The organism is Pseudocitrobacter sp. RIT415 (genome assembly GCF_003057695.2).
Lineage (GTDB): Bacteria > Pseudomonadota > Gammaproteobacteria > Enterobacterales > Enterobacteriaceae > Pseudocitrobacter > Pseudocitrobacter faecalis.
Map to the genome: position 1 here is coordinate 1 of NZ_QBJC02000016.1, position 57,671 is coordinate 57,671.

Annotated in this window: 45 protein-coding genes and 1 pseudogene (1 of these 46 running past the window's edge); 25 read left to right on the forward strand and 21 right to left on the reverse strand. The window is 54.6% G+C overall.

The window, feature by feature from the left end:
* Positions 1-78: 78 nt before the first annotated feature.
* Positions 79-582 (reverse strand): N-acetyltransferase, encoded by a 504-nt coding sequence (yhhY, locus tag DBY68_RS15605; RefSeq protein ID WP_108476562.1) that lies wholly within the window; start codon positions 580-582, stop codon positions 79-81.
* A gap of 402 nt (positions 583-984) precedes the next feature.
* On the opposite strand from yhhY, the gene DBY68_RS15610 reads away from it, so the two are divergent.
* From DBY68_RS15610 to gntU, 5 genes are all read left to right on the forward strand, one after another.
* Entirely contained in the window at positions 985-2,022 is a 1,038-nt protein-coding gene (locus DBY68_RS15610; RefSeq protein ID WP_108476646.1) for an oxidoreductase, read from the forward strand.
* Between the two features lie 121 nt (positions 2,023-2,143).
* A complete protein-coding gene (locus tag DBY68_RS15615; protein WP_108476563.1) occupies positions 2,144-2,839 on the forward strand; it encodes a pirin family protein in 696 nt (231 codons plus the stop codon).
* A gap of 102 nt (positions 2,840-2,941) precedes the next feature.
* Positions 2,942-3,937 (forward strand): gluconate operon transcriptional repressor GntR, encoded by a 996-nt coding sequence (gene gntR / locus DBY68_RS15620; RefSeq protein ID WP_015962646.1) that lies wholly within the window; start codon positions 2,942-2,944, stop codon positions 3,935-3,937.
* Between the two features lie 135 nt (positions 3,938-4,072).
* Positions 4,073-4,606, forward strand: a complete 534-nt coding sequence (gntK, locus tag DBY68_RS15625) for a gluconokinase (RefSeq protein ID WP_108476564.1) — start codon at positions 4,073-4,075, stop codon at positions 4,604-4,606.
* Positions 4,603-5,943 carry a gluconate transporter gene (gene gntU / locus DBY68_RS15630; RefSeq protein WP_108476565.1) on the forward strand — a complete coding sequence of 447 codons (1,341 nt, stop codon included), beginning with the start codon at positions 4,603-4,605 and terminating at the stop codon, positions 5,941-5,943. Before gntK ends, gntU begins: the two co-directional genes overlap by 4 nt.
* A gap of 48 nt (positions 5,944-5,991) precedes the next feature.
* On the opposite strand, the gene DBY68_RS15635 is transcribed toward gntU, so the two are convergent.
* A complete protein-coding gene (locus DBY68_RS15635; protein WP_108476566.1) occupies positions 5,992-6,945 on the reverse strand; it encodes a hypothetical protein in 954 nt (317 codons plus the stop codon).
* 262 nt (positions 6,946-7,207) lie between these two features.
* Positions 7,208-7,801 (reverse strand): YhgN family NAAT transporter, encoded by a 594-nt coding sequence (locus tag DBY68_RS15640; protein ID WP_108476567.1) that lies wholly within the window; start codon positions 7,799-7,801, stop codon positions 7,208-7,210.
* A 232-nt stretch (positions 7,802-8,033) separates the two neighbouring features.
* On the opposite strand from DBY68_RS15640, the gene asd reads away from it, so the two are divergent.
* From asd to glgP, 6 genes are all read left to right on the forward strand, one after another.
* Positions 8,034-9,140: an aspartate-semialdehyde dehydrogenase gene (gene asd, locus DBY68_RS15645; RefSeq protein WP_108476568.1), complete on the forward strand. Its 1,107-nt coding sequence runs from the start codon at positions 8,034-8,036 to the stop codon at positions 9,138-9,140.
* Between the two features lie 258 nt (positions 9,141-9,398).
* The gene (gene glgB, locus DBY68_RS15650; protein ID WP_108476569.1) at positions 9,399-11,585 is read left to right on the forward strand and encodes a 1,4-alpha-glucan branching enzyme; all 2,187 of its coding nucleotides are present in this window, start codon (positions 9,399-9,401) and stop codon (positions 11,583-11,585) included.
* Positions 11,582-13,558, forward strand: coding sequence for a glycogen debranching protein GlgX (gene glgX / locus DBY68_RS15655; RefSeq protein ID WP_108476570.1), 1,977 nt, complete (start codon positions 11,582-11,584; stop codon positions 13,556-13,558). Before glgB ends, glgX begins: the two co-directional genes overlap by 4 nt.
* Positions 13,559-13,612: 54 nt before the next feature.
* Positions 13,613-14,908 carry a glucose-1-phosphate adenylyltransferase gene (glgC, locus tag DBY68_RS15660; RefSeq protein WP_108476571.1) on the forward strand — a complete coding sequence of 432 codons (1,296 nt, stop codon included), beginning with the start codon at positions 13,613-13,615 and terminating at the stop codon, positions 14,906-14,908.
* Positions 14,908-16,341 carry a glycogen synthase GlgA gene (gene glgA / locus DBY68_RS15665; protein ID WP_108476572.1) on the forward strand — a complete coding sequence of 478 codons (1,434 nt, stop codon included), beginning with the start codon at positions 14,908-14,910 and terminating at the stop codon, positions 16,339-16,341. The genes glgC and glgA overlap by 1 nt, the downstream gene beginning before the upstream one ends.
* A gap of 17 nt (positions 16,342-16,358) precedes the next feature.
* The gene (gene glgP / locus DBY68_RS15670) at positions 16,359-18,806 is read left to right on the forward strand and encodes a glycogen phosphorylase (protein ID WP_108476573.1); all 2,448 of its coding nucleotides are present in this window, start codon (positions 16,359-16,361) and stop codon (positions 18,804-18,806) included.
* Positions 18,807-18,878: 72 nt separating this feature from the next.
* On the opposite strand, the gene glpD is transcribed toward glgP, so the two are convergent.
* Entirely contained in the window at positions 18,879-20,387 is a 1,509-nt protein-coding gene (gene glpD / locus DBY68_RS15675; protein ID WP_108476574.1) for a glycerol-3-phosphate dehydrogenase, read from the reverse strand.
* A 201-nt stretch (positions 20,388-20,588) separates the two neighbouring features.
* On the opposite strand from glpD, the gene glpE reads away from it, so the two are divergent.
* Genes glpE through DBY68_RS15690 form a run of 3 tightly spaced genes read left to right on the forward strand, consistent with a single transcriptional unit; the run spans position 20,589 to position 22,588 of the window.
* Complete coding sequence (glpE, locus tag DBY68_RS15680; protein ID WP_015962658.1) at positions 20,589-20,918, forward strand: thiosulfate sulfurtransferase GlpE; 330 nt, start codon at positions 20,589-20,591, stop codon at positions 20,916-20,918.
* 56 nt (positions 20,919-20,974) lie between these two features.
* Complete coding sequence (gene glpG / locus DBY68_RS15685; RefSeq protein ID WP_108476575.1) at positions 20,975-21,805, forward strand: rhomboid family intramembrane serine protease GlpG; 831 nt, start codon at positions 20,975-20,977, stop codon at positions 21,803-21,805.
* A gap of 18 nt (positions 21,806-21,823) precedes the next feature.
* Complete coding sequence (locus DBY68_RS15690; protein ID WP_108476576.1) at positions 21,824-22,588, forward strand: DeoR/GlpR family transcriptional regulator; 765 nt, start codon at positions 21,824-21,826, stop codon at positions 22,586-22,588.
* A 69-nt stretch (positions 22,589-22,657) separates the two neighbouring features.
* On the opposite strand, the pseudogene DBY68_RS15695 reads toward DBY68_RS15690, so the two are convergent.
* Both DBY68_RS15695 and malT read right to left on the reverse strand, forming a co-directional pair.
* A pseudogene (locus tag DBY68_RS15695) lies at positions 22,658-24,016 on the reverse strand (glycoside-pentoside-hexuronide (GPH):cation symporter).
* Between the two features lie 185 nt (positions 24,017-24,201).
* Positions 24,202-26,907 carry an HTH-type transcriptional regulator MalT gene (gene malT, locus DBY68_RS15700; protein WP_108476577.1) on the reverse strand — a complete coding sequence of 902 codons (2,706 nt, stop codon included), beginning with the start codon at positions 26,905-26,907 and terminating at the stop codon, positions 24,202-24,204.
* A gap of 625 nt (positions 26,908-27,532) precedes the next feature.
* Between malT and malP the strand changes: the two genes are divergently transcribed.
* Positions 27,533-29,923: a maltodextrin phosphorylase gene (gene malP, locus DBY68_RS15710; protein ID WP_108476579.1), complete on the forward strand. Its 2,391-nt coding sequence runs from the start codon at positions 27,533-27,535 to the stop codon at positions 29,921-29,923.
* Between the two features lie 10 nt (positions 29,924-29,933).
* Entirely contained in the window at positions 29,934-32,015 is a 2,082-nt protein-coding gene (gene malQ / locus DBY68_RS15715; RefSeq protein WP_108476580.1) for a 4-alpha-glucanotransferase, read from the forward strand.
* Positions 32,016-32,150: 135 nt separating this feature from the next.
* Here the strand turns inward: malQ and gntT are convergent, their stop codons facing one another.
* The 3 genes from gntT to gntX all read right to left on the reverse strand — a co-directional run bounded on the left by gntT (position 32,151) and on the right by gntX (position 35,235).
* Positions 32,151-33,467, reverse strand: a complete 1,317-nt coding sequence (gene gntT / locus DBY68_RS15720) for a gluconate transporter (RefSeq protein ID WP_108476581.1) — start codon at positions 33,465-33,467, stop codon at positions 32,151-32,153.
* Positions 33,468-33,926: 459 nt separating this feature from the next.
* Positions 33,927-34,502 (reverse strand): Fe-S biogenesis protein NfuA, encoded by a 576-nt coding sequence (gene nfuA, locus DBY68_RS15725; protein ID WP_108476582.1) that lies wholly within the window; start codon positions 34,500-34,502, stop codon positions 33,927-33,929.
* 58 nt (positions 34,503-34,560) lie between these two features.
* Positions 34,561-35,235: a DNA utilization protein GntX gene (gene gntX, locus DBY68_RS15730; RefSeq protein ID WP_108476583.1), complete on the reverse strand. Its 675-nt coding sequence runs from the start codon at positions 35,233-35,235 to the stop codon at positions 34,561-34,563.
* A 37-nt stretch (positions 35,236-35,272) separates the two neighbouring features.
* Between gntX and bioH the strand changes: the two genes are divergently transcribed.
* Together bioH and DBY68_RS15740 are read left to right on the forward strand one after the other, a co-directional pair.
* The gene (bioH, locus tag DBY68_RS15735; protein WP_108476584.1) at positions 35,273-36,046 is read left to right on the forward strand and encodes a pimeloyl-ACP methyl ester esterase BioH; all 774 of its coding nucleotides are present in this window, start codon (positions 35,273-35,275) and stop codon (positions 36,044-36,046) included.
* Between the two features lie 121 nt (positions 36,047-36,167).
* Entirely contained in the window at positions 36,168-36,437 is a 270-nt protein-coding gene (locus tag DBY68_RS15740; RefSeq protein WP_108476585.1) for a YdgH/BhsA/McbA-like domain containing protein, read from the forward strand.
* Between the two features lie 171 nt (positions 36,438-36,608).
* Here the strand turns inward: DBY68_RS15740 and feoC are convergent, their stop codons facing one another.
* The 5 genes from feoC to greB all read right to left on the reverse strand — a co-directional run bounded on the left by feoC (position 36,609) and on the right by greB (position 42,717).
* Complete coding sequence (feoC, locus tag DBY68_RS15745; protein ID WP_108476586.1) at positions 36,609-36,845, reverse strand: [Fe-S]-dependent transcriptional repressor FeoC; 237 nt, start codon at positions 36,843-36,845, stop codon at positions 36,609-36,611.
* A gap of 9 nt (positions 36,846-36,854) precedes the next feature.
* Positions 36,855-39,167: a Fe(2+) transporter permease subunit FeoB gene (gene feoB, locus DBY68_RS15750; RefSeq protein WP_108476587.1), complete on the reverse strand. Its 2,313-nt coding sequence runs from the start codon at positions 39,165-39,167 to the stop codon at positions 36,855-36,857.
* Between the two features lie 31 nt (positions 39,168-39,198).
* Positions 39,199-39,426, reverse strand: coding sequence for a ferrous iron transporter A (gene feoA, locus DBY68_RS15755; RefSeq protein ID WP_108476588.1), 228 nt, complete (start codon positions 39,424-39,426; stop codon positions 39,199-39,201).
* A gap of 380 nt (positions 39,427-39,806) precedes the next feature.
* Positions 39,807-42,140, reverse strand: a complete 2,334-nt coding sequence (locus DBY68_RS15760) for a Tex family protein (protein ID WP_108476589.1) — start codon at positions 42,138-42,140, stop codon at positions 39,807-39,809.
* A gap of 103 nt (positions 42,141-42,243) precedes the next feature.
* Positions 42,244-42,717 (reverse strand): transcription elongation factor GreB, encoded by a 474-nt coding sequence (gene greB, locus DBY68_RS15765; protein ID WP_015962674.1) that lies wholly within the window; start codon positions 42,715-42,717, stop codon positions 42,244-42,246.
* Between the two features lie 215 nt (positions 42,718-42,932).
* On the opposite strand from greB, the gene ompR reads away from it, so the two are divergent.
* Both ompR and envZ read left to right on the forward strand, forming a co-directional pair.
* Entirely contained in the window at positions 42,933-43,652 is a 720-nt protein-coding gene (gene ompR, locus DBY68_RS15770) for a two-component system response regulator OmpR (RefSeq protein ID WP_001157751.1), read from the forward strand.
* Positions 43,649-45,001 carry a two-component system sensor histidine kinase EnvZ gene (envZ, locus tag DBY68_RS15775; protein WP_108476590.1) on the forward strand — a complete coding sequence of 451 codons (1,353 nt, stop codon included), beginning with the start codon at positions 43,649-43,651 and terminating at the stop codon, positions 44,999-45,001. Before ompR ends, envZ begins: the two co-directional genes overlap by 4 nt.
* 185 nt (positions 45,002-45,186) lie before the next feature.
* Here envZ and pckA read toward each other — a convergent pair whose 3' ends face one another.
* The 5 genes from pckA to DBY68_RS15800 form a co-directional block, all read right to left on the reverse strand.
* Positions 45,187-46,803, reverse strand: coding sequence for a phosphoenolpyruvate carboxykinase (ATP) (pckA, locus tag DBY68_RS15780; RefSeq protein ID WP_108476591.1), 1,617 nt, complete (start codon positions 46,801-46,803; stop codon positions 45,187-45,189).
* A 519-nt stretch (positions 46,804-47,322) separates the two neighbouring features.
* Entirely contained in the window at positions 47,323-48,201 is an 879-nt protein-coding gene (gene hslO / locus DBY68_RS15785; RefSeq protein WP_108476592.1) for an Hsp33 family molecular chaperone HslO, read from the reverse strand.
* Between the two features lie 23 nt (positions 48,202-48,224).
* A complete protein-coding gene (hslR, locus tag DBY68_RS15790) occupies positions 48,225-48,626 on the reverse strand; it encodes a ribosome-associated heat shock protein Hsp15 (RefSeq protein ID WP_108476593.1) in 402 nt (133 codons plus the stop codon).
* A 10-nt stretch (positions 48,627-48,636) separates the two neighbouring features.
* Positions 48,637-49,305: a GMP/IMP nucleotidase gene (gene yrfG / locus DBY68_RS15795; protein ID WP_108476594.1), complete on the reverse strand. Its 669-nt coding sequence runs from the start codon at positions 49,303-49,305 to the stop codon at positions 48,637-48,639.
* A gap of 71 nt (positions 49,306-49,376) precedes the next feature.
* Complete coding sequence (locus tag DBY68_RS15800; RefSeq protein ID WP_108476595.1) at positions 49,377-51,524, reverse strand: intracellular growth attenuator family protein; 2,148 nt, start codon at positions 51,522-51,524, stop codon at positions 49,377-49,379.
* A gap of 305 nt (positions 51,525-51,829) precedes the next feature.
* On the opposite strand from DBY68_RS15800, the gene nudE reads away from it, so the two are divergent.
* The gene (gene nudE / locus DBY68_RS15805; protein ID WP_108476596.1) at positions 51,830-52,390 is read left to right on the forward strand and encodes an ADP compounds hydrolase NudE; all 561 of its coding nucleotides are present in this window, start codon (positions 51,830-51,832) and stop codon (positions 52,388-52,390) included.
* Positions 52,391-52,486: 96 nt separating this feature from the next.
* On the opposite strand, the gene mrcA is transcribed toward nudE, so the two are convergent.
* A complete protein-coding gene (mrcA, locus tag DBY68_RS15810; protein ID WP_199538668.1) occupies positions 52,487-55,039 on the reverse strand; it encodes a peptidoglycan glycosyltransferase/peptidoglycan DD-transpeptidase MrcA in 2,553 nt (850 codons plus the stop codon).
* A 119-nt stretch (positions 55,040-55,158) separates the two neighbouring features.
* Here mrcA and DBY68_RS15815 point away from each other — a divergent pair, with 119 nt between their 5' ends.
* Complete coding sequence (locus DBY68_RS15815; RefSeq protein WP_108476647.1) at positions 55,159-55,947, forward strand: pilus assembly protein; 789 nt, start codon at positions 55,159-55,161, stop codon at positions 55,945-55,947.
* Positions 55,948-56,135: 188 nt separating this feature from the next.
* Here DBY68_RS15815 and DBY68_RS23110 read toward each other — a convergent pair whose 3' ends face one another.
* Positions 56,136-56,492 (reverse strand): hypothetical protein, encoded by a 357-nt coding sequence (locus DBY68_RS23110; protein ID WP_233503897.1) that lies wholly within the window; start codon positions 56,490-56,492, stop codon positions 56,136-56,138.
* Here DBY68_RS23110 and DBY68_RS15830 point away from each other — a divergent pair.
* The 3 genes in view from DBY68_RS15830 to hofQ are tightly spaced (each overlapping or abutting the next) and all read left to right on the forward strand, a layout consistent with a single transcriptional unit that may run on beyond the window.
* Positions 56,467-56,895 (forward strand): hypothetical protein, encoded by a 429-nt coding sequence (locus DBY68_RS15830; RefSeq protein ID WP_108476600.1) that lies wholly within the window; start codon positions 56,467-56,469, stop codon positions 56,893-56,895. The two genes, DBY68_RS23110 and DBY68_RS15830, sit on opposite strands and share 26 nt — an antisense overlap.
* Complete coding sequence (locus DBY68_RS15835) at positions 56,885-57,259, forward strand: HofP DNA utilization family protein (RefSeq protein WP_108476601.1); 375 nt, start codon at positions 56,885-56,887, stop codon at positions 57,257-57,259. Before DBY68_RS15830 ends, DBY68_RS15835 begins: the two co-directional genes overlap by 11 nt.
* Positions 57,201-57,671: the 5' portion of a DNA uptake porin HofQ gene (gene hofQ, locus DBY68_RS15840; RefSeq protein ID WP_108476602.1), read on the forward strand. Its footprint extends 762 nt past the window's final position; 471 of the gene's 1,233 nt are visible here — the first part of the coding sequence; the start codon lies at positions 57,201-57,203; its stop codon lies off the right edge, out of view. The genes DBY68_RS15835 and hofQ overlap by 59 nt, the downstream gene beginning before the upstream one ends.

Here is a 57,671-nt window from a genome sequence, read left to right on the forward strand (position 1 = left end):
TGTAAGTGTCTACCATGTCTCCGAACAAGTGTTCACTATGTCCCCGGACTGTACAGGGAGAGGGCCGGGGGGAGGGCATCAGGCCGCACTCATTCCTTTCACACGCGCCATAAAATACGCATCCACATATTCCCCGTTGCGCAGCCCGTACTTCTTCCCGGTGCCTTCAATTACAAATCCGTGCTTCTTATACACCGCAACCGCCGGGGCGTTATCGACGAATACCGTAAGCTCAATACGCTCCACGCGCAGCCAGTTGTCGCACATATCAATCATCTCGCGCATCAGGGCGCTGGCGACGCCGCGGTTTTGCCAGCGCGCATCAACGCAAATGCCGAAATCAGCCACGTGACTGCGGCGAGGGCGTTGCGCCACGTCGATGCACAGATGCCCGACCACGGTGCCGTCAATGCAGGCGACAAGCTGTTTGATGCCGGGCTGGTCGGCCAGCCGCGTTTCCCACATCTGCTCGGAAGGATGAGGAACCTGTAGCGTGTTGTAATACACCTCCGGCTGGGCGTGGATCTGCCGAATGGCAGCGTAATCTTTCGGTTCGGCGTGGCGTATTACTATCTCACTCATTCCTTGTTTCCTCCGTGGGGTGATTATCCCTTTCAACATCATTGACTTTAAAAGCGGAGTCAACTGACATTTTTTGCAAAAAGTGTTGGACAAGTGCGAATGAGAATGATTATTATTGTCCTGCATTCAGGAAGACCCCTGAGGGAGAACCTGAAAGCACGACATTGCTCACATTGCTTCCAGTATTACTTTAGCCAGCCTCGTGCTGGCTTTTTTTTTGGGTGTGTTCCAGCCTGGCTTACTTGCCATTTTGTTCCCTGGCTGTGCTCGCAATCCTCACGTACATTAAGTACGCTCCGGTTGCTGCGCGGGCATTTGTGCCATCTCTTCGCCAAACTTCCTCATTTTGTCTCTCTTCACTTTGCGCTATGGTGTAACCAGATACCTTTAAAGGACGACATCATGGCCCTACACTGTGCATTCATTGGTTTTGGTAAAAGTACCACGCGCTATCATCTTCCCTATGTTCTGAACCGCAAAGATAGCTGGCACGTAGCGCATATCTATCGTCGCAGCGCGAAGCCGGAAGAGCAGCATCCGCAGTATTCTCACATTCATTTCACCAGCGATCTGGATGAAGTGCTGAATGACCCGGAAGTGAAGCTGGTGGTCGTGTGTACCCACGCTGATAGCCATTTTGATTACGCAAAGCGTGCGCTGGAAGCCGGGAAAAACGTGCTGGTCGAAAAGCCGTTCACCCCTACGCTTGCCGAAGCGAAAGAACTGTTTGCGCTGGCGAAAAGCAAAGGGCTGACCGTAACGCCGTATCAGAACCGTCGCTTTGACTCCTGCTTCCTCACCGCGAAAAAAGCGATTGAAAGCGGCAAGCTCGGTGACATTGTGGAAATCGAAAGCCACTTTGACTACTTCCGTCCGGTAGCGGAAACCAAACCGGGATTACCGCAGGACGGCGCGTTTTACGGCCTCGGCGTGCATACGATGGACCAGATCATTTCTCTGTTTGGCCGCCCGGATCACGTCGCGTATGACATCCGCAGCCTGCGAAACAAAGCCAACCCGGACGACACCTTTGAAGCGCAGCTTTTTTACGGGGATCTGAAGGCCATCGTCAAAACCAGCCATCTGGTGAAAATCGATTACCCGAAATTTATTGTGCATGGCACCAAAGGCTCGTACCTGAAATACGGCATCGACCAGCAGGAAACCAGCCTGAAAGCCAATATCATGCCGGGTGAGCCGGGCTTTGCGGCTGATGACTCCATCGGCCAGTTGGAGTACGTCAACGATGAAGGCGTGACGGTGAAAGAAGAGGTAAAACCGGAGATCGGTGACTATGGCCGCGTCTACGATGCGCTGTATCAAACCATCACCCAGGGGACGCCAAATTACGTCAAGGAATCTGACGTTCTGACCAACCTTGAGATCCTCGAACGCGCCTTCGAGCAGGCCTCGCCTGCCACAATCACCCTCGCCAGATAAGATGTTAAGACTCCTCTATTCTTGTTCACATTTTTTGAACAGAGGAGTCAATTTTCACCCACTATCATCTCGGTCGGTTTAGGGCCACACTTACTCCATCGAAAACATGAGGGGGTAACAAATGATTTTCTTACGCAAAGCAAATGAACGTGGTCATGCAAATCATGGTTGGCTGGATTCCTGGCATACCTTCTCGTTTGCTAACTATTACGACCCGAATTTTATGGGCTTCTCGGCACTGCGCGTGATCAACGATGACGTGATTGACGCAGGTCAGGGGTTCGGTACGCACCCGCACAAAGATATGGAAATTTTGACCTATGTACTGGAAGGTGCCGTTGAGCACCAGGACAGCATGGGAAACAAAGAACAGGTTCCGGCGGGTGAGTTCCAGATTATGAGCGCGGGTACCGGCGTGCGTCACTCCGAGTACAACCCAAGCAGCACCGACCGTCTGCGCCTGTACCAAATCTGGATCATTCCAGAAGAAACCGGTATTACGCCGCGCTACGAACAGCGCCGCTTCGACGCCGAGCAGGGTAAACAACTGGTGTTGTCGCCGGATGCGCGTGATGGTTCGCTGAAAGTGCACCAGGATATGGAACTGTATCGTTGGGCGCTGGCGAAAGATGAGCAGTCGGTGCATCAGATTGCTGCTGACCGTCGCGTGTGGATTCAGGTGGTAAAAGGTAACGTCACCATCAATGGTACCAAGGCCACCACCAGTGATGGCCTGGCGATTTGGGATGAGCAGGCGATTTCTGTTCATGCTGACAGTGAAAGCGAAATTCTGCTCTTTGATCTGCCGCCAGTATAATAATGCGTAAATAAATAAGAGAACCTCCCCAATCAACCGGGGAGGTTCTCTTATCTCCGTGGTAAACTGAGGGAATGTTTCACTTTTATTTCTCTCAGGACGATGAAAAAGAAAAGACCCGTACTTCAGGATGTGGCCGATCGCGTTGGCGTGACCAAAATGACGGTCAGCCGTTTCTTACGCAATCCGGAGCAGGTCTCCGTCGCACTGCGAGGTAAAATTGCACAAGCCCTTGATGAACTGGGTTATATTCCTAATCGTGCTCCTGATATCCTCTCCAATGCCACCAGCCGCGCGGTTGGGGTACTCCTTCCTTCCTTAACTAACCAGGTCTTCGCTGAAGTGCTGCGTGGCATTGAAAGCGTGACCGACGCCTATGGTTATCAGACGATGCTCGCCCACTACGGCTATAAGCCGGAACTGGAGCAGGAGCGGCTGGAATCAATGCTGTCGTGGAATATTGACGGCCTGATCCTCACCGAACGTTCACACACGCCGCGTACCCTGAAGATGATTGAAGTCGCCGGTATTCCGGTCGTTGAGCTGATGGACAGCAAATCGCCGTGCCTCGACATTGCGGTCGGTTTCGATAACTTCGAAGCCGCGCGGCAGATGACGGCGGCGATTATCGCGCGCGGCCATCGCCATATCGCCTATCTTGGCGCGCGTCTCGATGAACGTACTATCATCAAACAGAAAGGTTACGAGCAGGCGATGCTCGATGCCGGGCTGGTGCCTTACAGCGTGATGGTCGAGCAGTCGTCGTCCTACTCGTCGGGGATTGAGCTGATGCGCCAGGCGCGTCGTGAATATCCGCAGCTGGACGGCATCTTCTGTACCAACGATGACCTTGCGGTAGGCGCATCCTTTGAGTGCCAACGTCTGGGATTGCGTATCCCTGATGATATCGCCATCGCCGGTTTCCACGGCCATGACATCGGGCAAGTGATGGAACCCCGCCTGGCGAGCGTCCTGACGCCGCGTGAGCGGATGGGGCGCATCGGCGCGGAACGCCTGTTAGCACGGATCCGAGGTGAAGCAGTTACGCCTAAAATGTTAGATTTAGGTTTCACTTTGTCACCGGGCGGTTCAATTTAGCCCTGACAAATTTGAACTAGATCACACATATTCATTTCCGGCACGAATGGTGATTGCTTCTCCACTGGCCCGGCATGACAATGTTACCGATAACAGTTACCCGTAACAAATTCTTGTGTCCAGCAGGAGGACGCTTTGAGCACGACTAATCATGATCACCATGTCTACGTTCTGATGGGCGTATCTGGCAGTGGTAAATCCGCAGTCGCCAGTGAAGTGGCGCATCGACTGAATGCCGCGTTTCTTGATGGCGACTTCCTTCATCCGCGTAGCAACATCGTCAAAATGTCCTCCGGCGAACCGCTGAACGACGACGATCGTAAACCGTGGCTGCAGGCCCTGAACGATGCCGCATTTGCGATGCAGCGTACTAACAAAGTTTCCCTGATTGTTTGCTCTGCGCTGAAAAAAGCGTACCGCGACATTCTGCGTGAAGGTAACCCGAATCTCTCCTTCGTGTACCTGAAAGGCGATTTCGACCTGATCGAAAGCCGTCTGAAAGCACGTAAAGGCCACTTCTTCAAAACGCAAATGCTGGTGACGCAGTTCGAAACGCTGCAGGAACCGAGCGCTGATGAACGCGATGTGCTGGTGGTTGATATCGATCAGCCGCTGGAAGGCGTTATCAACAGTACTATTGAAGTGATTAACAAAGGCAGTAACGCGTGACAACTTTAACGCTGGTTTTAACAGCAGTCGGCTCCGTTCTGCTGCTGTTGTTTTTAGTCATGAAGGCGCGTATGCACGCCTTCCTGGCTTTGATGGTGGTTTCTATTGGAGCAGGTCTTTTCTCGGGGATGCCGCTGATTAAAATCGCGCAAACCATGGAGAAAGGGATGGGCGGTACGCTGGGCTTCCTGGCTATCGTGGTCGCGCTGGGCGCGATGTTCGGCAAAATTCTGCATGAAACGGGCGCAGTCGATCAGATTGCCGTCAAAATGCTGAAATCCTTTGGTCACAATCGCGCACACTACGCGATTGGCCTGGCCGGTCTGATTTGTGCGCTGCCGCTGTTCTTCGAAGTGGCGATTGTGCTGCTGATTAGCGTCGCGTTCTCTATGGCGCGTCACACCGGGACTAACCTGGTGAAACTGGTGATCCCGCTGTTCGCCGGTGTTGCTGCTGCGGCGGCGTTCCTGCTGCCTGGGCCTGCGCCGATGCTGCTGGCGTCCCAGATGCACGCTGATTTCGGCTGGATGATTCTGATTGGTCTGTGTGCGGCAATCCCGGGCATGATCATTGCGGGCCCGCTGTGGGGCAACTTCATCAGCCGCTACGTTGAGCTGAGCATTCCGGAAGACATCACCGAGCCGCACCTGGGCGAAGGCAAAATGCCATCCTTCGGTTTCAGCCTGGCGCTGATCCTGCTGCCGCTGGTGCTGGTCGGTCTGAAAACCATCGCCGCACGCTTTGTTGCTGAAGGTTCTACCGCGTACGAATGGTTTGAATTTATCGGTCACCCCTTCACTGCAATTCTGATTGCGTGCCTGGTTGCCATTTATGGTCTGGCGTATCGCCAGGGCATGGCGAAAGACAAAGTGATGGAAATTTGTGGTCACGCGCTGCAACCTGCGGGCATTATCCTGCTGGTTATCGGTGCAGGCGGTGTGTTCAAACAGGTTCTGGTTGATTCTGGCGTGGGCCCGGCACTGGGCGAAGCACTGACCGGTATGGGTCTGCCGATTGCGCTGACCTGCTTCATCCTGGCGGCTGCGGTACGTATCATTCAGGGTTCCGCAACGGTTGCCTGCTTAACGGCGGTTGGCCTGGTGATGCCAGTTATCGAACAACTGAACTACAACGGCGCGCAGATGGCGGCATTGTCTATCTGTATCGCGGGTGGCTCCATTGTTGTCAGCCACGTGAACGACGCCGGTTTCTGGTTATTCGGTAAGTTTACGAATGCCACCGAAGCACAGACACTGAAAACCTGGACCATGATGGAAACCATCCTCGGTACCGTGGGCGCGATTGTCGGTATGATTGCGTTTACCCTGCTGAGCTAGGTTATACAGAACGTTATTGCGAAAGGGCTTCCTGATGGAAGCCCTTTTTTATTGTAAGAGTGACGTTGTACAAGGTGAAAGGATGCCTGGCGTATCGTCGAGCATGAAGTAGCAACGTAAATTTTGGCTATTCGAGAACGTTAGAAGTTCGCTTAATTCTCTTAATTGTTTGATATTTTGACGTTTATAGAGCTGCATATACCTATCGAGTTCATGGATGTTGAGTACCTGACGAACTCGAGACTCTACGCCGATATCTGCCACATATTTTCTAAATTTTGGAGAGATCCAGAATACCAGTTCCAGAATCTTTTCCAGTTTTTCAGTCAGCCCTGCAATAACATCCTGCCTGTTTTTAACCTCACCCACCCGCCAGGCGGGTTCGTTATGTGAGATACGGTTCCTGAAGGCGCGCACTTCTTCTATCCTTCTGCGAATGATATCGCGTTGATGAAACATCGGATTTTTGCTGCCCGAGAGTCGGGGGAGTTTCCGAAAGGCCTTCGTCAATTCATGAGGCCACAGAAAGCGTTTGTCAGCGCCATCATAAAAATGCTTATCAAGAAGGTATTCCCATGTTGAGAAATCGCTCTGAGAGATAATCTGGTCAAGCGTGGGGGCGGGGTTCGTAATCCCTTTTCCTTCAAGATTTCGTTTGGCGCTTTTCGTCGCAATTTTGATATTGTCGCAAAATTTACGAACTTGTTCCGCTTTGCCTTCGCAACCACTGAAATCGTGATCTTGCCAGGCTGGGATGACCGAAAACCATAACGCCTGATCATGTCTTTGATACTTCGCAGCGGCTACCTGATTAAGCGTATTACGCAGGCAAACTTCGACCATTTGTAGCAATGGATAAAACGCGCTGACGACAGCAAGATTCCAGCAATAGGCACCGAAAAGCTGGGCATCATTTTGAGGTTGAAAGGAGGATTTGTAGCTGCTCAGGCGCACCGTACTTAGTAAGCGAGTGGGTTCAGCATAATCGTAGTTTTCGGGCATGATGGAGAACTCTGACAGTTTTCCCCATTATTTCAAAGAAGAATCAGGTTACATATGTCCAGATCGGGACACTCACCTTCGCCTGGAAAGGAGGGAGATATCTTGATGCGTACGTTCTGAATAGCTAAACTTGTCTGGCAGCCAATCGAGAGTTCTTCTCCCACCTTGTCGTGGTGCCAGTTCTTCGATATCAGGCGAAAGGATATAACCCCGGAATCATCTCAATGGCTCCGGGGTTTTTTATTGTCAGTGGGTCAACTCTTCACCCCTTCATCCACATCCGAATCCCATCCAGGAACATCTGCGTTGCCATCATCACCAGAATCAGCCCCATCAGGCGCTCAAGCGCGTTCACGCCTTTCTCGCCCAGCAGGCGTAAGAATAGCGATGATTGCAGCAGAATAGCCACCGTGCCGCCCCAGGCGATGAGCAGGGCGATAACGAGGTGGCTTATATTGTTGGGATATTGATGCGACAGTAGCATTAGCGTGGCCAACAGCGTCGGCCCGGCGACCAGCGGGATGGCGAGCGGCACAATAAAAGGTTCTTCACCCGCCGGTAAACCGGAACTGTTTTCGGAGCTGCTGGGAAAGATCATCTTAATGGCAATCAAAAACAGAATGATGCCACCAGAGATAGAAACCGTTTCGGCACGCAGGTTCAAAAAGGCCAAAATCTTCTCGCCCGCGAACAGAAAAATCAGCATGACGAGGAGTGCGATTAAAAGCTCACGTATCATGATCGCCCTGCGGCGCCTGGGTTCCGTGTGTTTTAATACCGACATAAAAATCGGCAAGTTTCCTAATGGATCCATAATCAGGATCAATAAAACCGATGCAGAAAAGATTTCATTCATAACTAAAATTCCCTGATAATTATTGCGGATTTTCTGCTTAACACGTGACCGATGGAACGGTTTCCGAAGTGGCGCGTGTTGGCTCCCAAAATGGGGGTAATAAGTTGCATTTCTGATTGCTGCGCAATCATTGATTAATTTCACTTGCGACTTTGGCTGCTTTTTGTAATGTGAAGGATGTCGCACCGGATCTGGTGACATTAACAGCACATCTCTGCAGGAAAAAAACGTTATGAAAAATGTTGGTTTTATCGGCTGGCGTGGAATGGTCGGCTCTGTACTCATGCAACGCATGGTGGAAGAGCGCGATTTCGACGCCATTCGCCCGGTCTTCTTCTCCACCTCCCAGCTTGGACAGGCGGCGCCGTCTTTTGGCACCACCAGCGGTGGTACGCTGCAGGATGCTTACGATCTTGACGCGCTGAAGGCCCTGGACATTATTGTCACCTGTCAGGGCGGCGATTATACCAACGAAATCTATCCAAAGCTTCGTGAAAGCGGCTGGCAGGGCTACTGGATTGACGCGGCCTCTTCGCTGCGCATGAAAGACGACGCCATTATCATTCTTGACCCGGTTAACCAGAAAGTCATCACCGATGGCCTGAACAACGGCGTGAAAACCTTTGTGGGCGGCAACTGTACCGTCAGCCTGATGCTGATGTCCTTAGGCGGCCTGTTTGCGAATGACCTTGTAGAGTGGGCGTCCGTTGCTACCTATCAGGCAGCTTCCGGCGGCGGCGCGCGTCATATGCGTGAGCTGCTGACTCAAATGGGGCTACTGCACAATCACGTCGCTGATGAACTGGCGAACCCGGCTTCCGCCATTCTCGATATCGAACGTAAAGTCACGGCGTTGACGCGCAGCGGCGACCTGCCGGTCGATAACTTCGGCGTTCCGCTGGCAGGCAGTCTGATCCCGTGGATCGACAAACAGCTTGATAACGGCCAGAGCCGTGAAGAGTGGAAAGGCCAGGCTGAGACCAACAAAATCCTCGCTACCGCGTCCACCATTCCGGTTGATGGCCTTTGTGTCCGTGTCGGCGCGCTGCGCTGCCACAGCCAGGCTTTCACGCTGAAGCTGAAAAAAGATATCTCTATCGCTACCGTTGAAGAGCTGCTGGCGGCTCACAACCCGTGGGCGAAAGTCATCCCGAACGATCGCGACATCACTATGCGCGAGCTGACTCCTGCTGCGGTCACCGGCACGCTGACCACGCCGGTTGGGCGTCTGCGTAAACTGAACATGGGGCCGGAGTATCTCTCAGCCTTTACGGTTGGCGACCAGTTATTGTGGGGGGCAGCAGAACCGCTGCGCCGCATGTTGCGTCAGCTGGCTTAATATTCTCAGGGGGGCTTTATGCCCCCCTGTTTACATCTGATAGGTTTTGCGTACTACAAGGAGTAAACGCGAATGTATTCATTTTTTTCAGAGGTTCAATAAAGCGTTGGCTATGCTGTAAGCAAGGTTAAATTTTTGCGACCTTGGCTGAAGGTTGGGCGGGGCAGAGAGGAAGCACATTGTGCTGCGCCGTGCAGGTCAAAAATGTCGTCCACATGACTGGAACGAGACGACACTCATATAACAGGATGATGAACCATGTCCGATCGTATTGATAGAGACGTGATTAACGCGCTAATTGCTGGCCATTTTGCGGATCCTTTTTCCGTTCTGGGGATGCATAGCACCGAAGCAGGGCTGGAAGTCCGGGCGCTTTTACCTGATGCGACTGATGTCTGGGTTATCGAACCGAAAACCGGGCGTAAAGTCGGTAAGCTCGAGTGTTTAGACTCGCGCGGTTTCTTTTGCGGCGTTCTGCCGCGACGTAAAAATCCTTTTCGTTATCAACTGGCGGTGGTTTGGCACGGCCAGCAGAATCTGATCGATGACCCGTATCGTTTCGGCCCGCTGTTGCAGGAGATGGACGCGTGGCTGTTGTCTGAAGGTACGCACCTGCGCCCGTACGAAACGCTGGGCGCGCATGCCGACACAATGGACGGCGTTACCGGCACGCGGTTCTCGGTGTGGGCGCCTAACGCCCGCCGCGTCTCTGTGGTCGGGCAGTTTAACTACTGGGATGGCCGTCGTCACCCAATGCGTCTGCGTAAAGAAACCGGTATATGGGAACTGTTTGTGCCCGGCGCGCATAACGGTCAGCTCTACAAATTTGAAATGATCGACGCGCGCGGCCAGCTTCGCATCAAAGCTGATCCTTACGCCTTTGAAGCTCAGATGCGCCCGGAAACGGCATCGCTGATTTGCGGCCTGCCGGACAAAGTGGTGCAGACGGAAGAGCGTAAGAAGGCGAATGGCTTCGATGCGCCGATTTCTATCTATGAAGTGCATCTCGGTTCCTGGCGTCGTCATACGGATAACAATTTCTGGCTGAGCTATCGCGAACTGGCTGATCAGTTGGTGCCCTACGCGAAATGGATGGGGTTTACCCATCTGGAACTGCTGCCGGTTAACGAGCATCCCTTCGACGGTAGCTGGGGTTATCAGCCGACCGGGCTGTACGCGCCAACCCGCCGTTTCGGTACGCGTGAAGATTTCCGCTACTTTATCAATGCCGCACACGCTGCGGGTCTGAACGTGATTCTCGACTGGGTGCCTGGCCACTTCCCGTCGGATGACTTCGCGCTGGCGGAATTCGACGGCACCAAACTCTACGAACATGATGACCCGCGTGAAGGCTACCATCAGGACTGGAATACCCTGATTTACAACTATGGCCGCCGCGAAGTCAGCAACTACCTGCAGGGCAATGCGCTCTACTGGGTCGAACGCTTCGGCATTGACGCGCTGCGCGTGGATGCGGTGGCTTCCATGATTTACCGCGATTACAGCCGTAAAGAAGGTGAGTGGATCCCCAATGAATTTGGTGGCCGCGAAAACCTCGAAGCGATTGAATTCCTGCGTAATACCAACCGCGTGCTGGGCGAGCAGGTACCCGGCGCGGTGAGTATGGCGGAAGAGTCGACCGATTTTCCCGGCGTTTCGCGCCCGCAGGACTCCGGCGGTCTGGGCTTCTGGTATAAGTGGAATCTGGGCTGGATGCACGACACGCTCGATTACATGAAGCTTGACCCGGTATATCGTCAGTACCATCACGACAAAATGACCTTTGGTCTGCTGTACAACTATACGGAAAACTTCGTGCTGCCGTTGTCGCACGATGAAGTCGTCCACGGTAAAAAATCAATTCTTGACCGTATGCCGGGCGATGCGTGGCAGAAGTTTGCCAACCTGCGCGCCTACTACGGCTGGCTGTTCGCGTTCCCGGGCAAAAAGCTGCTGTTTATGGGCAACGAATTTGCGCAGGGGCGTGAGTGGAACCATGACGGCAGCCTCGACTGGCATCTGCTGGAAGGCGGCGACAACTGGCACCACGGCGTTCAGCGTCTGGTGCGTGACCTGAACCACACCTATCGCCACCATAAAGCACTGCACGAGCTCGACTTCGACCCGTACGGTTTCGAATGGCTGGTTGTCGATGACCACGAACGGTCGGTGTTTATCTTTGTGCGCCGTGATAAGCAGGGCAACGAACTGATTGTCGCCAGCAACTTTACGCCCGTACCGCGCCACAATTATCGTTTCGGTATCAATCAGCCAGGCTGCTGGCGTGAAGAGCTGAATACCGACTCCTCGCACTATCACGGCAGCAACGCCGGAAACGGCGGAGTCGTACACAGCGATCACATTGCCAGCCATGGTCGTGAGCACTCCCTGAGCCTGACGCTGCCGCCGCTGTCGACCATCTGGCTGGTTCGGGAGGGGGAATGACCGTACTCGCCGCAGGTACACCCACGCCGTTAGGCGCACGCTATGACGGCAAGGGCGTAAATTTCACGCTCTTCTCTGCTCACGCTGAGCGGGTGGAACTCTGCGTGTTCGATGCGCAGGGTAACGAGTCGCGCTACGACCTTCCCGCGCGCAGCGGCGATATCTGGCACGGTTACCTGGCAAAAGCGCGCCCAGGGCTGCGTTATGGCTATCGTGTCCACGGCCCGTGGGAACCTGCGCAGGGGCATCGTTTTAACCCGGCGAAACTGCTTATCGACCCGTGCTGCTATCGGGTTGATGGCACGCTGAAAGATGAGCCGGGCCTTCACGGCGGGTATCAGCAGCCGGATAACAGCGACAGCGCCGCGATCGCGCCGAAATCGGTGGTGACCGCGCTGGACTATCAGTGGGAAGATGACGCGCCGCCCCGCACAGCGTGGGGTAAAACCGTCATCTACGAAGCGCATGTGAAGGGGCTGACCTATCGCCATCCGGGTATCCCGCAGGAGATTCGCGGCACCTACAAAGCGCTCGCACACCCGGTGATGATCAACTTCTTCAACACGCTGGGCATTACCGCGCTGGAACTGATGCCGGTGGCGCATTTTGCCAGCGAACCGCGTCTTCAACGCATGGGGCTAAGCAATTATTGGGGCTACAACCCAATGGCCATGTTTGCCCTCGAACCACGCTACGCCAGCTCACCTGAGCGCGCGCTGGATGAATTTCGCGATGCGATAAAAGCGCTGCATCGCGCCGGAATCGAAGTGATTCTCGACGTTGTGCTGAACCATAGCGCGGAGATTGACCTCGATGGCCCAACCTTCTCCCTGCGCGGAATCGACAACCGTAGCTATTATTGGATCAGGGAAGATGGCGATTACCACAACTGGACGGGGTGTGGAAACACGCTCAATCTCAGTCATCCGGGTGGCGTAGAGTACGCCCGCCAGTGCCTGCGTTTTTGGGTGGATGTCTGCCATGTTGATGGTTTTCGTTTCGATTTAGCCACCATCATGGGGCGTACGCCGGAATTTCGTCAGGATGCGCCGCTGTTTGAAGCGATTAAACACGACCCGGTTCTCTCTGCGGTGAAGCTGATTGCCGAGCCGTGGGATATCGGGATGGGCGGTTACCAGGTCGGTAATTTTCCGCCGCTGTTTATGGAGTGGAATGACCATTTCCGCGATGCAATGCGCCGATTTTGGTTGCAGGAGACTCTCTCGCTGGGCGAATTTGCCCAACGTTTCGCTGCTTCCAGCGATGTTTTTGCGCGAGATGGTCGCAGCCCATCGGCGGCGGTGAATCTGGTGACGGCCCACGACGGCTTCACGCTGCGTGACTGCGTTTGCTTCAATAATAAGCATAACGAAGCCAACGGTGAGGAAAATCGCGACGGCACCAGCAATAACCATAGCAATAATCATGGTATAGAAGGATTAGGTGGTAACCTGGACATTATTGAGCGCCGTCGGGCCAGCGTGCATGCGCTGCTGACAACGCTGCTGCTGTCTCAGGGAACACCGATGCTGCTGGCCGGTGACGAACATGGCCACAGCCAGCACGGTAATAACAACGCCTACTGCCAGGACAATCCGTTGACCTGGCTGGATTGGGAAAACGCCAATGTCGGGCTTACCGCATTTACCGCCGCGCTGATTCATCTGCGCCAGAACATCCCTGCCTTAACGCAGGATGCCTGGTGGCAAGAAGGTGACGGCAATGTGCAGTGGCTCAATCAGAATGCGCAACCGCTGCATCCTGATGAGTGGCAAAACGGCGTAAGGCGGATGCAAGTCCTGCTTTCCCATCGTTGGCTTATTACGCTCAATGCGACGCACGACGTGGCTACACTCGTTTTACCAGAGGGGGAGTGGCGCGCTGTTCCCCCCTTCGCCGGAGAGGATAATCCGGTCGTCATGGCTGTCTGGCATGGGCCCGCGCACGGAGTGTGCGTATTTCAAAGGTCATAGGCTCTGAACATTCCGCGGATGGCGGATGAAGACGAGCAACAAAAGGAGTTAATCATGGTTAGGCTGGAAAAAAACGATCCCTTAATGCTGGCGCGCCAGTTACCGAATAAAACGGTTGCGCTGATCCTCGCGGGGGGCCGCGGCACGCGTTTAAAAGATCTCACTATCAAGCGTGCGAAACCGGCGGTGCACTTTGGCGGGAAATTCCGCATCATCGACTTCGCACTGTCGAACTGCATCAACTCAGGGATTCGTCGTATTGGCGTGATTACACAGTATCAGTCACACACGCTGGTACAACACATTCAGCGCGGCTGGTCCTTCTTTAGTGAAGAGATGAACGAGTTTGTCGACCTTCTGCCTGCGCAGCAGCGCGTACATGGTGAAAACTGGTATCGCGGCACCGCCGATGCGGTAACCCAGAACCTCGACATCATCAGTCGCTATAAAGCGGAATATGTGGTGATCCTCGCGGGCGACCATATCTACAAACAAGATTACTCGCGCATGCTCATCGACCACGTCGAAAAAGGGGCGCGCTGCACCGTTGCGTGCATGCCGGTGCCCATTGAAGAAGCAACTGCGTTTGGTGTTATGGCGGTAGACGAAAGCGAGAAGATTATCGACTTTGTCGAAAAACCGGCTAACCCACCGGCGATGCCGAATGACCCAGGCAAATCACTTGCCAGTATGGGTATCTATGTCTTTGATGCAGATTATCTTTATGAACTGCTGAAAGAGGACGATCTGGACGAGAACTCCAGCCACGACTTCGGCAAAGACATCATCCCGAAAATCACCAAAGCTGGCATGGCTTATGCACATCCTTTCCCACTCTCCTGTGTACAGTCTGACCCGAATGCAGAACCGTACTGGCGTGATGTGGGTACGCTGGAAGCGTACTGGAAAGCAAACCTTGACCTGGCGTCCGTTACGCCCGAACTGGACATGTATGACCAGAACTGGCCAATTCGTACTCACATGGAATCTCTGCCGCCGGCGAAGTTCGTACAGGACCGCTCCGGTAGCCATGGCATGACCCTGAACTCGCTGGTTTCCGGCGGCTGTATTATTTCAGGTTCCGTGGTGGTGCAATCCGTTCTGTTCCCGCGCGTGCGCGTGAACTCGTTCTGTAACATTGATTCGGCAGTCTTATTACCGGACGTTTGGGTTGGGCGTTCATGCCGCTTACGCCGCTGTGTTATCGACCGCGCCTGCGTCATTCCAGAAGGAATGGTGATTGGTGAAAATGCGGAAGACGATGCTCGCCGTTTCTACCGCTCGGAAGAGGGTATTGTGCTGGTAACGCGTGACATGCTGCGCAAATTGCAGGTCAAACAGGAGCGATAATGCAGGTTTTACATGTTTGTTCAGAGATGTTCCCGTTATTGAAAACTGGCGGTCTGGCTGATGTCATTGGTGCACTGCCTGCAGCGCAAATTGCGGATGGAACGGATACGCGCGTGCTGCTGCCGGGGTTCCCGGATATTCGCCGGGGTATCACCGATGCGCAGGTAGTGACGCGTCGACAAACCTTTGCCGGGCCGATTTCGCTGCTGTTCGGGCATTTTAACGGAGTGGGCATTTACCTGATCGACGCGCCGCATTTGTATGACCGCCCAGGGAGCCCGTACCACGACACTAACCTGCATGCCTACACCGATAACGTCCTGCGCTTTGCGCTGCTGGGCTGGGTAGGCTGTGAAATGGCCTGCGGGCTCGACCCGTTCTGGCGCCCGGAAGTGGTGCACGCGCATGACTGGCACGCGGGGCTGGCTCCGGCGTATCTCGCGGCGCGTGGCCGTCCGGCGAAGTCGGTATTTACGGTGCATAACCTGGCCTATCAGGGCATGTTCTATGCGCACCACATGAATGACATCGACCTGCCGTGGTCGTTCTTCAACATGCACGGGCTGGAGTTTAACGGCCAGATTTCGTTCCTGAAAGCCGGGCTTTACTACGCCGATCACATCACGGCGGTGAGCCCAACCTATGCACGGGAAATTACCGAGCCGCAGTTTGCTTATGGCATGGAAGGATTGCTGCGCCAGCGCCACCAGGAGGGCCGTCTTTCCGGCATCCTGAACGGCGTGGATGACAACGTATGGAGTCCGGAAAAGGACTTACTGCTGGCGTCGCGCTATAACCGCGATACTCTTGAGGAGAAAGCGGAAAACAAACGCCAGCTACAAATTGCGATGGGCCTTAATGTTAACGATAAAGTGCCGCTGTTTGCTGTTGTCAGCCGATTAACCAGCCAGAAAGGTCTGGATCTGGTTCTGGAAGCTTTACCGGGCTTGCTGGAGCAAGGCGGGCAACTGGCGCTGCTGGGTGCCGGCGATCCTGTTCTGCAGGAGGGCTTCCTTGCGGCTGCGGCGGAGCATCCGGGGCAGGTTGGCGTCCAGATAGGCTATCACGAAGCCTTCTCGCACCGCATTATGGGCGGTGCCGACGTCATTCTTGTGCCAAGCCGCTTCGAGCCTTGCGGCTTAACGCAGCTTTATGGCCTGAAGTACGGCACGCTACCGCTTGTGCGTCGTACTGGTGGTCTGGCAGATACCGTCTCAGACAGTTCACTGGAAAACCTGGCCGATGGCGTCGCCAGCGGTTTTGTCTTTGAGGACAGTAATGCCTGGTCGCTATTAAGAGCCATCCGGCGTGCTTTCGTGTTGTGGTCTCGCCCATCACTCTGGCGCTATGTACAGCGTCAGGCGATGAGCGTGGATTTTAGCTGGCAAGTCGCGGCGCACTCTTACCGCGAGCTTTATCAACGCTTGATGTAATCACAGGAATCATTTCTATGAATGCACCATTTACCTATGCATCACCGACCCTTAGCGTTGAGGCTCTCAAGCACTCTATTGCCTATAAGTTGATGTTCACGATTGGGAAAGATCCGGCCATTGCCAATAAACACGAGTGGCTGAACGCCACGCTGTTTGCGGTGCGTGACCGTATGGTGGAGCGCTGGTTGCGCTCCAACCGCGCACAGCTTTCTCAGGAAACGCGACAGGTTTATTACCTGTCGATGGAGTTTTTGATTGGCCGCACCCTTTCCAACGCGCTGTTATCCCTCGGCATTTACGAAGATGTCAAAAACGCGCTGGAAGGGATGGGGTTAGACCTCGAAGAGTTGATCGACGAAGAAAACGACCCAGGGCTCGGCAACGGCGGCTTGGGCCGACTGGCGGCCTGCTTCCTGGATTCTCTCGCCACTCTCGGCCTGCCGGGGCGTGGCTACGGTATTCGTTATGACTACGGTATGTTCCGCCAGAACATCGTTGACGGTCGCCAGAAAGAATCACCGGATTACTGGCTGGAATACGGTAACCCGTGGGAGTTTGAGCGTCACAATACCCGCTACAAAGTGCGCTTTGGTGGTCGTATCCAGCAGGAAGGCAAAAAGAGCCGCTGGGTCGAAACCGAAGAGATCATCGCTGAAGCCTACGACCAAATCATTCCCGGCTACGACACCGACGCGACCAACACACTGCGTCTGTGGAGCGCCCAGGCGAGCAGTGAAATCAATCTCGGTAAATTTAACCAGGGCGACTACTTCGCGGCGGTGGAAGACAAAAACCACTCGGAAAACGTCTCGCGCGTTCTTTATCCGGATGACTCCACTTACTCGGGGCGCGAGCTGCGTCTGCGTCAGGAGTATTTCCTGGTATCGGCCACCATCCAGGATATTTTGAGCCGTCACTATCAGTTGCATAAAACCTATGCCAACCTGGCGGACAAAATCGCGATTCACCTCAATGACACCCATCCGGTGCTGTCGATTCCTGAGCTGATGCGCCTGTTAATTGATGAGCACAAATTCAGCTGGGATGACGCGTTTGAGGTGACCTGTCAGGTCTTCTCCTACACCAACCACACGCTGATGAGCGAAGCGCTGGAAACCTGGCCGGTCGACATGCTGGGTAAAATTCTGCCGCGTCACCTGCAAATCATCTTTGAAATCAACGACTACTTCCTCAAAACCCTGCAAGAGCAATACCCGCAGGATATGGGGCTGCTGAGCCGTACCTCTATCATTGATGAGTCTAATGGTCGCCGCGTGCGGATGGCGTGGCTGGCGGTTGTCGCCAGTCACAAGGTGAACGGCGTGTCTGAGTTGCACTCCAACCTGATGGTGCAATCGCTGTTTGCCGATTTCGCCACGATCTTCCCGATGCGTTTTACCAACGTGACGAACGGTGTTACGCCGCGCCGCTGGCTGGCCCTGGCGAATCCGCCACTGTCAGAGGTTCTGGATGAGAACATTGGCCGCACCTGGCGTACCGATCTTAGCCAGCTTAGTGAGCTTGAGCAGCATATCGATTATCCGACGGTGAATCAGGCGGTGCATCGCGCCAAGCTGGAAAACAAAAAACGCCTGGCTGCGGCGATTGCCCAGCATCTTAACGTGGTGGTTAACCCGAACGCGCTGTTTGATGTGCAGATCAAGCGTATCCACGAGTACAAACGGCAGTTAATGAACGTGCTGCACGTGATCACCCGTTACAACCGCATCAAGGCCGATCCAACCGCCGATTGGGTGCCGCGCGTTAACATCTTTGCCGGGAAAGCGGCATCGGCGTACTACATGGCGAAGCACATCATTCACCTGATCAACGATGTTGCCAATGTGATCAACAACGATCCGCAAATCGGCGATAAGCTGAAAGTGGTGTTTGTGCCGAACTACAGCGTGAGTCTGGCACAGGTGATCATTCCGGCCGCCGATCTCTCCGAGCAGATCTCGCTGGCAGGCACAGAAGCCTCCGGCACCAGTAACATGAAGTTTGCCCTGAACGGCGCGCTCACCATCGGCACGCTGGATGGCGCAAACGTTGAGATGCAGGAGAAAGTGGGCGAAGACAATATCTTCATCTTCGGCAACACCGCTGAAGAAGTGGAAGAACTGCGCCGGAACGGCTACAAACCGCGTGACTACTACGAGCAGGACGAAGAGCTGCATCAGGTGCTGACACAAATCGGCAGCGGGCTATTCAGCCCGGAAGAGCCGGGGCGCTACCGCGACCTGGTCGACTCTCTGATCAACTTTGGCGACCACTATCAGGTGCTGGCGGATTACCGCAGCTATATCGACACGCAGGATAAAGTGGATGAGCTGTACCGTAACCCGGAAGAGTGGACGACTAAAGCGATGCACAATATCGCCAATATGGGCTACTTCTCTTCTGACCGCACGATTCAGGAATATGCCAAAAATATCTGGCATATTGACCCGGTAAGGTTGTAGTGGACTAAAAATATGAAGGGGCCAATCGGCCCCTTCAGTACATTGATAAATCGGCGTCCGGCGATATTGCTATTAAGACGCCAGCGACAGTTCACGCTTTCCCGCATTTTGCAGCAGCCATTGCGCCACGCGCGACTGCTGTTCGGCGTTCAGCCACATCCCCTGTTTCGTTCTGCGCCACAGCGCGTCATCGGCGCGGCGTACCCATTCGTGCTCAACCAGGTAACGCAGTTCAGCTTCATAAAACTCATGACCGAAATCTTCACCTAAATCAGCCACACTTTTCGCCTGACCCAGTAACAGCTCGCTGTTGCTGCCGTAGGTGCGCGCAAAATGACGCGCCAGCGATTCGCTGATAAACGGATAACGGCGGCGTAAGGTTGCGGCGTAATCATCGCGGTCGCCGTTGATGTCTCCGCCGGGCAGCGTTGCACCTTTAGTCCACGCCGGGCCGATATTTTTGTAATACGGTGCCAGTTTCTCCAGAGCATGCTCGGCAAGCTTACGATAGGTAGTGAGTTTCCCGCCAAAGACTGAAAGCAACGGCGCCTGGTTATCGACGTCATGCACATCCAGCGTGTAGTCGCGGGTAATAGCCTGCGGTGAATCCGATTCATCATCACAAAGCGGACGCACACCGGAATAAGTCCAGACGATGTCGTCACGCCCCAGCTGTTTTTTGAAGTGTGCGTTATACACTTTCAGCAGGTAGCTGATTTCCCCTTCATCGATTTCGACATTTTTCGGATCGCCGTGGTACTCCTGATCGGTCGTACCGATAATCGAAAACTCATCCATCCACGGGATCACGAACACAATTCGCTTATCTTCGTTTTGCAGGATGTACGCCTGTTTCTGCGTGTGGACGCGCGGCACCACAATATGGCTGCCTTTAATCAGGCGGATGCCGTAAGGCGAGGGCAGGTGCATACCATCATCGAAGAACTGCTTCACCCACGGGCCGGTGGCGTTAACCAGGCCACGCGCCTGCCAGGTGTATTTTTTGCCGGTATCGATATCTTCCGCTTCAACAATCCACAGGCCATTTTCACGGCGAGCGGAAGTCGCGCGCGTGCGAGTCAGTACCTCACCGCCTTTACGCACCACCATCTGGGCGTTGGCTAATACCAGGCGCGCATCGTCAACCCAGCAGTCGGAATATTCGAATCCGCGCACGATTTCTGGTTTAAGTACCGATTCTGCGCCAAAACGCAAACCGATTGACCCCGGCAAACTGGTGCGTTTGCCCAGGTGATCGTACATAAACAAACCAATGCGAATCATCCACGCCGGTCGCAGATGCGGGCGATGCGGCAGACGAAAACGCATCGGGAAAGCGATATGCGGTGCCATTTTTAACAGCACTTCACGCTCGGCGAGCGCTTCGCTCACCAGGCGAAATTCATAGTGTTCAAGGTAGCGAAGGCCGCCGTGGATGAGCTTAGAACTGGCGCTGGAGGTGGCGCATGCCAGATCCTGCGCTTCCAGCATCAAAACGGATAATCCGCGTCCGGCGGCATCCGCTGCGATCCCTGCGCCGTTGATCCCGCCACCTATCACAATCAGATCTTTGGTTTCCATGCTCGCTACCTCGTTCACTTTCGTTATAGCTCAATAATGCTCGATAACGAAAATAATAGCAAACAAACGCGCGTTTGGTAACATCAAAAAAACAATTTACAGTGATGTGTGTAACATATTGGCGTTTCACTGCCGTCAGGACGTACACTTGGCGGTAAAATGGCGTGAGTTCGCCCACCTGCAATAAAGAGATGAAAAACCATGGAACAGTTTGTGTGTATCAATGTAGAAGAAGCGCACCAGAAATTACGCCAGCAGACCGCGGTGCTGGTAGATATTCGTGACCCGCAGAGCTATGCGCTGGGCCACACGCCGGGCGCGTTTCATCTGACCAACGATACGCTGGGCGCGTTTATGCGCGATAATGACTTTGACACGCCGGTGATGGTGATGTGCTATCACGGCAACAGTAGCAAGGGCGCGGCGCAATATTTGTTACAGCAGGGCTATGATGAAGTGTATAGCGTGGACGGCGGCTTCGACGCCTGGCATCGCCACTTCCCGGCTGAGGTTGAGCACATCGCGCTTTAGGCATTTGAATGCGATGTTATACTGTCCCCCTTTGTGTGGAATAAGCGACCCTCTGCATGTTGATGATCACCTCTTTTACTAACCCACGCGTTGCCCAGGCCTTTGTGGACTACATGGCGACGCAGGGTGTTATCCTGACAATACAACAACATACTCAGAGTGATGTCTGGCTCGCCGATGAAAGCCAGGCCGAACGCGTGCGTGCCGAGTTGACCCGCTTTTTGGAAAACCCGGCAGATCCGCGTTATCTGGCGGCGAGCTGGCAAGCGGGCCACACCAATAGCGGGTTGCACTATCGTCGTTTCCCGTTCCTCGAAACGCTGAAAGCGAACGCGGGGCCGGTGACCATGGCGGTGATGATCGCCTGTATTCTGGTTTTCGTCCTGATGAACGTGGTGGGCGATCAGGCTGTGATGATCTGGCTGGCATGGCCCTATGACAGTTCAGTGCAGTTTGAAGCCTGGCGCTACTTTAGCCACGCGCTCATGCATTTCTCGGTGCTACATATTTTGTTTAACCTGCTGTGGTGGTGGTATCTCGGCGGGGCGGTGGAGAAACGCATTGGCAGCGGTAAACTGGTGGTGATTACCGCCATCAGCGCGCTGTTGAGCGGTTTTATACAGCATCAGTTTAGCGGCCCCTGGTTTGGCGGGTTGTCTGGCGTGGTGTATGCGCTGATGGGGTACGTCTGGCTGCGCGGCGAGCGCGATCCGGACAGCGGAATTTACCTGCAGCGTGGGTTGATTATCTTTTCGTTGGTCTGGCTGGTTGCCGGTTGGTTTGATCTTTTTGGCATGTCGATTGCCAATGGCGCACATGTTACCGGCCTGGTGGTCGGTCTGGCGATGGCGTTTGTCGATACGCTAAATGCGCGAAAGCGCGCGTAAATTTTTCAGGGACTCACCATGAAACAAACACAACGTCATGACGCGATAATTGAGCTGGTTAAATTGCAGGGCTATGTCAGCACTGAAGAATTGGTGGAGCACTTTTCCGTTAGTCCACAAACCATCCGCCGCGACCTGAACGACCTTGCGGAGCAGAAGATGATCCTGCGCCATCATGGCGGTGCGGCGTTGCCATCAAGCTCGGTAAACGCTTCGTGGCACGACCGAAAATCGACGCAAACGGCGGAGAAAGAACGCATTGCCCGCAAGGTGGCCAGCGAAATTCCGAACGGCTCTACGCTGTTTATCGATATCGGCACCACGCCGGAAGCGGTCGCTCACGCCCTACTTAATCACAGCGATCTGCGTATCGTCACCAATAACCTCAACGTGGCGAACACACTGATGGTGAAAGAGGATTTCCGTATTATCCTTGCGGGCGGCGAATTGCGTAGCCGTGACGGTGGGATTATCGGTGAAGCCACGCTCGATTTTATCTCCCAGTTCCGCCTCGATTTCGGCATTCTGGGGATTAGCGGTATCGACAGCGACGGTTCGCTGCTTGAGTTTGATTACCATGAAGTGCGTACCAAGCGTGCCATTATTGAGAACTCGCGCCATGTCATGCTGGTGGTCGACCATTCTAAGTTTGGCCGTAATGCGATGGTGAATATGGGCAGTATCAGCATGGTCGATGCGGTTTATACAGATACCCTGCCGCCGGATGGGGTGATGAAGGTGATTGCCGAACATAACATCCAACTGGAGTTGTGTCGGGAGTAACGGTGAGAAGTGCCGGATGCGGCTACGCCTTATCCGGCCTACGGAGTGCTTGTAGGCCGGAGGCATCGATTACATCTGGAACTGCCCTTTGCTCAGGTCAGTCACGATGGTATTCATTTTGTCTTCCGTCAGTTGATAGAAGCGAATGGAAATTGCGGTAATCAGATAGAAGATAGCCGGTAGCACGGTGAACAGAATCAGTACGCCGCGAATTGCTTCGGCAGACTGCTGCTCGACGCCAGCCTGATAGCCATAGAAAGCCAGACCCCAGCCGGTGAGCGCCCCGCCAATTGCCACGCCCAGTTTGATGATAAAGATATTCGCTGCGACGTTCATACCCGTAATACGACGTTGGGTTTTCCATTCGCCATAGTTGTTGGCGTCGGTGATCATTGACCACTGTAGCGGCGCGTTAATACCCTGTAATACGTTCAGAATAATGTGAACGATAAATGCAGGGATCCAGTATTCGCTCGGCAATACAAGGAACAGCAATCCAATTAAGGCGCTCAGAATGTTTACCCACACAGACGCGCGGATTTTACATACTTTTGAACCCAATGGTTTCGCGGCCAGGCTTCCGACCACCGCAGCGACCGTTGTTGCCAGCATAAACATGGAAATAACGCTGCTACCCTGATTGAGGATATATTGCACGAAATAGACCAGTAAACTGCCGCGCACAACCACACCACACAGCATTGCCAGATTATAAACCGACAGAATCCACCACTGATCGTTTTTCGCCAGAATTTTCACGTCGCGCAGAATATTCAGGTTTTCTTCTTTCACCGGCTCAATACGTTCTTTGGTGGTCAGGAAGCAGATGAGGAACATAATGCAACCAATCACGCCAAATATTCCCATCGCCCATTGCATACCGCTTGCGCGATCGCCCGGTGCGAGGAAGTCTGCCAGCGGTAGAATCAACGCTGTACCCATTGCTCCGCCGATAGGCGCGATGGCAAAACGCCAGGATTGCAGCGAGAGGTTTTCTGACGGATCGGCAGTAATGGCTGCGCCGAGCGAGCAGTAAGGAATATTAATCGCGGTATACATTAATGTCATAAATATATAGGCGATAACGGCGTAAATAATTTTTCCGGTCTGATCGAAGTCTGGCGTGGAATAAACCAAAATACAGCTAACGGCAAACGGTACGCAGATAATTAACAGCCATGGACGAAAACGACCTCAGCGACTTTTTGTCTGGTCCGCAATGGCCCCCATGATCGGATCGGTAATAGCGTCAAGAACTCTGACGACTAAAAATAATGTCCCCATAACGGCTGGGGGTAAGCCATAAATATTTGTGTAGAAGTACGCCAGAATAGCAACAGAGGAATCGAAAACGATATGGCTTGCGGCATCGCCCAAACCAAATCCAAATTTCTCTTTAGCACTGACTTTTTCGGTTAATGCCGACATATATTCACCCTTTTATAACGTGCCAACTCGCGTGGTAGTTATAAAAGGTGGGGCGAAGAAGAAATATTCTAATTTTTCACTTCTGATTTATGTTTCTTCTCTAATGTGACGTAGCTATCTCTTCCTGGGCGTGGAAATTAATATATAATATATTCGGATGGCGTGTAATTCACCATCCAAATATATTAAACACCATATCCCATCATTTTCAGCAGATGTTGCGCATGCTGTACTGCATCCTGACGATGCGCTACGCCCAGTTTTTGGTACAAATTACGAATATGCGTCTTGATGGTGGTGGCGGCGACGTCCAGCTCACCGGCAATTTGTTCATTACTGTAGCCGGAGTAGATTAGGCCCAGCACCTGCCATTCACGCTGAGTGAGCGGGCTGGTACGGATAAGCTCTGGCACTTCCGGATGATTCAGCAGACGTTCGACGAAGTTCTCGTCAAAATGTGCGAACTTATGCCGATGATGCTGATTGATTTCGCGCAGGATACGCTGAGCGCGATGCTGATCAAGTTCCGGCAGCGTGTTGAGCTGAATTAGCTGGCGCAGTTGCTGCGCCATCGCTTCACCTTCAATCACAAAGTGGCTGATAAACCCGGTGCGGTTGGCCAGCGTCAGTGCTTCCAGCAGCACGTGCTGGGCTTCATTTTTCCTTCCGGCCTGCCAGTACAGTTGATTCAACAACAGCAGGTTGCGGTTGAGATCGCTCATCAGACGCAGCGAACGCGCATTTTCGTTCAACTCTTCCAGCACCATTTCAGCGGCATCAAATTCGCCGAGCAGGATCTGAACACGGGCGATGTTGCGCCACTGGCTTTGCAGGAAGTGGTTGTTGGCGAATGCCGGTTTTGGCGTATGGCGCAGCCAGTTGGCGGCGGATTTTTTATCGCCGACCATTTGCCAGTAAATGACGCGCACTTTGTCGGCGTTAGAGACCCAGTCGCTGTGATACGGGCCATTGCCGAGTAAATTTTCCAGACGGTTCAGATGGCTGCGAGCATTGTCGAGATCGCCGCGCGCCAGAGAACATTGCACCAGTAGGGCCAGGCACTGAAGCTGCTGCTGTGGCTGATAGTTAACCAGCACATCCATACCGGTACGTGCAGAGGCTTCGGCTTCATCCAGACGTGCCCACGCCCACAGTAACTGCGCGCGAATGCGCAGCAGGAACTCGTGCATAGGCAGTTGTTCGAGGTGCTGATCGCGCACCAGCTGGAATGCCTTTTCCTGGCACTCCCAGGCGGCCTGTAAAAAGCCCTGGGCAAACAGAATTTCACTTTGTTGAATCAGGCTCCACAGGGCGTAGTGCCAGACATCATGACGGCGCGCCATCTGCTCCGTTTGCTGCATTACAGACAACGATTGACCCAGTTGCCCTTTACAGTGCAGCACTTCGCCGTGCACTGAGGTGGCGACGATACGGCTGTAGAAGCTTGCCAGCGGCAGCTCATCAAGGGCAACCATCGCCAGACGTTCGGCTTCTTCCGGATCGCCGTCGTTGATTGCCACCTGCGCGCGCAGGGCGTTGAAATCGCCATGCAGGGCTTTGTCCATCTCGAAGTCCATCTCCTGCTCGGCGCGCGCCAGCAGGGTATTAACTTCGCTGTAGCGATGCTGACTCTGCATCAGCCATGCCTGTAACAGCACCAGACGCGGGTTTTCCAGCAGGCTTTCCCACGGCAGGGCGGAGAGCGACTCTTCCAGCAGCGCGAGTTCGCTGTGATGGAACAGACCCCAGGCGTGATTCAGCAGGATATCGCGCAGCATTTTTGGATCGCCCGCCGCAAGGGCGTGATGGATCGCCTCGCTCGGGAAGCCCTGCGCCATCCAGCTTTCGGCGGCGGCGCGATGAATATCGGGTAACTCTGTCGCCAGTTCCCACTGACAGCGCTGGCGCAGGAAACTACAGAACAGCGGGTGATAGTTAAACCACTCACCGGAGTCATCCATGCGTTGCAGGAACAGCCCCTGACGCTCAATCTCTTCCAGGCGCATCTGGCCATTTTCTTCGCCGGTGACGCGCACAATGAGCGCGTCGTTCATGGAGCGTAGCAGTGAGCTTTTGAGCAGGAAATTACGCGTGGCAGGCTCCACGTTATCGAGCACTTCATCAACCAGATAATCGGACAGATGGCTCGCGTTAATGCCGGAGAGACGGCGGGCGGAGTGCTGCGTGGCGTTATTACGCTGACGCGCCGACAGGGCGATCAGCTGCAACGCCGTTGCCCAACCGGCAACGTCGTCACACAGACGGCCACTCTCAGCCAACTCGATAGGCGAGGTGAGGCGGCAGTCGAAGAATTGTTTGGTTTCAGAGTGGTTAAAGGCCAGTTGTTGACTGCCGATTTCCAGCAGTTGGTCGCGCACACGCAGGTTGGCGATACCCAACTGCGGTAAATTACGCGACAGAACGACCAGCGTCAGATTTTCCGGCTGATGGCGCAGGAAAAAGCGCATGGCGTCGTGGATCACCGGGTTGGTGATCAGGTGATAGTCATCAATCACCAGATACAGCGGTTTCTGCCATTCGCTGAGTTCGACAAAAAGCTGCGAAAACAGTGACGACAGGCTCGCATACTGGCGTTTTTGCACCATGTTTTCACTGGCGCTGCAATGGCCGCCCGTCGCCTGCTGAATCGCGGCGATAAGGTAGCTGGCGAACCGTTCCTGCTGGTTATCCCCTTCATCAAGAGAGTACCAACCCAGTTCGTTTTTTCCCGCCGCCCACTGTGAAATGAGCGTCGTCTTGCCATAACCTGCAGGGCTGGTGATCAGCGCCAGACGATAATTGTTCGCGCCTGAAAGCTTCGCCAGCAGCCGTTCCCGAATCACTGTGTGTTCAAGACGGACGGGTCGACTTAATTTTGACGGAATCAACATAGCAATCACTTCACTGTGAGGAGAGAAAAAGATTTTTTTTAGGGCTCGTAATTAATCAATACAAAGGTCGGCCAAATGACAATCTATTGCAAGTTATGTCCGTTTTTGATGTTTGCGAATTTGCACTCTGTCACAAATCTTCTTATCGCCTATTTAAATTACGGAGACCGGTTACAGAGCGCGTGGTGTCTGGGTTTGTCAAAAAGAGTAAAACTCTGAAAAAGGAACAAACACCATGGGGTTAATTAAACTACTAATAAATTTGCCGTCGGATGCGCTATTTGGCTTATGAATCATCTTATTTTCGTTTCAGGGTATTTCATCAGAGTGACTATTTCCTTGAGAATGTAAATTAGGAAAAACACCATTTCATTTTTTTGACATGCCGCGCGGATATCTTCGTTCTGATACCCGAAACTGCCGCCAGGCAGAATGGATGGCCGCCTGAGAGCGTGTGAAATTTGCGCAATTTCAGGGTTAGTCACTAACGTAATAGTGTCTGCGATCACACTTTTCGCTCATCCCTGCGACTCCTCCCCGCCTAATCCGGGACGGGATGAGGAAGACACACAGTCAGCCAGGCAAACTATCACTAACGTTTATGTAAAAAGGACTCGAATTCCCTATGTCACAGCCAACCTTCAATAAAGAACTGTTTCAGGCGGCCCTGACGCGTCAGTGGCAACGATTTGGTTTACAGGCGGCTTCTGAGATGAACTCTCACCAGTGGTGGCAGGCTGTGAGCGGTGCGCTGGCAGAAATGCTGTCCGCTCAGCCCGTAGCGAAACCGGCGAAGGATCAACGCCATGTAAACTACATTTCGATGGAGTTTCTGATTGGTCGACTGACCGGTAATAACCTGTTGAACCTCGGCTGGTATGAAGGCGTGAGCGATGCGTTGAAGCCGTTTAATATCAACCTGACAGACCTGCTGGAAGAAGAGACCGATCCGGCGCTGGGCAACGGCGGCCTGGGGCGTCTGGCGGCGTGCTTCCTCGACTCCATGGCGACCGTGGGGCAGTCGGCAACGGGCTACGGCCTGAACTATCAATATGGCCTGTTCCGTCAGTCCTTCGTAGAGGGTCAGCAGATGGAAGCGCCGGATGACTGGCAGCGCGGGAGCTACCCGTGGTTCCGCCACAACGCGGCGCTGGATGTGCTGGTTGGTATCGGTGGCAAAGTCAGCAAAGAGGGCCAATGGACTCCGGCATTTGAAATTACCGGTGAAGCCTGGGACCTGCCGGTACTGGGTTACCGTAACGGCGTCGCACAACCGCTGCGTCTGTGGCAGGCGAAGCACGCGCATCCATTTAACCTGACCAAATTCAACGACGGCGACTTCCTGCGCGCAGAACAGCAGGGCATCGACGCCGAAAAACTGACAAAAGTACTTTACCCGAATGACAACCACACGGCGGGTAAAAAACTGCGCCTGATGCAGCAGTACTTCCAGTGCGCCTGTTCGGTTGCTGACATTCTGCGCCGTCATCATCTGGCGGGCCGCAAACTGCATGAACTGGCGAATTTCGAAGTCATTCAGCTTAACGATACGCACCCGACGATCGCCATTCCGGAGCTGCTGCGCGTGCTGATTGATGAGCACCAGTTGAGCTGGGACGACGCCTGGGCTATCACCAGCAAAACGTTCGCCTACACCAACCACACCCTGATGCCGGAAGCACTCGAGTGCTGGGATGAAAAACTGATTAAAGCACTGCTGCCGCGCCATATGCAGATTATCAACGAAATTAACGCCCGCTTTAAGAAGCTGGTGGATAAAACCTGGCCGGGCGACAAAGCGGTGTGGGCGAAACTGGCGGTCGTGCATGACAAACAGGTGCGCATGGCGAACATGTGCGTGGTCAGTGGTTTTGCTGTGAACGGCGTCGCCGCGCTGCACTCCGACCTGGTGGTGAAAGATCTCTTCCCGGAATATCACCAGCTGTGGCCGAACAAATTCCATAACGTCACCAACGGCATTACGCCACGTCGCTGGATCAAACAGTGCAACCCGGCACTGGCTGCGCTGCTCGATAAGTCGCTGAAGAAAGAGTGGGCGAACGATCTTGACCAGTTGATCAATCTGGAAAAATTCGCTGACGACGCCAAATTCCGCCAGACATACCGTGAGATCAAACAGGCCAACAAAGAGCGTCTGGCTGAGTTCGTGAAAGCGCGTACCGGCATTGAAATCAATACTCAGGCGATTTTTGATATTCAGATCAAACGCCTGCATGAGTACAAACGTCAGCACCTGAACCTGCTGCACATTCTGGCGCTGTATAAAGAGATCCGCGAGAACCCGCAGGCAGACCGCGTACCGCGCGTATTCCTCTTCGGCGCGAAAGCCGCTCCGGGCTACTACCTGGCGAAGAACATTATCTTCGCGATTAACAAGGTGGCAGAAGCGATCAACAACGATCCGAAAGTGGGCGACAAGCTGAAAGTGGTCTTCCTGCCGGATTACTGTGTGTCGGCGGCGGAAAAAATGATCCCGGCGGCGGACGTCTCCGAACAAATCTCTACCGCAGGGAAAGAAGCGTCTGGTACTGGCAACATGAAGCTGGCGCTGAACGGTGCGTTGACGGTTGGTACGCTGGATGGTGCGAACGTGGAAATCGCGGAAGTGGTTGGCGATGAAAACATCTTCATTTTCGGCAACACCGTAGAACAGGTGAAGGCGCTGAAAGCCAAAGGTTACGACCCGCTGAAATGGCGTAAGAAAGACAAACTGCTGGATGCGGTGCTTAAAGAGCTGGAGAGCGGTAAATACAGCGATGGCGACAAACACGCGTTCGACCAGATGTTGCACAGCCTGCTGAAAGGCGGCGACCCGTACCTGGTGCTGGCCGATTTTGAAGCCTATGTGGAAGCGCAGAAGCAGGTTGATGTGCTGTATCGCGACCAGGAAGCGTGGACTCGCGCCACTATCCTGAATACCGCGCGCTGCGGCATGTTTAGCTCCGATCGCTCCATCCGCGATTATCAGAAACGTATCTGGCAGGCAAAACGCTAAGGACAGGCCTATGGAAAGCAAACGCCTCGACAATGCCGCGATGGCGGCGGGGATCAGCCCCAACTATATCAATGCGCACGGTAAACCGCAGTCTATCGGTGCTGACACCAAACGGCGTTTGCTGGACGCAATGCACGCTACCGCCACGAAAGTGGCGGTGACGCCCGTCCCGAACGTCATGGTCTGGACGCATGGCAAAAAAATGGCCCTGACGGTTGAAGGCAGCGGTGAGTTTCACTGGCTGCTGACCACCGAAGAGGGCAAGCAATATCAGGGCGAAGCGACAGGCGGGAAAAACCTGGCGCTGCCCGCGCGTCTGCCTGAGGGCTATCACTCCCTCACGCTGACCCAGTCTGATGAACGCTGGCACTGCCGGGTGATTGTTGCCCCGGAACGCTGCTACGAACCGCTGGCGTTGAAAGAGAAAGAAAAACTGTGGGGCGCCTGCGTGCAGCTCTACACCCTGCGTTCTGAAAAGAACTGGGGAATTGGCGACTTTGGCGACCTGAAAGCGATGCTGCCTGAGATAGCCAAACGCGGCGGGGCATTTATTGGCCTCAACCCGATTCACGCGCTCTACCCGGCGAACCCGGAGAGCGCCAGCCCGTACAGCCCGTCTTCACGCCGCTGGCTGAACGTCATTTATATCGACGTCAACGCGGTGGAGGATTTCCAGCTCAGCGAAGAAGCGCAGACCTGGTGGAAAAAACCGGCTACGCAGAACGTGCTGAAAACCGCCTGCGATGCGGTGTGGGTTGATTACACAGCGGTAACGGAACTGAAAATGACCGCGCTGCGTATGGCGTGGACGCGTTTCGCTAAACGCGATGACGCACAGATGACCCAGTTTCGTCACTTTGTTGAACGTGAAGGTGACAGCCTCTATTGGCAGGCGGCGTATGACGCGCTGCACGCCAACCAGGTGAAAATCGACAAACTGCGCTGGGGCTGGCCTGCCTGGCCGGAAGCGTATCAGGACGTCGATAGCCCGGAAGTCCACGCCTTCTGCGAGCAACATGCCGATGAAGTCGATTTCTATCTTTGGCTGCAATGGCTGGCGTACACCCAGTTTGCTGCCTGCTGGCAGGAAAGCCAGCAATATGACATGCCGATTGGCCTCTATCGCGACCTGGCTGTGGGCGTGGCGGAAGGCGGCGCGGAAACCTGGTGTGACCGTGAGCTTTACTGCCTGAAAGCGTCAGTGGGTGCACCACCGGATATCCTTGGGCCGTTGGGGCAAAACTGGGGCCTGCCGCCGATGGATCCGCACATCATTACCGCGCGTGCCTACGAGCCGTTTATCGACCTGCTGCGCGCAAACATGAAAAACTGCGGCGCGCTGCGTATCGACCATGTGATGTCCGTGCTGCGTCTGTGGTGGATCCCTTACGGTGAAACGGCAGACCACGGCGCGTATGTGCATTACCCGGTGGATGATTTACTGTCGATTCTGGCGCTGGAGAGTAAACGCCATCGCTGCATGGTGATTGGTGAAGATCTCGGTACCGTACCGGTGGAGATTGTCGGCAAGCTGCGCAAGAGCGGGGTTTACTCGTACAAAGTGCTCTACTTCGAAAATGACAGCGACAAAACCTTCCGCGCACCAAAAGCCTACCCGGAACAATCCATGGCGGTTGCCACTACCCATGATCTGCCGACGCTGCGCGGCTACTGGGAAAGCGGTGACCTGACGCTCGGTCGGGCGCTGGGGCTTTATCCGGATGAAGTGGTGCTGCGTGGTTTGTATCAGGATCGCGAACTGGCGAAGCAGGGCTTGCTGGATGCGTTACACAAATATGGCGTGCTGCCAAAACGCGCCGGTCATAAAGCCAGCCTGATGAGCATGACCGACACGCTCAACCGCGGTATGCAGCGTTATATCGCTGACAGCAACAGTGCGCTGCTGGGGCTGCAACCGGAAGACTGGCTGAATATGGAAGAGCCGGTCAATATCCCTGGTACCAGCGATCAGTACAAAAACTGGCGTCGTAAGCTGACTACCAGTCTTGAGCAGATGTTTGCCGATGAACGGGTGAATAAGCTGATTAAGGATTTGGATAAGCGGCGCAAAGCGGCAGGTAAGAAGAAGTAAACGCGAAGCAAAGTATTCCCCTCACCCCGGCCCTCTCCCTTAGGGAGAGGGAGAAAACCGCACATACCTGACCACTAGCACAATCGGTTCCCTCTCCCTAAGGGAGAGGGTAAGGGTGAGGGTGAAAATCTCACATCAAACAACCATTCCGAGCAGCAGACAACCTACCAGACCACACACGGAGATGATGGTTTCCAGCATCGACCAGGATTTGATGGTCTCGCCGATAGTCAGGTTGAAGTACTCTTTGAACAGCCAGAAACCTGGATCGTTCACGTGAGAGAAGATAACACTACCGGAACCAACCGCGATAACCATCAGCTCCGGGCTCACGCCAGTAGTGGCAATCAGCGGGGCTGCGATACCACCGGCAGTAATTGCTGCAACGGTAGCAGAACCCAGTGCGATACGCAGCACGGCGGCGATAGACCAGGCCATCAGCAGCGGAGAAACGCTGGAGCCATGCATCATTGAAGCGATGTATTTGTCCACGCCACTATCAACCAGAACCTGTTTGAATGCGCCGCCACCACCGATGATCAACAGCATCATGGCAATGATTTTGATGGATGAGGTCAGCGTATCGTTCACCTGATCCATGTTACGACCACGATTCAGGCCGAACGTGAACACGGCAATCAGGACGGCAATCAGCGTTGCCATGACCGGGTCACCGAAAAACTCAGCGTACGGCAGCACCGCGTGGCCTTTCGGCAGCACCATTTCTGCAATGGCGCGCAGGGCCATCAGAATAACCGGAACCAGAGCCGTCCAGACGCTCACGCTGAAAGAAGGCATTTCTTCTTCTGTGAAGGTTTTCGGGTTGTGCAGGCCTTCCGGAATCGGCTTGTCGATGCTTTTCAGGCAGCGCGCATAAACCGGGCCCGCCAGAATTACGGTCGGGATGGCCAGCAGCGTACCGTACAGCAGGGTTTTACCCATGTCTGCGTGGAAGATGGTTGCAATCGCAGTTGGGCCTGGGTGCGGCGGCAGGAAGCCGTGCGTAACGGACAGCGCAGCAGCCATCGGCACACCGATATACAGCAGCGGAATACGTGCGGAAGCGGCGATGGTGAACACCAGCGGCAGCAACAGGACGAAGCCGACTTCATAGAACAGGGCAAAACCGACGGTGAAACCGGTCAGAACCACTGCCCACTGAATATTTTTACGACCGAATTTTTCGATAAGCGTGGTGGCGATACGCTGAGCACCGCCGCAGTCTGCCAGCAGTTTTCCGAGCATTGCGCCGAAGCCCATAATCAGCGCAAGGCTGCCCAGGGTTCCACCTACACCGTTTTTGATGGAGACGATGACTTTGTCGAGCGGCATTCCCTGCATTAACCCGACGGCGAGCGCCACCAGGATAAGGGCAATAAAGCCGTTCATTTTAAAACGGATCATCAGCAGTAATAACAGGATAACCCCGATAGCTACTATGACTAATGGCATGATGCACCTGGCCTTTAATTTATATGGGTAACGTCATTGTTTCAGTGACAACGTCCAATTGTCCCCGGAGAGGGTGGACACACTTCTTTGCGTCGGAATCTCACTTATGCCAGCTAAAGGATAGCTGGCTATTGATCTGCGTGACGACGCTATGGGACGGATGATACGGGTAACATGCGGGAGTGAGAATTACCTGTGCAGCATAAATGTAAAAATTGCGACAGATGTCATACTATTTGCCGGGGTTTTGCAAAGATGTGTATAGGAAATTGCGAGCCATGTTGCGCGGTAACATTACGGTGGTGGATGGGTGCGGGGTGAGACATTCGCCGGATGCGGCTTGCGCCTTATCCGGCCTACAAAATCTGTACAAAACGTAGGCCCGATCGGGCAACAGCGAGCACAAAACCGTAGGCCCGGTAAGCGCAGCGCCACCGGGCAAAGGGAAGGGGGTAAAACTTAGTAGTAAGAGTGTTCGCCGCGCTGGTGTTCGGTCAGATCGCGCACGCCTTTTAGTTCCGGGAATTCGGCAAGCAGCTGCTTTTCAATCCCTTCTTTCAGCGTCACATCTACCATCGAGCAACCGTTACAGCCGCCGCCGAACTGAAGAATTGCGTAACCTTCGTCGGTGATTTCCATCAGCGTCACGCGGCCACCGTGGCCGGCCAGCTGCGGGTTAACCTGCGACTGTATCATGTATTCAACGCGCTCCATCAGCGGCGCATCATCAGACACTTTACGCATTTTGGCGTTAGGCGCTTTCAGGGTCAGCTGAGAACCCAACTGGTCGGTAACAAAATCAATTTCCGCATCTTCCAGATACGGTGCGCTCAGCTCATCGACATAAGCGGTGAGTTGTTCAAATTTCAGGGCAGTGTCACTTGCTTCCACCGCATCCGGCGGGCAATAAGAAACGCCACATTCTGCGTTTGGCGTGCCAGGATTGATAACAAATACGCGGATTTGTGTACCTTCTTCCTGATTTACCAGCAGTTTGGCAAAGTGCGCTTGTGCAGCATCGGAAATACGGATCATAGCTTTGGCCTAATAGTTGACTACTTTAGTTGGTTATAATACGCCCATCAGAGGGGGTCTACAAGGTGCGACACAGGCACCATACCTGAACGCTCGCCGCGCCGTTTCGCAAAAGCAGGCGGGAAATTTCGGCGACAGTGCTGCCCGTGGTGACGACATCATCCACAATCACCATATGGAGCCCCTTCACCGGTAATTCAAGCCGGAAGGCATTTTTCAGGTTGTGGGCGCGTAACCTTGCGCTGAGCTGGTGCTGGGTGGCGGTTTTTCGCACGCGTTTAAGCGCGTGAGGATGCCAGGCGCAGCCGAGCCATTTCGCGAGCGACTGACACAACAGATCGCTCTGATTAAATCCCCGTCGCCAGTGACGCCGCTGCCAAAGCGGCACGCTGATGAGCCGGTCTGGCCGGGGGAATTCCGGCGTTTGCCGCGCCTTCAGCAGCATTAGCCGTGCCAGAATCGGGGCGAGCTCCGGTTTATCGCAGAATTTAAATTCATGAATCAAATGACTGAGCGGCGGGAGATAATCATTCACCGCTATTAACCGGCTCCAGGGCGGCGCCTTACGCAGGCAGCGCCCACATACGACATGCCCGGCGGCCGCCGGAAGGCCGCACTGTGGGCAGCGCGGTTGTGTGTTGAATAACGTTCGCGCGCAGCGGGAGCAGACGCCCCATCGTGAAATCGCCAGCGGCATTTGGCATAGCCAGCACAAGCTGTGGACTGTTAGCATATTGCACCTCGAAAGCTGGATGTGGGAACAATAACTGATGAACAACGTTTGGTGGCAAACCAAAGGTGAAGGAGATTGTCATCTTGTGCTGCTGCACGGATGGGGGCTGAATGCGCAGGTGTGGGATTGCATCACGGCGGAACTGAGCGCGCATTTCACGCTGCATCTTGTCGACCTGCCAGGCTTTGGCCGCAGCCGCGATTTCGGTGCAATGTCGCTGGATGCGATGGCGGAACATGTTCTCGCGCAGGCACCTGAACAGGCGATTTGGTTGGGCTGGAGCCTCGGTGGGCTGGTGGCGAGCCAGATAGCCCTGACGCATCCACAACGCGTCCAGGCGCTGATTACCGTCGCGTCATCCCCGTGCTTCTGCGCGCAGGACGACTGGGCCGGTATCAAGCCCGAGATTCTGGCGGGCTTCCAGCAGCAATTGAGCGAAGATTTTCAACGTACCGTTGAGCGTTTCCTCGCACTGCAAACGCTGGGCACGGAAAGCGCCAGGCAGGATGCGCGTGCGCTGAAAAGCACAGTGCTTTCACTGCCGATGCCGACCGTCGATGCGCTTAATGGCGGGCTGGAGATCCTGAAAACCGCTGATTTGCGTCAGGCGCTGACCTCACTGGAGAAACCTTTCCTGCGTCTTTATGGCCGACTGGATGGTCTGGTACCGCGCAAGATAGTTCCTGAGCTTGATGCCCTGTGGCCACAGAGTGAATCGTACCTTTTTGCCAAAGCCGCCCATGCACCGTTTATCTCGCATCCGGATGAATTTTGTCAGGTTATTCGCGAGTTTGCTGACGCTAAAATTTAATTTTTGCGCCCACATGGCAAAAGTTTCAAAGCGGAATAATACTTATCCTGCCGGTACGCTTAATGCGTTGATAGCCGTTGCGTACCGTATATAAAACAAAAACTTATATAAGGATAACGTTATGAAACTCGTTACAGGTATTGTCGCGACGCTGGTTATGGGCTCGCTCTCTTTCGGTGCATTAGCGGCGAAAGAAATTCAGAAAGAAGATGTCGCGAAGATGAATCTCACCAAAATTGGTGAAATCACGACCTCACGCACCACTTCACCGATGGATGCGAAGCGCGATTTGTCAAAAAAAGCGGATGAGCTGGGCGGGAAGTACTATGTGATTATCGCCGGTTCAAAGAATGAAAAAACCGTGCACGGTAACGCAGACGTTTATAAGTAATTAAAAAAGCGGGTCTTCGGACCCGCTTGAGACTGATGACAAACGCAACATTGCCTGATGCGCTATGCTTATCAGGCCTACAGGTTTCTGCAATATATTGAATTTGCACTATTTTGTAGGCCGGATAAGGCGTTTACGCCGCATCCGGCAAGAACAAAGCGCACTTTGCCATTAGCACAGCACCCACCACTCGCTCAGGCAGACGCGTCCTTCCGGGCACTGCTTACAGCTTCCCGACAGACAACCATCCGCCTCTTCCTGTACGCGACGCGCTTTACCCATCGCTTCCAGACGTTCCAGCATGGCATCGATCATCGGCTGCGGCGTGTGTAACTGCGCGCTGAGTTGTGATGCCCCCATACGCCCTTGCAGTGCCAGCATATCGCGAACCTCAATTAACGATGCCATCGCCTCTCCTTAGTGGCAACTGCCAGAAGTTTCGTGGGCGTGAACGGTTTTACGCGTCGCCAGCAGGTTCACATCTACGCGGCTACGAGCCCGGCGCAGCGCGCCAATCACGATTACGTTAAACAGAATCACTGCCAGAATGCACACCAGGCTGTACTGCGGATGTTGTTTAAAGCTGGTCGCCTGATAGAACAGTGTCGACAGCGAGTAAGCGACGTTCAGCCCCCACAGCACCGAGAAGCCCATCCAGCCGCGGCTGGATTCACGGGCAATCGCACCCATTACCGAAATGCACGGAATGTAGAGCAGGACGAAAATCAGGTAGCTGTAGGCCGCTGCTGCGCTGCCGAATTTGCTGCTCATCACGCCCATCGCGCCGGTCGCCATTTCGCCGTCGCCCTTACTGGCTTCGATTGGGTTCGCCAGCACGCTCAGGCTAAAGGTGTCTTTCAGGCTCTGCCAGGTTTCATCGGCTGCGCCCAGAAGCTCATCGGTCAGGCTGAAGGTGGCCGGGTCAAAATCCTCTTCCTGGATATTTTCAGCCGTGTAGAGGGTGTTCAGCGTACCGACCACCACTTCTTTCGCCATCGCCCCGGTAAACAGGCCCACTGCCGCCTGCCAGTTGTCTTCATGCACACCAATCGGTTTCAGCAGCGGCGTTAACTGACGGCTGACAGAGGCGAGGGCAGAGTCATTGATGTTATCAACCGCCTGGCCGCTCAGGGAGAAGCTGTTCAGCGCACTCAGGAAAATACTGACGATAACGATGACTTTACCCGCGCGAACTACAAAACCTTTCAGGCGTTGCCAGGTCTGAATAAACAGGCTCTTCAGATGCGGGATGTGATAAACCGGCAGCTCCATCACGAACGGCGAGGCTTCACCACGCATGATGGTGTATTTCAGCATCAGACCGGTGAGGATCGCCATCACGATGCCCAGTACGTAAAGCGAGAAGACCGCCAGCGCGCCCTGTTGACCAAAGAACGCCGCCGCGAAGACGGCGAAGATTGCCAGACGTGCGCCGCAGGACATAAACGGCGCCATCATAATGGTCATCAAGCGTTCACGCGGCGCATCGAGTGTACGTGCGCCCATGACCGAGGGCACGTTACAGCCGAAACCGACAATCAGCGGTACGAAGGATTTGCCCGGCAGGCCAAGCGACTGCATTAAACGGTCCATCACGAATGCGGCACGCGCCATGTAGCCGGAGTCTTCAAGGAAGGAGAGGAACAGGTACATCATGCCGATTTGCGGCACCAGCGGCAGCACGGTGTTGATCCCGCCGCCAATCCCTTGTGCAAGGAAAATGGTCAGCCATTCCGGGAAGTGCAGCGTTGCGCCTACCCATTGAATGCCGTGAATAAAGATAGCGACCGAGCCGCCATCGAAAATAGGCTGCAATGCGCCGCCGATGTTAATTGCCAGCAGGAACATCAGGTACATCACGAACAGGAAAATCGGTAGCCCCAGCACGCGGTTGAGCACGATTTTATCCACCGCCGCGGTGAAGCGGCTGGGCTCGGCGGTTAGCGTGTTACTGACGCTGTCGCAAATGGCTGAGATGCTCTGATAACGCGCATCGGCGATGTGCAGTGCAGGGTCGTCCAGTTCGTCGTTAAGATTCGCTAATGCAATATCGAGTTTGTCCGCCGCATCGCCTGCGTAGGCGCGGCTGTAGATATCGCCTTCCAGCATCTGCATGCCGAGCCAATGGCGCTGTTTCGCTGGAATGGATTCCGGCATCGCGCGCGCCAGATTCTCTGCTTCACGCAGCAGCGGGGCGGCGTAATGCACCAGCTCAATCTCATCGTTGCTTTGATAGCGGTCAACTGCCAGCTTCAGGGCGTCGATCCCGCGGCCACGCGTGGAAACCAGCGGAACCACCGGGCAACCCAGACGGGCGGAGAGGGCGTCGATATCAATGCGGATTTGCTGTTTTTCCGCAATATCCAGCATGTTAAGCGCCACGATGCAGGGAATGCCCAGCTCAAGCAGTTGCAGCGTCAGGTAAAGGTTGCGCTCAAGGTTGGAGGCATCGACGACGTTAATCAGTAAATTCGCATCGCCGCTTAAAATATAGTGACAGGCAATCTGTTCATCGAGTGATGTCTGCGAGGAAATCGTCGTCAGGGAATAGGTTCCCGGCAGATCTACCAGAGTGACGTTATGGTCAGTGGTTGAAAAACTCCCTTCTTTACGCTCGACCGTTACCCCGGACCAGTTCCCCACACGCTGACGTGCGCCGGTTAATTGATTGAATAATGTTGTCTTGCCGGAATTAGGATTACCAATTAAGCCAATGGTTAGTTTTTTCATTTTTTGTGAACTCTATAACAGCTAAATCGGATTAACGGGAAACGGATTCAAGATCCAGAAATTCCAAATCTTTTTTGCGTAGGACTAAACTGACTCGACGCGTTTCAATATGAATGGGATCGCCTAATGGCGCGACACGCACTACCTGGAAAGAGGAGCCGGGCAGCATACCAAGCGACAGCAGTTTCTGACGCCAGGCCGGGCTGATTTCACGGGAGAAGCCAGTAATTTTCCACGCACTATCAGGAGTAAATTGCATAGGGCCTACTTATTTCATCGCGAGTCACTGTCGCGCGGGTTCAACAGAAACGAACGGAAAGGCGCGCGAACATGAGAGAGGTTAATTAATCTACAATACGATGATAATGAGAATGGTTTGTATCTTCAATAGATAAAATGTGACCGGATGTTCTTTCTGAGAATAAAGTGGCGCAAAGTTGATTTGGCTCAAAACAATTCGGGTAAACCGTATGTTTGTTTATTTCATCGAATGTTAATGCGGTGATAATAATGCTAAATATAAAAACGATTAACCTATTTCCGAAATAAAAAGCCCGATAATGTTTATCGGGCCCACAGACGTTTCTGGTTTGTAGGCCGGGTAAGCGCAGCGCCACCCGGCAAAACAAAGCGCACGATTTAGCGTTTTTTCCCCATCGCCGCCGCCAGCGCATCCATCATTGCGCTGTTACCCGCAGGCTGCGCATCGCGACCGCGTGGTTTCGCTGCTTTGGCCGCCGGGCGATTGCCCTGGTTGCGCTCATTGCTGCTACCGCCGCGACGAGCGTTGGTTTCACCCGGCTGCTCGTCCAGACGCATGGTCAACGCAATACGTTTACGCGGCAGGTCCACTTCCAGCACTTTCACTTTGACGATATCACCGGCCTTCACCACCGTATGCGGATCTTCCACGAACTTATCCGCCAGCGACGAGATGTGAACCAGGCCATCCTGATGCACGCCGATATCGACAAATGCGCCAAAGTTGGTGACGTTGGTGACCGCACCTTCCAGAATCATCCCCGGCAGCAGGTCGTTCATGGTTTCTACGCCATCAGCGAACTGCGCGGTTTTAAACTCAGGACGCGGGTCACGGCCCGGTTTTTCCAGCTCTTTAATGATATCGGTGACGGTTGGCACGCCGAAACGCTCGTCGGTGAATTCAGAGGCTTTCAGATTACGTAGCTCGCTGCTGTTGCCCATCAGATCTTTCAGCGCCTGCTGAGTCCGCGCCAGGATACGCTCGACCACCGGATACGCTTCCGGGTGCACCGTTGAGGCATCCAGCGGGTTATCGCCGTGGTTAATACGCAGGAAGCCCGCGCACTGTTCAAACGCTTTTGGCCCCAGACGGCTGACTTTAAGCAGTTGCTGACGGTTCTGGAACTGACCGTTCTCATCGCGCCAGCTGACAATATTCTGCGCCATCATGCGCGTCAGGCCCGCTACGCGGGTCAGCAGCGGCACGGAGGCGGTATTCAGGTCTACGCCCACGGCGTTCACGCAGTCTTCCACCACCGCATCCAGTTTACGTGCCAGCGAGGTCTGGCTGACGTCGTGCTGATACTGGCCGACACCGATAGATTTCGGGTCGATTTTTACCAGCTCGGCGAGCGGATCCTGCAAACGACGGGCGATAGAAACCGCGCCACGCAGGGAAACGTCGAGATCCGGGAATTCCAGCGCCGCCAGCTCAGACGCGGAGTAAACCGATGCGCCTGCTTCGCTGACGATCACTTTCTGCGCCGTCACTTTCGGGAACTGTTTCTGCACGTCGAGGAAGAAACGCTCCGTTTCGCGTGAAGCCGTACCGTTACCGATAGCGACCAGCTCAACGTTATGCTTCTCGCACAGCGCTGCCACGGCAACGGCTGCTTTCGCCGCCTGCCCCGTATGCGGGTAGATGGTGTCGGTGGCGACCAGTTTGCCCGTCGCATCGACCACAGCCACTTTCACGCCGGTACGCAGGCCCGGATCGAGGCCCATCGTCGCGCGCAGGCCCGCAGGTGCGGCCATCAGCAGGTCGTGCAGGTTACGGGCGAAGACGTTAATTGCTTCGTCTTCCGCGCGCTCGCGCACGGTGCCCATCAGTTCGGTTTCCAGGTGCATCAGCACCTTGATGCGCCACGTCCAGCTCACTACGCCTTTACGCCAGCTATCCGCCGGGGCGTTGTTCAGGCGCAGGCCGAGGTGATCGATAATAATCTGTTCGCCGTGGCTCTCTTTTGGCGGCTCGTCGAACTGCGGGTCGGCATTCAGCGAGAGTTGCAGGATGCCTTCGTTGCGACCACGGAACATCGCCAGCGCGCGGTGAGACGGCACGGTAGAAATCGGTTCGTGATGGTCGAAGTAGTCGCGGAATTTCGCGCCTTCTTCCTCTTTGCCTGCCACCACGGTCGCCACGATGTGGGCGTTTTTCCACAGATAATCACGCACTTTCGCCAGCAGGCCCGCGTCTTCAGCAAAACGCTCCATCAGGATATAGCGCGCGCCATCCAGCGCGGCTTTGGTGTCCGCTACGCCTTTGTCGGCATCGATAAATTTGGCGGCTTCCGTTTCCGGGTCATGTGACGGTTCGTTCCACAGCAGCTCAGCCAGCGGTTCCAGCCCGGCTTCAATGGCGATTTGCCCGCGTGTGCGACGTTTTTGTTTATACGGAAGGTAGAGGTCTTCGAGTTCTGTTTTACTGAGGGTGCCGTTGATGGCTTTTTCCAGCGATTCGGTGAGTTTACCTTGCTCGCTGATTGACTTGAGGATGGTCTGGCGACGATCTTCAAGTTCACGCAAATAGCCCAGTCGGGATTCCAGATTACGCAACTGCGTGTCATCCAGACCGCCGGTGACTTCCTTACGATAACGTGCAATAAACGGCACGGTATTCCCATCATCAAGCAGGCGAACGGCGGCTTCCACCTGTTCTGCGCGTGCCTGAAGTTCACCCGCAATAATGCGGCAGAGCGAATCATTCATCATGGTGTTGTCATCTGTTGGGTCGAAAAAATCAGGGGATAGTTATACGGATTGACCGGCAAAAATGCCAGTCGCCACCGTATTCTCTCGGATTGTTCCAGGCGCGCTACTTCACATATTCGATCTCATTGATGTACCAGCTCGCTTCACCGGCGGGCGTTTGCACCACTGCCAGATCGCCAACCTCTTTTTTTAGCAGGCCGCGCGCCATTGGCGAATCAATTGAGATGTAGTCATTACGGCCAAATATTTCATCGTAGCCGACAATGCGAAAGCGTTTCACATCGCCGTCGTCGTTTTCAATTTCCACCCATGCGCCAAAGAAGACTTTTCCTTCCTGCTGCGGTGAATAATCAACAATTTTTAGGTTTTCCAGACATTTGGTGAGATAACGCACGCGGCGGTCGATTTCACGCAGGCGCTTTTTATTGTACTGGTAATCGGCGTTTTCACTGCGATCGCCAAGGCTTGCAGCCCAGGTCACTTTTTTGGTGACTTCCGGGCGTTCCTCGCGCCAGAGGTAATCCATCTCTTTTTTCAGTTTTTCATACCCTTCACGGGTAATTAAAGGCGTTTTCATCCGCGTTTCCTGCCTTCTGCTGGCCTGTTGGAAAGCACAAAAGAGTCCAACAGGATGAATAATGTGTCTTATGATTAAATGTATACTTAAGCCGCTGTAAAATATGCTTTGTAACAATTTAGCCTGGAATTTATACCAGATTTAACTGGTGACCGGCTTACGCTTTTTTAAGAATACGCACTCATAATTGTTGCGAACCTTTGGGAGTAAAAACAATGCAAGAGAATTATAAGATTCTGGTGGTCGATGACGACATGCGCCTGCGTGCGCTGCTTGAACGTTATCTGACCGAGCAGGGTTTCCAGGTTCGAAGCGTAGCCAACGCCGAACAGATGGATCGCCTGTTAACCCGCGAATCCTTCCATCTTATGGTACTGGATTTAATGCTGCCAGGCGAAGACGGTTTGTCCATTTGCCGCCGTCTGCGTAGCCAAAGCAACCCAATGCCGATCATCATGGTGACGGCGAAGGGCGAAGAAGTTGACCGTATCGTCGGGTTGGAAATCGGTGCTGATGACTACATTCCAAAACCGTTCAACCCGCGTGAACTGCTGGCCCGTATTCGTGCGGTGCTGCGTCGTCAGGCGAACGAACTGCCGGGCGCGCCTTCTCAGGAAGAGGCGGTGATTGCCTTCGGTAAGTTCAAGCTGAACCTCGGTACGCGTGAAATGTTCCGTGAAGATGAGCCGATGCCGCTGACCAGCGGGGAATTTGCAGTACTCAAAGCGCTGGTGAGCCATCCGCGTGAACCGCTCTCCCGCGATAAGCTGATGAACCTGGCGCGCGGTCGCGAGTACTCCGCGATGGAGCGTTCCATCGACGTCCAGATCTCCCGCCTGCGCCGCATGGTGGAAGAAGATCCGGCCCATCCGCGCTATATTCAGACCGTTTGGGGTCTGGGTTACGTCTTTGTCCCGGACGGTTCTAAGGCATGAGGCGATTGCGCTTCTCGCCGCGAAGCTCGTTTGCCCGCACGTTATTGCTGATTGTCACCTTGCTGTTTGTCAGCCTGGTGACAACCTATCTTGTGGTGCTGAACTTCGCGATTCTGCCAAGCCTCCAGCAGTTTAATAAAGTTCTCGCCTACGAAGTCCGTATGCTGATGACCGATAAACTTGAGCTGGAGGACGGTACGCAGCTGGTGGTGCCGCCTGCGTTCCGCCGCGAAATTTACCGCGAACTTGGTATCTCGCTCTATTCCGATGAAGCGGCGGAAGAGGCGGGGCTGCGCTGGGCGCAGCATTATGAATTTTTAAGCCAGCAGATGGCGACGCAACTGGGTGGCCCAACGGAAGTGCGCGTTGAGGTCAACAAAAGCTCGCCCGTCGTCTGGCTGAAAACCTGGTTGTCTCCCAACATCTGGGTGCGTGTTCCCCTTACCGAAATTCATCAGGGCGATTTCTCGCCGCTGTTCCGTTACACACTCGCAATCATGCTGCTGGCGATAGGCGGCGCGTGGCTGTTTATCCGCATTCAGAACCGACCGTTAGTCGACCTCGAACATGCGGCGCTCCAGGTCGGTAAAGGGATGATCCCGCCGCCGCTGCGCGAATATGGCGCGTCGGAAGTGCGTTCGGTAACCCGCGCCTTTAACCATATGGCCGCGGGCGTGAAACAACTGGCCGATGACCGCACCTTGCTGATGGCGGGCGTCAGCCACGACCTGCGCACGCCGCTCACCCGTATTCGTCTGGCGACGGAGATGATGGGCGAGCAGGACGGCTATCTGGCGGAGTCGATCAACAAAGATATCGAAGAGTGCAACGCCATTATCGAACAGTTCATCGACTACCTGCGCACCGGGCAGGAGATGCCGATGGAGATGGCGGATCTTAATGCTGTGCTTGGCGAAGTGATTGCCGCCGAAAGTGGTTATGAGCGCGAGATTGAGACCGATCTCCAGGCGGGGGAAATTCTGCTGCGTATGCATCCGCTCTCCATCAAACGCGCGCTGGCGAATATGGTGGTGAACGCGGCGCGTTACGGTAATGGCTGGATTAAAGTTAGCAGCGGCAGCGAACTCAACCGCGCGTGGTTCCAGGTGGAAGATAACGGTCCGGGGATTAAACCCGAGCAGCGCAAACATCTGTTCCAGCCGTTTGTGCGCGGCGATAGCGCCCGCAGCACCAGCGGCACGGGGCTTGGGCTGGCAATTGTGCAGCGTATTATCGATAACCATAACGGCCTGCTGGAGATTGACACCAGCGAACGTGGCGGACTGTTGATTCGCGCCTGGCTTCCGATTCCGGTGGCGCATGTACAGGGGCCGGTGAAAGAGGGTTAAAGCCCCCTCACCCTAACCCTCTCCCTCAGGGAGAGGGAACCGATCGTGCCCGTTGTTTTCCCCCTCTCCCTGTGGGAGAGGGCCGGGGTGAGGGGCTGTCGCAGGCCGGGCACACTCGCTAAACCCTGGCCAAAAAAAATCCCCCAACCTCACGGAAGGGGGATTTCATCATCTATCCTGGCCGATTACAGCTTTGGCCCAGCGCTGACCAGCGCGGCACCTGCTGGAGTATCGGTGTATTTCTCGAAGTTCTCGATAAACAGTTTCGCCAGTGCGGTGGCTTTTTCCTGCCACTGTTCCGGTGAACCGTAGGTGTTACGCGGGTCGAGAATGTGCGTATCCACGCCCGGCAGTTCGGTTGGGATCTGCAAATCGAACATCGGCAGGGTGAAGGTTTCTGCGTTATCCAGCGAACCGTTCAGGATGGCGTCGATAATAGCGCGGGTATCTTTAATCGAGATACGTTTGCCGGTGCCGTTCCAGCCGGTGTTGACCAGGTACGCCTGCGCGCCAGAGGCTTTCATGCGTTTCACCAGCACTTCTGCGTACTGCGTCGGGTGCAGCGACAGGAATGCCGCGCCGAAGCAGGAGGAGAAGGTTGGCGTTGGTTCGTTAACGCCACGCTCGGTGCCGGCCAGTTTGGCGGTAAAGCCAGACAGGAAGTGGTACTGCGTTTGATCGGCGGTCAGACGAGAAACCGGCGGCAGTACACCAAACGCATCTGCCGTCAGGAAGATAACTTTGGTCGCGTGACCTGCTTTGGAAACGGGCTTCACGATATTATCGATGTGATAAATCGGGTAAGAGACGCGGGTGTTCTCGGTTTTCGAGTTGTCGTCGAAATCGATGGTGCCATCGGCACGTACTACCACGTTTTCCAGCAGCGCATCGCGGCGAATCGCGTTGTAGATTTCCGGTTCCGCTTCTTTAGAGAGCTTGATGGTTTTCGCGTAGCAACCGCCTTCGAAGTTGAAGACGCCATCGTCGTCCCAGCCGTGCTCGTCATCGCCAATCAGGCGACGTTTCGGGTCGGTGGACAGCGTGGTTTTGCCGGTGCCGGAAAGACCAAAGAAGACCGCCACATCACCTTTCTCGCCCACGTTCGCGGAGCAGTGCATGGACGCGATGCCCTTCAGCGGCAGCAGGTAGTTCATGATAGAGAACATCCCTTTTTTCATTTCGCCGCCGTACCAGGTACCGCCAATCAGCTGAATGCGCTCGGTCAGGTTGAAGGCAATGAAGTTCTCAGAGTTCAGACCCTGTTCTTTCCACTGCGGGTTGGTGCATTTCGCGCCGTTCATCACGATAAAGTCTGGCTTGAAGGTTGCCAGTTCTTCTTCAGTGGGGCGAATAAACATGTTTTTGACGAAGTGTGCCTGCCAGGCGACCTCGGTGATGAAGCGCACGGAAAGACGGGTATCTTCGTTCGCGCCACAGAAAGCGTCGATAATAAACAGACGCTTACCAGAAAGTTGTTTTGAAACGAGTCCTTTCAGGTGCTGCCAGGTTTCCTGAGAGAGCGGCTTGTTGTCGTTCTTTCCTTTGCCTTTATCAGACCACCAAACGGTATCACGGGTTGTGTCATCACGGACGATGTACTTATCTTTCGGTGAACGGCCGGTAAAGATACCGGTGTCGACGTTGATAGCACCGAGATTGGTCAGGACGCCACGCTCGTAACCTTCCAGGTTAGGATCAAGCTCTTCCTGATACAGCGTGTCGTAATCCGGATTGTAGACAATCTCCTGTGCATCGTTGATACCATAAGCCTTGAGATCCTGCGGAGTTAAACCATTGCGCATTTCACTGCTCCTTAGCCAATTGTATTGCTACAAATTCTATGGGTATTTTAGGGGTGTTGACCGCGACCAGGCTCATAGATTTACGTATCCCGACAAAACGTCTACTTACGAATTCATTGTGACTCCTGTCACGAAGCGGCACCGATTATGGCAGGAAAATGACTTGAATTGGGGTAAATGTTCTTAATTGGTTAAAAAATGGTTTAAAATACGATGTTTATGTGAATGTAATCGCATTTCTGAAAGAAAATTACGTAACCCTTTCATGAAAAAAATCGATTCACCTCGCTGAGCCATTTTGCGAATTTCCACACTTTCTGAGCCTGATAGCAGACCCAATGTGATATTCGCGCTTACAGCCCATTGGTGAATACGGACAGGGATAACGTTGAATTTTCCCGCCCCACGTGATGTTCGAGAGCTAAAGTTGTTACTCTGGGGATACAACAGAATTTAAAAAAATGCCCGGTGGCGTTACGCTTACCGGGCCTACATATGGCATTTTTCAAAGCCGGATAATTAATGCACCTGCGGATCTGCCGGAGAGGCATTATTGCGGATTTCCGCAATATCCATGGCGTTGAAAACGTAATGGCTACCGCAGTAATCGCAGTGCATATCGATTTCGCCTTCATCGGCCAGGATGCTGTCGATTTCTTCATCCGGCAGCGTTTTCAGCGCGCCAGCACAGCGCTCACGGGAGCAGGTACACTTGAACTCAACGTCCTGCGGGTCGTAGATCGTCACTTCTTCTTCGTGATACAGACGCCACAGCACATCGTTCGCCGGCAGGGTGAACAGCTCTTCGCCTTTGATGGTCTCGGTTAGCGCTGCCAGGTGATCGAAATCATCACGCTGCGCGTCCTGTGCAGGCATCACCTGCAACAGCATACCGCCAGCCGCGGGTTTACCGTTCGCTTCGCCGGTGCGGATAAACAGACGCGTCGGTAACTGCTCAGAGCGCTGGAAGTAATCTTCCAGACATGCCGCCAGCGTATCACCTTCCAGACCCACCACGCCCTGATAGCGTTCGCCCTCTTCCGGGGTAATGGTGATAACCAGATAGCCATTCCCGACCAGCGCTTTCAGGTCTGCATCGGCAGGAATATCGCCCTGCACGCGCGCCACGCCGCGCAGCTGCTGCTGGTTGTTGCCGTTGATCACGGCCAGCGTCATCGGGCCATCACCCTGCAACTGAACGGTAATATCGCCCGCGAACTTCAGCGTTGCGGTCAGCAGGCTGGTGGCAACCAGCAGCTCGGCCAGCACGTTTTTCACCGGCTGCGGGTAGTCGTGGTTCGCGAGGATCTGTTCGAGGGTGTCTGATACGGTGACCAGTTCGCCACGGACGGCATAGTTTTCAAACAGATAGCGATGTAATTGATCGTGTTGAGTCATAATTTTCTCTCTTGAGGCGCCAGTCACTCACTGTCGCCATATTTAAATCTCATCAGGTCGCGGCGCTCTTTTTTATCCGGGCGTCGGTCCGGATGCGGCATCGTCAGCGCGTTGAGTTTACGTGCCAGCGCGACTTTCTCGCGCTTCTCAATGCTTTCAGCCGTCTCTTCATAAAGCAGCATGGCTTCGCTGGCCGGGCGACGCTGTTCGGTAATGTTTTTCACCACTACCACGCGTTCGTCGTTGCCCTGGCGTAAGGTTATCTGTGCGTTGAGTTCGACTATTTTACTGGGTTTGCTGCGCTGCCCGTTATAGTGAACCTTGCCACCGTCAACCATCTCCCTCGCCAGTGCCCGGGTTTTATAGAAGCGTGCGGCCCATAACCATTTATCCAGCCGTACGCCCGCTACGGACTTCTCTTTCATGGTCACTCCTTCACTTGAGTGAGGGGATCAGACGACGGTAATCATTCAGGGCGGGATGACGTAAATAGCTTTTGTCCGCCAGACCGGAGTCCGGGTTGGTGACGCCTAAACAGTAGCGAATACCAAATGTCGCTGCCGCGTCCAGAATCGCCTCGCTGTCGTCGATAAACAGCGTGCGCTCCGCTTTCAGCCCTGTATGTTCCGCTACCGCCTGCCACAACCGCTGATCCTCTTTCGGATAACCAAATGTGTGGGTGGAAAGCAATAAATCAAGGTGTGCATCAAGACCGGTGTGTTCCAGCTTAACGGAAAGGTTGTACGGATGCGCGTTGGTCAGCAGAATGCGCCGCTTACCGCTCGCCTGTAAGGCATTGAGAAAAGGCACAGTATCATCACGCAGCGCCGCACGCGGCCCCTGCTCGCGGGTCATCGCACAAATATCCAAACCCAGCCGGTCACTCCAGTAATCAAGACAGTACCAGTTTAGCGTATGCTGCACATCGTGGTACTCCTGGCGCAGCGCGTCACGCGCTTCCTGTGGCGTCAGACCTTTCTGGCTGCCATAAGTCTCAGGCACCAGCGTTTGCCAGAAGTAATTATCGAATGCGAGGTCGAGCAGCGTACCATCCATATCCAGCAGGACGGTATCGACGTCCTGCCAGGCGATGTCAAAATGCATGAGGAGCCTCCAGCCAAAGAATTGCGCGACAGGTTAGCACAACCTGCCGCTTTGCTTCATTGTGGATGGGATCATTGATGCGGCATATTTTGCTCATAATCCTCAGGGTTGGAGAGCAAAACAGGGTTGGTGCAGCTTTCGTAATATTTCTGAATTTCGACCAAACGCTCGCGATGACGCTGATACCGGCGTAGCGCCTGAACGCCATTGTAGACGGCGCAGATAATCATCGTAATCATCAACAGGGTGGTCGCCAGATAGCGCCACAGACCGCTACTGTCCGGCATGCGGTGCAGGTTAACGTGCTGCGTGCCGTTAGCGTCGGTAAAGATATTGGTGACGATGCCTTCTGCGTGGAACGGGGTGTGCATCAGCATTCCCGCCAGACGCTGGAACTCGCTCCACTGCTGATGCGCCGGAAAGTCATACAGGCTCATCGTCGGATAAGGTTGGGTGACGAGATCGCTGCCTTCATCGCTGGTGATAAGAAAACCGCCGGGTGCCGGGCTGTTCAGCGCCTGTGCCGCGCGCGAAGTTTCCCGCAGAATAAATGGCGCGGTGGAAGTATCGACCAGATTATCGAGCGACTCAGCGCTAACCGGTCGCAGTAGAACGTTCACGCCGTCCAGACGCCCCGAATTGGCGCGCTTAACCAGCGTTTCCCAATCGCGCGTGTTCCCCAGGTTCACCAGCGCATTTTTGAGGCGCGAGCATTCGTCTGCTGCCGAACAAAGATCTTTGGTTTTCAGCACAATATCGGCAAAGTCATCCAGCAGCACCATGCCTGATTTTTGAATCGCCGAGCGCAGAGCCGGGCTGACGCGCGAACTGTCATCCGGCGTTGGGTGCAGCTGACGGTTCACCGCCTGCACCAGCGCCGTAGCTTTATTCACGATATCGGATTCCGGCAGCGGCAGGCGCGGCGCGTTATTCCAGATAATCTGCGAGCAGTCGAATGGCAGGAATGGCGAACTTTCCTGTGCCGTCCAGGTGCCCGGCGAGTGAATATTACACATCCCGGTGCCCTGAAGCTGTAGCGTATCACCGACGCGCACGCCTGCTTTAGTAAGCTGATCGACGGTGGTGGCTTCAATCACCTGCGCGCCTTTCAGCCAGGAGAGCGTGAATTTAAACGGCATGTTGAGCGGCACGCTCACCCATAGCATCACCACCACCAGCAGCGCGCCACCGGCAATAACGGCGCTACGCAGCCAGTGCTGAAGCGGGAAATTTTTGACCTCATCATGCAGTGACAGGAAACGTCCCTGGCGTACCACGTGGCGGTCGAGATAGATATCGATATCGGTTTGCTGACCAAGATCTTGTGCGACAAACGGCTGCCAGTGGCGTGGATAGATCAGGTCGATAATGCCGAGCGAGATGTTGTTAATGTGCTCCTGGTCGTTTTCACCGAACAGACCCCAGCGTTTTGGCGTGCCGCGCAGGCAGTGGATCTCACGCAGCGACGTTTTGGTCGGCGGCGCAAACAGCCCCCACAGACCGGCCAGCAGCAGTAAAACCGCACCGCCCAGCAACCACGGGGTAAACACGCCAGGCAGGACCAGGCTGCAATAGAAAAGCAGAAACGCGCCAACTATCAGCAGCGCTTCCCGTAGCCCGTCCGGGCGGCTTAGCGCGTACTCTTCATGCGTCTCCTGACGAATATTGAGCAACTCGATTTGTTCGCTCTCTTCACCGCGAATCGACGCCTGCGTCGAGGTGGGTGATTCCAGCGCTTTACGCTGGCCTTCAAGGGTGTACTCTTTCAGAGAATAACCGTTGAGGGCAATCACCAGCGGAATATCCTCGGTGACGATAAGCTCGATGCTGTTTTCATCGTTGATGTGCTGTTCCCAGAAGGGGGGCAGATGCACTTCGATGGAGTCGAGGAAATAGCGCCATTTGTTGGGATCGTCGGTCGTAATGCCGTAGCGGGTAATGGCGCGGGTCAGGGTGAAAACGGTATTGCTTTGCGCATTCAACGAGATAAGCGCAGGGGCGACCGTGGAACCCGACGCGGGGATCTGCTGGCTCTGGTTGAGATCTTCAAGATAGTTCTCAATGCCGCGACGTTCTTCGTCGGTTAATTTGCGCGTGGTCGCGCCAGGGAACGCATGCAGCCAGGGTAAACGGCGTCGCTTTGCGCGCATGCGAATATACCAGCCCGCCACCAGGGCACAGACCAGTATCGCAGCGGTAAAGAGAGTCAATGTGCCCATGCTATTGCCATTATCCTTATTTTTGTCGGTCGCTTCATTCGTCTTTTTTATTATTCACTTTTAATACGAATGACTCAGGTCTTCACAGATTTGTTGCACACTATCGCAACTCGCGAGGATAACAAACCCCTCTGGCAGCGAATATCAGCAAATTCTCAAATTTGTTTCAACTTCTTGACTTTTTGGAACAAATAAGGGTTATCAAAAACAATAGTTACGAAAATGTAAATAACAGCCATTTTAAATTGCCGGAATGCGCCTCCTGGCTCACAATGACAACAGTCATCACAGCAAAGAACGGTCCAATGAGTAAACCATTACAAAAACCCACGATTCTCCATGTTGAAACGGTCGCGCGCTCCCGTTTATTTAATGTTGAAAGCGTGGATCTGGAGTTTAGTAACGGAGTACGCCGCGTTTATGAACGCATGAAACCGTCGTCGCGTGAAGCCGTCATGATTGTGCCGGTGGTGGACGATCACTTAATTCTCATCCGCGAATATGCCGTGGGCACTGAATCCTATGAACTGGGGTTCTCTAAAGGGCTCATCGACCCAGGTGAAAGCGTTTTTGAAGCCGCGAACCGCGAGCTGAAAGAAGAAGTAGGATTCGGGGCCAACAACCTGACATTCCTGAAACAGCTCAGCATGGCGCCGTCTTACTTCTCCAGTAAGATGAATATCGTGGTGGCGGAAGACCTTTATCCCGAATCGCTGGAAGGCGATGAACCGGAACCGCTGCCGCAGGTGCGCTGGCCTATCGCCAATATGATGGAACTGCTGGAAGAGCCGGATTTCAACGAAGCCCGTAATGTGAGCGCGCTGTTTTTAGTGCGTGAGTGGTTGAAGGGGCAGGGCAGGCTTTAAAGAGAACAGCCGGGTAGCGTTTCGCTTACCCGGCCTACAATTCATGCATCTTGTAGGCCTGATAAGCGAAGCGCATCAGGCAATTTCGCTCTGCTGTCAGAACAGCTCCTGCGATTCCCCGTTATCAATAATTTCCGTTCCCACCTCGCGAATCGATTGATGCGTCGGTTGGGTGCCTTCGATAAAGTACTCGGCACGGCTGTTGCCGCCGCTGGCCAACTGGCCGGTGCTGCGGTCAATATTGATCGTGACGATACCCGGCGGCGGCGTTAACGGCTGCTCCGGTACGCCGGCCAGAATGGCTTTCATAAATGCATCCCACGCAGGCTGCGCACTTTTCGCACCGCCTTCGTAACCGGAAATCTGATCTTTAATCGCGCCAGAAGCAGACGTTCTGCCAAGATCGCGGCGGTGATCGTCAAAGCCAATCCACACTGAGGTTACCGCGCCCGGGCCGTAACCTGAGAACCACGCATCTTTCGAACTGTTGGTCGTCCCGGTTTTACCGCCGATATCGTGGCGTTGCAGGTCACGGCCCGCGCGCCAGCCAGTACCCTGCCAGCCCGGCTCGCCGAAGATATTGGTATTCATTGCGCTCTTAATCAGGAACGACAGCGGCGTGTTGATCACATGCGGGGCATACTCCTGCGCGCCGGTCTGTGCAACCAGCGACTGGTTAGCTTGTTCAAGCTGTGGCATCGGCACGCTGGAATTCTGCGGCGTTTGAGATGCGGCGACATCCTCAACGTTTTTGTTTTCCAGCACGTCAGATTTCTTCGTTTCACCGTAAATTACCGGGATATTACACTCCGGACAGGCGATTTTGGGTTTCGCTTCGAAAATGACACCGCCCTGATCGTTCTCAATCTTGCTGATAAAGTACGGATCAACCAGGAAGCCGCCGTTCGCCATTACCGCATAGCCGCGTGCGACCTGTAGCGGGGTGAAGGACGGTGAACCCAGTGCCAGTGATTCCGTGCGAACGATGTTCTCCGACGGGAAGCCAAAGCGCTGGAGATACTCCGCCGCATAATCGACGCCCATTGCACGCATGGCACGCACCATCACCACGTTTTTCGACTGACCTAAACCCTGGCGCAGGCGAATCGGGCCCGCGTATTCATTTGGCGAGTTCTTCGGACGCCAGTCTGAACCGGCCCCGGCATCCCAGCGGGAAATTGGCACGTCGTTCAGGATGCTGGCGAGCGTTAAGCCTTTGTCCATCGCCGCCGTGTACAGGAACGGCTTGATGTTGGAACCCACCTGACGCAGCGCCTGGGTGGCGCGGTTAAATTTGCTCTGGTTGAAATCGAAACCGCCGACCAGCGCGATGATCGCGCCATTCTGCGGGTTGATGGAAACCAGTGCCGAGTTTACATCCGGCACTTGCGACAACCACCAACTGTCGCCAACCTGACGTACCCAAATCTGCTGCCCGGCCTGTACGACTTCGTTAACGCGGCGCGGGGTTGGCCCCTGCGAGGTGTCGGAACGCCAGGCGCGTGCCCAGCGAACGCCTTCCATTGTCAGGGAAACAGAGGTGCCATCGGCCAGCTGTGCGGTCGCTTCCGTCGCGCCGGCAGACATCACCACCGCCGGGCGCAACGGCCCGTAGGTTGGCAGCGCTTTCAGAGAATCGGTAATTCTTTTGCTATCCCACGGCGTTTCGCCCACTTTCCACAGCACATTAGACGGGCCGCGGTAGCCGTGGCGCATATCGTAATCCATCACATTGGTTCGCACGGCTAATTGCGCGGCCTGCTGATTTTTGCGCGTGATGGTGGTGTAAACGCGATAGCCGTCTTCATACGCCTGCTCGCCGTAGCGCTTCACCATCTCCTGGCGCACCATTTCGGTCAGATATGGGGCAGAGAAGGCGATTTCTGGGGCATGGTAGTCGGCATCAATCGGCTGGCTACGCGCCTGATCGTACTGTGCCTGAGTGATATACCCCTCGTTCAGCATACGCGACAACACCACGTTACGACGGGCGGTTGCGCGATCCATTGAATAGAGCGGGTTGAAGGTGGAAGGCGCTTTCGGCAAACCGGCGATCACCGCCATTTCGCTCAGGCTCAGCTGATCGATGGATTTGCCGAAATAGACATGCGCCGCAGCGCCCACGCCGTAAGCGCGGTAACCGAGGTAAATTTTGTTCAGATAGAGTTCGAGGATCTCATCTTTGCTCAGCAACTGCTCGATGCGAATGGCCAGGAACACTTCCTTTATTTTACGCATCAGCGTCTTTTCAGGGCTGAGGAAGAAGTTACGCGCCAGCTGCTGGGTGATGGTACTCGCCCCCTGCGATGCGTGACCGGAGAACAGCGCGACGCTGGCGGCACGGAAAATCCCCACCGGGTCAACCCCGTGGTGCTCGTAGAAACGGCTGTCTTCCGTGGCAATAAACGCCTTCACCAGCTCAGGCGGCATTTGACTGAGGGTGACCGGAATACGCCGTTTTTCGCCATACTGGGCGATCAGCTCGCCGTCTGCGCTGTAAACCTGCATTGGAATTTGCAGACGCACGTCTCTGAGCGTCGCAACATCAGGAAGCTGAGGCTCAATATACTTGTAGAGGCCATAAACCGAGCCTGCTCCCAGCAGAATGCAACAGACTGCAAGGATTAATAAATACTTTACGAACTTCACCGGAGATTTCCCATTTAGTTTCATTTGGGCAGTTTATAAACAAACGCGCGGTAGTATAAAGGCAAGCCAGATGCATTGATATAGCCGTCACCATGATGGCGTTTAAGGGATATCACGAAATGGCTTTCGGATGCTGGCAAATAGGTCTTCATATTCAACAGGATAAAATCGCGGCCATCGCGCTGCAACGCGTGCGCGGCGGCTGGGCGTTGCGTCGCTGGTGGCTTCTGCCGCTGCCCGCGGATTTCTCCTCACTTTCACCCGCCCAGACGGAAAACGCGCTGGAGGCGGCTCTCTCTGCCTGGCGGCGCGAGCTTCCTTGGCAACATGCGGTTAGCCTGGCATTTCCTGCACACCGCACCTTACAGAAAACGCTGCCGCAGGCAGCCATGACGCTGCGTGACTGCGAGCAGGCGCAGTGGATCGCCAGCGCGATGGCGCAGCAGTTGGCAATGGAGCCTGCTGCGCTCTGTTTCGATTATCAGCCAAACATACTGGCAGATGGCTGGAGCGTGACAGCGGCTCAGCGTAAGGACATCGACCCGTTACAGCGCGTCGCGCACGCGCTCCGTTTGCATGTGACGGCGATTACGCCTGACGCCTGTGCACTGCGGCACTTTCTTCCCTGGCTGCCTCATGAGGCGGGCGGGCTGGCGTGGAAGGATAGTCGCCAGTGGCTATGGGCCAGCGCCTCAGGCTGGGGAAGCGTGTCGCGGGCGGAGGTGCCTTCGTTACAGCAACTCAGTACGCGACTAGCCATGCCTGAGCTGACGTTTTGTTGCGTGCAGGCTGAGAACGTTCCTCGCTTCGATCCCTGGTGTGTGATGGGGCAAATTCAGCCGCCACTGCCAGCAGACAGCGATGCGTTTGCCATCGCTATTGGCCTGGCGTTAGGAGCACAGGGATGAGCGCTTCGGTAAATTTTCTCCCCTGGCGGCAATCCCGCCAGCGAAAACGACGCCGCCTTGGGTGCCTCGTTTTGGCCGGTGTCATGCTGGCGCTCTTGATGTCAGGGGCCAGCAGGTTAGCGCAATCGCGACTGCAAGAGAGGCTGCTGGTTTGCCATGTTGATGCCGAGCGCCAGGTGATTCGCGCACTAACCCTGCGTGAAGAGCAGCTCGGACTCCGTCTGCAGGAACGCGAGCAGCAGCTGCGGCAACAGACTGCGCGACGGCAAACCCTTGCCTAGCAGGCGCGGCTGGCGGCGCTTGCCGAACAGTTGCCCACGCAGGCATGGCTGACCGGTCTGAGTTACCAGAACGACGTTTTGCAGCTTTCCGGCGTTCTGGTGCGTTTTTCCGCCTTGCACTCCCTTGATGAGCAGATGCAGCACATTGACGGTTTCCAGCCTGCCATCGCCGGAAAAATGGCGCGCGATAAAGACGGGCGTTGGCTGTTCAACTATCAGATGAAAAGGAGGGCCGTCGATGCTGCGCCCTGAACGCTGGCTCATTGGGATTGCCGGGCTGCTGTTGCTGGGGGGGAGCGGCGTGGCGTACCTGCTACGACCTGCATCCATCCCACAGAACGTCTGGACGCAGCAGCAGATATTACGTATCGCCCGCTGGCGGAGCGTGATGCCGCTACAGGCGGCGCTGAAGGTTGGCGGTGACACAGGCCTGGCTGCGAGCAAGCCTTTTTCCCCGATTGCTTTTCAACGTCCAGGGGCGGAACTGATGAGCTGGTCGCCCACCGGACACGGCGGTGAGCTGGTACTGGAAACCGTGTGGCAGCAGGTGCCATCGGTTTTTGCGCTACTCGCTGAGCGGGGAATGCGGGTAGTGGCGTTTTCCCTCAAGGCCGGTGAGCCGCGGCACGTGCTGACACTGCAACTGGAGGGGGACGATGCAGAGTAAATCACGCAGCGCGCTGATGCTGTTTCTCCCGTTGCTGCTGGGCATGCGCGATCCATTTTTGCCGGTAGACGATCCCTGTCGAATCGCGCAGCTCAGCCAGTTACGGTACGCGGGCAGTGTGGATAGCGGGCAACGACAGATTGCATTTTTGCGCGACGAAAAAGGAAAGTGGCGACGAATACAGCGAGAAGAACTGGTCATGTCTGGCTGGCGTATCACGGAAATCACAGCGGAAAGTCTGACGATGGAGACGGGCGAAGCCTGCGAGCCGTCGCAGTGGCGAATCATTAAAGGAGAAGTTGAGCATGATAAAAAGGATAAGCCTGCTGGCGCTGTTACTGCTGCCGCTGCTGGCCGCCAGTAAAAATGTGTCGTTGGTTGTCGATGAGGTGCCGGTGACGCAGGTGCTGCAAACTCTGGCCGATCTCGAACAGCGCAATATGGTGATTGCGCCGGATGTGCAGGGTATGCTGTCGTTGCAGCTGAAAAATGTACCGTGGAAGCAGGCGCTGCAAACCGTCTTAACCAGCAGCGGATTAACGATGACCCAGGAAGGCAGCGTTATCGCCATTCACTCACAGGCCTGGCAGGAAGCGCGTCAGCAGCGAGCACAGGCCGAGCAGGAAAAACGCCAGCAGGCGCTTCCGCTGAAAAGTCGCAGTATCGTGCTGTATCACGCCGATGCAGCGGAGCTCGCCAAAGCCGGGGAAAAGTTGCTGAGCCCGCGCGGCACGCTCACCGTTGATAAACGCACCAATCGGCTCATTCTGCGCGAT

What these genes read in the sequence shown, in the direction of transcription:
- yhhY (WP_108476562.1), bottom strand. Translation starts at nt 582, where the DNA reads ATGAGTGAGATAGTAATACGCCACGCCGAACCGAAAGATTACGCTGCC.
- DBY68_RS15610 (WP_108476646.1), top strand. Translation starts at nt 985, where the DNA reads ATGGCCCTACACTGTGCATTCATTGGTTTTGGTAAAAGTACCACGCGC.
- DBY68_RS15615 (WP_108476563.1), top strand. Translation starts at nt 2,144, where the DNA reads ATGATTTTCTTACGCAAAGCAAATGAACGTGGTCATGCAAATCATGGT.
- gntR (WP_015962646.1), top strand. Translation starts at nt 2,942, where the DNA reads ATGAAAAAGAAAAGACCCGTACTTCAGGATGTGGCCGATCGCGTTGGC.
- DBY68_RS15635 (WP_108476566.1), bottom strand. Translation starts at nt 6,945, where the DNA reads ATGCCCGAAAACTACGATTATGCTGAACCCACTCGCTTACTAAGTACG.
- DBY68_RS15640 (WP_108476567.1), bottom strand. Translation starts at nt 7,801, where the DNA reads ATGAATGAAATCTTTTCTGCATCGGTTTTATTGATCCTGATTATGGAT.
- asd (WP_108476568.1), top strand. Translation starts at nt 8,034, where the DNA reads ATGAAAAATGTTGGTTTTATCGGCTGGCGTGGAATGGTCGGCTCTGTA.
- glgB (WP_108476569.1), top strand. Translation starts at nt 9,399, where the DNA reads ATGTCCGATCGTATTGATAGAGACGTGATTAACGCGCTAATTGCTGGC.
- glgX (WP_108476570.1), top strand. Translation starts at nt 11,582, where the DNA reads ATGACCGTACTCGCCGCAGGTACACCCACGCCGTTAGGCGCACGCTAT.
- glgC (WP_108476571.1), top strand. Translation starts at nt 13,613, where the DNA reads ATGGTTAGGCTGGAAAAAAACGATCCCTTAATGCTGGCGCGCCAGTTA.
- glgA (WP_108476572.1), top strand. Translation starts at nt 14,908, where the DNA reads ATGCAGGTTTTACATGTTTGTTCAGAGATGTTCCCGTTATTGAAAACT.
- glgP (WP_108476573.1), top strand. Translation starts at nt 16,359, where the DNA reads ATGAATGCACCATTTACCTATGCATCACCGACCCTTAGCGTTGAGGCT.
- glpD (WP_108476574.1), bottom strand. Translation starts at nt 20,387, where the DNA reads ATGGAAACCAAAGATCTGATTGTGATAGGTGGCGGGATCAACGGCGCA.
- glpE (WP_015962658.1), top strand. Translation starts at nt 20,589, where the DNA reads ATGGAACAGTTTGTGTGTATCAATGTAGAAGAAGCGCACCAGAAATTA.
- glpG (WP_108476575.1), top strand. Translation starts at nt 20,975, where the DNA reads ATGTTGATGATCACCTCTTTTACTAACCCACGCGTTGCCCAGGCCTTT.
- DBY68_RS15690 (WP_108476576.1), top strand. Translation starts at nt 21,824, where the DNA reads ATGAAACAAACACAACGTCATGACGCGATAATTGAGCTGGTTAAATTG.
- malT (WP_108476577.1), bottom strand. Translation starts at nt 26,907, where the DNA reads ATGTTGATTCCGTCAAAATTAAGTCGACCCGTCCGTCTTGAACACACA.
- malP (WP_108476579.1), top strand. Translation starts at nt 27,533, where the DNA reads ATGTCACAGCCAACCTTCAATAAAGAACTGTTTCAGGCGGCCCTGACG.
- malQ (WP_108476580.1), top strand. Translation starts at nt 29,934, where the DNA reads ATGGAAAGCAAACGCCTCGACAATGCCGCGATGGCGGCGGGGATCAGC.
- gntT (WP_108476581.1), bottom strand. Translation starts at nt 33,467, where the DNA reads ATGCCATTAGTCATAGTAGCTATCGGGGTTATCCTGTTATTACTGCTG.
- nfuA (WP_108476582.1), bottom strand. Translation starts at nt 34,502, where the DNA reads ATGATCCGTATTTCCGATGCTGCACAAGCGCACTTTGCCAAACTGCTG.
- gntX (WP_108476583.1), bottom strand. Translation starts at nt 35,235, where the DNA reads ATGCTAACAGTCCACAGCTTGTGCTGGCTATGCCAAATGCCGCTGGCG.
- bioH (WP_108476584.1), top strand. Translation starts at nt 35,273, where the DNA reads ATGAACAACGTTTGGTGGCAAACCAAAGGTGAAGGAGATTGTCATCTT.
- DBY68_RS15740 (WP_108476585.1), top strand. Translation starts at nt 36,168, where the DNA reads ATGAAACTCGTTACAGGTATTGTCGCGACGCTGGTTATGGGCTCGCTC.
- feoC (WP_108476586.1), bottom strand. Translation starts at nt 36,845, where the DNA reads ATGGCATCGTTAATTGAGGTTCGCGATATGCTGGCACTGCAAGGGCGT.
- feoB (WP_108476587.1), bottom strand. Translation starts at nt 39,167, where the DNA reads ATGAAAAAACTAACCATTGGCTTAATTGGTAATCCTAATTCCGGCAAG.
- feoA (WP_108476588.1), bottom strand. Translation starts at nt 39,426, where the DNA reads ATGCAATTTACTCCTGATAGTGCGTGGAAAATTACTGGCTTCTCCCGT.
- DBY68_RS15760 (WP_108476589.1), bottom strand. Translation starts at nt 42,140, where the DNA reads ATGATGAATGATTCGCTCTGCCGCATTATTGCGGGTGAACTTCAGGCA.
- greB (WP_015962674.1), bottom strand. Translation starts at nt 42,717, where the DNA reads ATGAAAACGCCTTTAATTACCCGTGAAGGGTATGAAAAACTGAAAAAA.
- ompR (WP_001157751.1), top strand. Translation starts at nt 42,933, where the DNA reads ATGCAAGAGAATTATAAGATTCTGGTGGTCGATGACGACATGCGCCTG.
- envZ (WP_108476590.1), top strand. Translation starts at nt 43,649, where the DNA reads ATGAGGCGATTGCGCTTCTCGCCGCGAAGCTCGTTTGCCCGCACGTTA.
- pckA (WP_108476591.1), bottom strand. Translation starts at nt 46,803, where the DNA reads ATGCGCAATGGTTTAACTCCGCAGGATCTCAAGGCTTATGGTATCAAC.
- hslO (WP_108476592.1), bottom strand. Translation starts at nt 48,201, where the DNA reads ATGACTCAACACGATCAATTACATCGCTATCTGTTTGAAAACTATGCC.
- hslR (WP_108476593.1), bottom strand. Translation starts at nt 48,626, where the DNA reads ATGAAAGAGAAGTCCGTAGCGGGCGTACGGCTGGATAAATGGTTATGG.
- yrfG (WP_108476594.1), bottom strand. Translation starts at nt 49,305, where the DNA reads ATGCATTTTGACATCGCCTGGCAGGACGTCGATACCGTCCTGCTGGAT.
- DBY68_RS15800 (WP_108476595.1), bottom strand. Translation starts at nt 51,524, where the DNA reads ATGGGCACATTGACTCTCTTTACCGCTGCGATACTGGTCTGTGCCCTG.
- nudE (WP_108476596.1), top strand. Translation starts at nt 51,830, where the DNA reads ATGAGTAAACCATTACAAAAACCCACGATTCTCCATGTTGAAACGGTC.
- DBY68_RS15815 (WP_108476647.1), top strand. Translation starts at nt 55,159, where the DNA reads ATGGCTTTCGGATGCTGGCAAATAGGTCTTCATATTCAACAGGATAAA.
- DBY68_RS15830 (WP_108476600.1), top strand. Translation starts at nt 56,467, where the DNA reads ATGCTGCGCCCTGAACGCTGGCTCATTGGGATTGCCGGGCTGCTGTTG.
- DBY68_RS23110 (WP_233503897.1), bottom strand. Translation starts at nt 56,492, where the DNA reads ATGAGCCAGCGTTCAGGGCGCAGCATCGACGGCCCTCCTTTTCATCTG.
- DBY68_RS15835 (WP_108476601.1), top strand. Translation starts at nt 56,885, where the DNA reads ATGCAGAGTAAATCACGCAGCGCGCTGATGCTGTTTCTCCCGTTGCTG.